This is a genomic window from Oceanobacillus sp. FSL K6-2867, assembly GCF_037963145.1.
Classification (GTDB): Bacteria; Bacillota; Bacilli; order Bacillales; family Amphibacillaceae; genus Oceanobacillus.
The window spans coordinates 1959678-2017348 of sequence record NZ_CP150144.1 but is presented as its reverse complement, the minus strand read 5'-3'; the positions used below and the strand labels follow the sequence as shown (position 1 = coordinate 2017348).

The window sequence follows — 57671 nt, the reverse complement described above, 5'->3', positions numbered from 1 at the left end:
CAAAGATTATATGCTGCTCAAGTATTCTGGAGATGACAAGCTATTTGTCCCAATTGAACAAATTGATCTCGTACAGAAATTTGTCGGTTCAGAAGGTAAAGAACCGAAAGTGTATAAGCTAGGAGGAACAGAGTGGACTAAAGTGAAACGAAAGGTCCAATCCTCTGTTGAAGATATCGCAGATGATTTAATCAAGCTGTATGCAGAAAGAGAAGCAAAAAAAGGATTTGCATTTTCTGAGGATACTGAAATGCAGCGCGAATTTGAAGCATCCTTCCCATATCAGGAAACAGATGATCAGCTCCGTTGTATCGAGGAGATTAAGCAGGATATGGAACGAGAGCGGCCAATGGATCGCCTCCTCTGTGGTGATGTTGGTTACGGAAAAACAGAAGTAGCAATCCGAGCAGCATTTAAAGCAGTAGCAGATGGAAAACAAGTAGCATTACTTGTTCCAACAACGATTCTGGCACAGCAGCATTTCGAGACAATTCGCGAAAGGTTCCAGGATTATCCGATTAATATTGGCCTTTTGAGCCGATTCCGTACGAGAAAACAACAAACTGAAACGTTAAAAGGAGTTCGCCAAGGAACGGTCGATGTCGTAATAGGTACACATCGTCTCCTATCCAAGGATGTTGAATATCGTGATTTAGGCTTACTGATTGTCGATGAGGAACAGCGTTTTGGTGTAAAGCATAAAGAAAAAATTAAGCAACTGAAAACGAATGTTGATGTATTGACTTTAACAGCAACACCAATTCCAAGAACATTGCACATGTCAATGCTTGGTGTTCGTGACTTATCTGTTATTGAAACACCACCGGAAAATCGGTTCCCAATACAAACCTATGTGATGGAGCATAATCCGCTCTTTGTCCGAGAAGCAATTGAACGTGAGATGGCACGTGGCGGGCAAGTATTCTATCTCTATAACCGCGTTGAAAACATCGACAAGGTTGCTCGTGATATTGGTATGCTTGTCGATGATGCTCGAATTGCTGTTGCCCATGGTCAGATGAATGAAACAGAGCTTGAGAATGTTATTTTTGGTTTCCTGGAAGGAGAGTATGACGTTCTTGTCAGTACAACGATTATTGAGACGGGTGTTGACATTCCGAATGTTAATACACTGATTGTCAGCAATGCTGATCGAATGGGACTTAGTCAATTGTACCAATTGAGAGGTCGTGTTGGACGTTCGAATCGTGTTGCATATGCATACTTTACGTATCAAAAGGATAAAGTTTTGACAGAAGTAGCTGAAAAACGTCTGCAGGCAATCAAAGAGTTTACAGAACTTGGTTCAGGATTCAAAATCGCGATGCGTGACCTTTCCATTCGTGGAGCAGGTAACCTGCTTGGTGCACAGCAGCATGGGTTCATTGATTCTGTTGGGTTTGATATGTACTCACAAATGCTTAAGGACGCTATTGATGCACGAAAGGCTGGCAAGGAAATGGAGGATATTACACCATTTGAACCTGAGCTGGCACTGCAGATTGATGCCTATATTCCAGATGAGTATATTAAAGATGAGAAACAAAAAATTGATATTTACAAGCAGTTCCAAGCGATGGATACTGCAGAAGATGTTTCTGAGCTGAGGGATGAATTAATTGATCGGTTTGGCGATTATCCAGTAGAAGTAAGCAATCTCTTTACAGTCTCTTCGCTAAAAATGTATGCAAAAAGAGAACGTGTCGAGTCGATTACAGAACGGAATAAAAAGATTGTCATTCTTGTCGATGATGCACGCAGTCAGCAAATTGATGGCTCAAAGCTATTTGAAGTGGCGAATACGTTTGGACGTAATGTCGGTTTAGGTACGGAAAACAATAAATTGAAAATCTCCTTTAAGTGGACGAGTGAAACCGAGCATAGCAGATATGATCTCGTGGAAGCGTTTATTAAAAAACTAAACCGTGTTGATCGGGATAAATAAATTAAGATTTCAAAATAGAAATGGACTTCTTCTAAAATATATTTCCCATGGAATGTATAGTTATTTTTGGATGATTTATACTAAAACCACACCTGGTGATTTTTACACGTTAAGCAAACAAAAGAACATGAGTAAACATCATTAGAAAGTGAGGCTGCTTAGAGATGAAAGCAACAGGAATTGTACGTAGAATTGATGATTTAGGCAGAGTGGTTGTTCCAAAGGAAATTAGAAGAACGCTACGTATCCGTGAAGGAGATCCGCTCGAGATTTTCGTTGATCGGGAAGGAGAAGTTATTTTAAAGAAATATTCTCCTATTAATGAATTAGGGCACTTTGCCAAAGAGTACGCGGAAGCATTGTTTAACTCGCTTCACTCACCAGTACTTATCAGTGATCGAGATGAAGTTATTGCAATTGCTGGGGAATCGAAAAAGGATTATTTAAATAAAAGTATTGGCGATCCATTAACCCAAACAATTGATAAACGGTCGCAAATATTTGAAGTCGATCCCACGCAATTAGAGGTAATCGAAGGACAAGAGCAAGAGCTGCAATCTTACTGTATTAGCCCTATTATTGCAAATGGAGACCCTATTGGTTGTGTCATGATATTTTCCAAAGAGGAAAAGCTCAGCAAAGTAGAGCAGAAAGCTGCTGAAACTGCTGCCGTGTTCTTGGCCAAACAAATGGAATAGTACTTAATTTCATATGAGCTGTCTCTTAAGAGGACTTTTTATCCTTTCAGAGACAGTTTTTTTTATGTTATCAGTGGAAGTTTGCAGATAAATAACCGAAGTAGAGCATTACAGGATTAAACCTCTGATACCTCTTCCAGTCATTATTTGGCTCTTAACCTATGGTATACTAGTAGAAAATTTAAGTTAAAGGGCGCTTACGAATGAATGAGAATGAAACAAACAAACTGGTGAAAGGCGCATTGCTGCTGATGCTAGCAGGCCTCATCAGTAAAGTATTAAGTGCGGGCTACCGGGTTCCGTTACAGAACCTGACAGGCGATATAGGGTTTTATATTTATCAGCAGGTCTATCCGATCCTCGGAATTGCCTTGATGCTTGCATTATATGGATTTCCATCCGCGGTTTCTAAAATGACCGTTGAATTAAAAGCAGCAGGTAAAAGCTTATCTATACGCAGTTTTTATATTCCTGTTTTTTTGCTGTTAACAGCGTTCAATGGAGCCATATTTCTTTTTCTCCTTTTAAATGCGGATTCAATTGCTGAATGGGTCGGTGATTCTCATTTAAAACATACATATCGGTTAGCAGCATTCGCTTTCTTGCTTGTTCCTTTTACTGCCTTGCTGCGAGGTGTTTATCAAGGAAGCTATGAAATGAAGCCGACCGCCTATTCACAAATGATGGAGCAGGTTGTTCGTGTATGTATTATTATCGCAGCTGCAATATATGTAGCTTTTGGAGGTCATTCTTTATATGCGGTGGGGCTGGCAGCTGCAATTGCATCTATTTGCGGGGCTTGTGCAGCTATTGTTATTTTAATTATTTATACTCTGAAGCTTCGCCCATATTCAAAAGAGCGTTACGAAATACCCTGGAATTATTATGTGCGCACGTTGCTGATACTTGGAATTGTTGCTGCATTAAATCATATGGTGCTGCTCGTTATTCAGTTTGCGGATACATTCACATTAATTCCCGGTCTGAGAGCATATGGCTTAACACAGGTGGAAGCAATGGAGGCAAAAGGAATATTTGACCGTGGTCAGCCATTGATTCAGCTTGGAATTGTACTTGGTTCATCTTTTGCATTGGCATTGCTCCCATCCATTTCCAGGCAGAAGCTAAAAGACGAACCATCCACCTTTTATCCGTATATTCGAGGTGCGATGCTATTTAGTTTTTATCTGGCTATCGGTGCAACAATTGGATTAATCGCTATTTTCCCAGAGGCGAATCGATTATTATTCCAGAATGAAAAAGGTACATTTGCATTGCAGGTACTCGTAACTGCCATCTTTCTTTGCTCATTAGGAATCACAGCTGCATCTATCCTTCAAGGGTTAGGTCACATTAAACGAACAGCTGGATTTATACTTGTTGCATTTTTTGTAAAATGGGTTGGAAATCAATTAGTTGTGCCGATATGGGGAATAGGAGGGAGTGCAATAACTACGGTAGTCAGCTTATTAGTCCTCCTTTTGCTTGTTATGTACGAGTTAAGAAGGAAGTTGCCAGACCTGCGATTTTTTGAAAGGATTCGTTTTCCAGCACTTATTATCGGAAGTGTTTCAATGCTTGCTTTTATAGCCATTATGGATAGGCTATTTTCAGCTCAACTGTATGCTTCCCGTCTTGCCCTGCTCATATATATTGTATTTGTTGCAGTAGCTGGAGGGATGATTTTTATCATTTGTTTGCTGCGTTTTCGGGCTTTTACAAAAGAAGAGCTTCGAATGCTGCCGAAATCAGAGTTATTTATCCATTTTTATAAAGGGAGGAAAGAAACATGAGTAAAATCGAAATTATTGGCCTCGGTGCCGGTGATGTGAATCAACTGCCATTTGGCATCTATAAAAAATTAGTACAGGCAGAAGGGATTATCTATACTCGGACCTTAGACCATCCAGTTATTGAGTCCTTACAGGATGAAGGTGTGCGGTTTCAAGGTTTTGACCATATGTATGAGGAAGAGGAGCAGTTCGGTGCGGTATATGATCGGATAACGGGCACTTTAATGGAGCAGGTGAAAGAAGCAGACACAATTATTTATACTGTTCCAGGTCATCCAATGCTTGCAGAAAAAACGGTCCAGCTATTATTAGAGCAGACAGAAGCTGAGGTCGAAGTGATTGGTGGCCAAAGCTACTTAGATGATTTATTTACTTCGTTAAAAATTGACCCGATTGAAGGCTTTCAATTTGTAGATGGTACTTCCTTTACTCGAAATCAGCTGGATTACCGACATCATATTATTTTTTGCCAAGTATATGATCGCTTTGTTGCCTCGGAAGTAAAGCTTTCTCTGCTTGAGGATCTGCCGCCGGATTATGAAGTCACTATTATCGAAGCTGCAGGCAGCACCCAGGAAAAAATAACTAAAGTTCCTTTAGAAGAACTGGATCACACGATGGAAATTAGCAATTTAACGAGTGTCTATATTCCGCCGGCTCCCGAAAACTTATTGCACCACAAGTTCGATCGCTTACGAGAGGTAATGGCAATATTACGAGCTCCAGGAGGTTGTCCATGGGACAGAAAGCAAACGCATGAATCACTAAGGGAATATAGCATTGAAGAGGTTTATGAGCTTATTGATGCGATTGATGCTGAGGACGATTCTAATATCATTGAGGAATTGGGAGATATTCTAATGCACGTCGTTCTTCATAGCCAAATTGGTGAGGATGATGGTTACTTTACGATAGACGATGTGATTCGGTCAATTACAGATAAGATGATTTATCGTCACCCCCACGTATTTTCAGATACGAAGGTCAATTCTGTTGAAGATGTTAATCGAAATTGGGAAGAATTGAAGAAGGCAGAAAAAGGTGAGGAAAGAGACTCTGTGTTGGACGGCATTCCAAACCATCTTCCATCACTTGCGAAGGCTTTTAAACTGCAAAAGAAGGCAGCAAAGGTCGGTTTTGAATGGGAAGACGTTTCAGGTGTGTGGGAAAAGCTTGATGAGGAATTAAAAGAAGTCCAGGAAGCAATTGAAAAGGACACCATAAGAGAAATGGAAGATGAATTTGGTGATGTATTATTTGTGCTGGCAAATCTAGCAAGGTATTATAAAGTTAACCCAGAAATAGCATTAAACCGGGCAAATAAAAAATTCCAATCACGCTTTACGTATATTGAAGAACAGCTTAAGAAAAAAGGTATAGATATAAAGCAAGCCAGTCTTGAAGAAATGGATGCTTATTGGGATGAAGCAAAAGCAAAAGAAAGAGAGTGATGATCATGCGTTTGGATAAGTTTTTGAAAATATCTCGAATTATTAAGCGAAGAACGTTAGCAAAGGAAGTAGCTGACCAAGGACGAATCACCGTAAATGGCAATCAGGCAAAAGCTTCAACCGTCCTTTCTAAAGGAGACGAGCTTATTATTCGTTTTGGGCAAAAGCTTGTAACGGTAAAAGTGAACGACCTAAGAGAAACAGTGAAGAAGGATGAAGCAGAAACACTCTACACCATTGTGAAAGAAGAAAAAGCTGAATAGAGTTCTATACTTGTCCCTCCTATCATAAATTAATAGTGATAAGGAGGGCTTTCTATGAACTATTATGATAACAATAAAGAAACGGCTAATCGAGTGCAAACAGAGCATACGGTGAAGATGAATAATCGAAAGAACTTGGAGATATCCGGTGTAAAAGAAGTGGACAGTTTTGATAATGAAGAATTTCTGCTGGAAACGACAATGGGCTATTTAATTATTCGAGGGCAGAATTTGCAGCTGAAAAATCTTGATGTGACTGAAGGAATTGTAACAATAAAAGGTAAAATCTATGAGCTTTCCTATGTGGATGAACAGCAGCAGGAGAAAGCTAAAGGATTCTTTAGCAAGCTGTTCCGATGAGCCTGAGTATCCAGTTTTTAACAATGATCACAATGGTTTTAAGTGGCTTTTATTTGGGTATTGTTCAAGAAACCTTTCGCCGGCTGACATATTATTGGAAACGAAGGGTTTTTATAACCTACTTTTTAGAAATCAGCTTTTGGCTGACGCAAACTGCAATTATATTGTATGTATTATTCCGTGTGAATGCGGGGGAAATTAGGGTCTATGTGATATTGGCCTGCTTACTCGGATTTTCGATATATCAAGTTCTTGCGAAATCGACGTATAAACGGCTGCTGGAATGGATGATTCGTATTACAGCGGCAGTATACCGCTTTTTTAGCAATTTATTACACACATTAATTATTTCCCCTATTTCCTGGACTGTACGCACACTTTTTCGTCTTATCTTTTGGATGTTTACGCTTATCACTACAATAATACTTTTTATACTGAAAATAGCACTTACCCCATTTGTATGGATTGGAAAGGGGATTTACCAATTAATTCCCGACGGTTTTAAAAAAAATTTACACAAATTAGCAGGATTTTATAGTACAATGAAGAATATATGTTATAAAGGATATAAGAAATTGGAAAAGCTATTGTTTAAAAGGGGGTAGTGGCTTGTCATCAAAGAAAAAAACGGTAACAAGATTAGATTCGAATTATATGCAGCAGTACGACGCATACATAGAACGGCAGAAACGAAAAAAGCAGCGGTTAATTCGTCGTCTTGTGTTATTTTCTATCGTAGCAGCGATTGTAATTGGGGGCCTGACTTCATACCATATTAAACAGCGTGTACTTCAAGCAGAGAAGATAGAGCAGTACGAACAGTTACAGGACGAGCTTAAAGCACTAAAAGCAGAGGAAGCCAATTTAACTGAAGAAATTGAACTGCTTAATGATGAGGAATATGTGCTTGACATTGCGCGTACGAATTATTTCTTCTCGAAAAAAGGGGAATTGATTTTTAAAGTCCCGAATGAAGACCCCTCTTATTGACACTTTTTCAGTTGATGAATATACTATATGAGAACTACATTTAATCTTTTAAGGAGGAGCATTTTTTTTATGTCAATCGAAGTAGGCAGCAAGCTGCAAGGGAAAGTAACCGGAATTACTAATTTTGGAGCATTTGTAGAGCTAGAAGCAGGCAAAACAGGATTGGTCCATATTAGTGAGGTTGCTGACAACTATGTGAAAGACATTAATGAGCACTTAACTGTTGGCGATGAAGTCAAAGTTAAGGTCATTAATGTTGAGAAAGATGGTAAAATTGGTTTATCTATTAAAAAGGCAAAGGATCGACCAGTGCGCCAAAAAAGTACAAGAGAACGGACAGAAAATTTTGAAGCAAAAATGAATCGTTTTCTTAAAGATTCAGAGGATCGCTTAGCCTCTTTGAAGAAGCACACTGAATCCAAACGCGGGGGTCGAGGTGCTAGAAGAGGATAGCAGTTGCTGTCTATAGACAATGCTCTAATATAAATGAAACAGGTGCTGATCATATGATTGGGCCTGTTTTTTGTTTGCCCGAAACTTTTTCCAAAATGACTGGATTCTGATTATGGTTATACTCCTGCTTAAGAGTCTTTTTTTTATACGGAAAATATATAAACCTCTAACTAGTGTGCATTGAGAGATTGTGCGTATACCCGCTTCGGAAACACACTACGCGCATCTTAGGGTGACCTGACGCTTCTTGAACTATTGTTCTGCGAAGTCTCACTCTGGCCACGTTTCAGCAGGAGTCTTCGTGTGTTTCCTCAACTAGTACTGGTTAACTGGCTAATACGAACATGGTTTATCAAAATAAAATGTTGCTCTAACCAGTCTGGGTGAGTGGAGGGCGATGACTCCTCGAAAATAGGATATAAATGCTGTCGAAGCATTCTTTGTCCTGTGGAAACAGCACGTGTCTGAAGACTCGTAGGAAGTGGTTTTCTTCCGGAGAGGCTGAAGCCGTTGCCACGGAGAGCATTCGCCCGGAGCAATCCCCGAAGGCGATCGTTGCTCAGATTAAACAAATAATCATTAATCCGGAGTTTCTTTCAAATACGAAAAAAACCAATCGGCATGATATATCCGATTGGTTTTTTTTGATAGCGGCGGAGGGGATCGAACCCACGACCTCACGGGTATGAACCGTACGCTCTCGCCAGCTGAGCTACGCCGCCAAAATAAGTCAACAAAAAGTATATTACAACAGGAATTCATTTATGTCAATAGAATTTGTGAAATACTTTAATGAAAAGTGACTTTTCGTATCTATTTCAGATAAATTCTGGATTTGTTCTTCATTTTCCTTCACAACTTCAGCCATTTCGGCAAAAAAATCACGATAAATTCCGCTCCCTATCCATTTATTTATCAGCGGATAACTTTGCCAGCAGATGAAAAGCTAAATCCAACATATAAAAATAAAGATTTCCCCCTTTACTTGGTAAATGCCAAGTTTACTAAAAAGCAGTCGAACGATTTTTTGAATAAGCTCTGCGTTTTTGACAAAAAAAGAAAGTATAATATGGTTTACTATTCTGAAAGATAGGAGTGGTAAACGATGATGGAATCAATTCCAAGGGTTGAATCACGAGGATTTGGAGTAGAAAAAGAGGGACAAAAGGGTAAATGGCGGAAAGGAATGTATTTGAAGCTGAAAAGCATTCTTCTTGAACGTGGCTGGCTTTTCTATTTCGCGGGATTTTTACTTGGACGAGCTGTTATTTTATCTGCTGTATCACCATTTGCAATCGCATTTATTGCTTCCATGTGGTTCGTTCATCGGGAAAAGAGCCTTAAATCGATGCTTGCTGTCCTAGCAGGTGCATTAACCTACTCAATGACACATGCGATTTTTATCGGGGTTGCTATGCTGGTATTTATCTTCCTTGCAGCACTGGGAAAGCAGTTGAAAAATCAACAAGTTGTCTTACCACTGGCAGTGTTCGCTTCAACAACATTATCAAAAATGTTTTTGTACTCCGTGCGTGACACTATTACATCTTACGAATGGCTGCTGCTCGCAGTAGAAGGTGTCCTGGGAGCCGTTCTTGTATTGATATTTATGCAAAGCATTCCGCTTTTATCACCAAAAAGATATAAACCTGTACTAAAAAATGAAGAGATTGTCTGCATGATTATTTTAATTGCCTCTGTACTGACAGGAATGATTGGCTGGCAAATTTATGGAGCGTCTGCTGAACAGATTTTTTCCAGATATTTCGTTTTAATATTTGCATATATTGGTGGCGCTGCCATTGGGTCGACGGTTGGTGTTGTAGCAGGTCTAATCTTATCGCTCGCAAATGTGGCGAACCTTTATCAAATGAGTCTGCTCGCCTTTTCAGGGTTGCTTGGTGGTTTACTGAAAGAGGGTAAAAAGGTTGGGACGAGCATTGGTTTACTTGTTGGCACTGGGTTGATTAGTATCTATGGCGATGCTGTGACGTTAATCCCATCTCTTTTGGAATCATCAATTGCAATTCTGCTGTTTTTCCTGACTCCAGCATCATGGTTCAGCAGAATTTCCAGATATATACCTGGAACAGAAGAATATACCCATGAACAAGAACAGTATCTGCAGAAGGTTCGAAATGTGACAGCAAGAAGAGTTGGACAGTTTTCCGAAGTATTTCATGCACTATCAAAAAGCTTCTCAGTAACGCAAGCAGCATCAACCAGTGAACAGGAAGCAAAACGTGAAACGGATTATTTTCTGAGCCAGGTGACAGAAAAAACATGTCAAACTTGTTTTATGAAAGACAGGTGCTGGCAAAAGGCATTTGATCAAACATATTCATACATGGAAGAGATGAAAGAAGATATTACGAGTGGGCAGGAGCCGAATCGAAAAGTGATGCGGGAATTTGAAAACCATTGTGTGAAATCGAGAAAAGTAGTAGAAGCCATGAAAGAAGAGATGACCTTTTATGAAGCAAATCGCAAGCTGCGGCAACAGGTGTTGGAGAGTAAACGGCTCGTTGCTGACCAGCTGCAAGGTGTTTCGGAAGTGATGGATGACTTTGCGAAGGAAATTTTGAAGGAGCGCCAGCATCATGAATTACAGGAAACACAAATTATCCATGCATTAAAACATATGGGGATTGAGCTTGAGAAGGTGGATATTTATCAATTGGAAAAGGGTAATGTAGATATAGAAATAACTGCATCTTTCTACGAATATAGAGGAGAAGGGGCTAAATTAATTGCGCCTGTATTATCGGATATTTTGAATGAGATGATTATTGTAAAAGAGGAAGAGATTTCCCCGTTCCCGAATGGATATAGTCATTTGGCATTCGGATCAGCAAAGGAATATACAATCCAGACAGGGGCAGCGAGTGCAGCCAAGGGAGGTGGACTAGTTTCAGGCGATAGTTTTACTACCATTGAGCTTGGCGCAGGGAAATTTGCGATGGCGATCAGTGATGGGATGGGGAATGGAAAACGAGCAAGAGAAGAAAGTATGGAAACTTTACGCTTATTACAGCAAATCTTACAGACAGGGATTCCTGAGAAGGTCGCAATTAAATCGATTAATTCAATCCTATCTCTACGCACAACAGATGAAATGTTTGCAACACTTGATTTATCTGTAATGGATTTGCATGATGCCTCTGTTCGATTTCTGAAAATTGGATCAACGCCAAGCTTTATTAAACGAGGCAGCAAGATGATTAAAATAGAGGCAAGCAATTTGCCAATGGGGATTATTCAGGAGTTTGAAGTCGATATTGTAAGTGAACAGATGCATGAAGAGGACTTACTGATTATGATGAGTGACGGTATTTTTGAAGGACCGAGACATGTGGAAAATGTTGATCTGTGGCTGAAACGGAAAATTAGAGAGATGGCAACAGATGATCCCCAGGAAGTAGCAGATCTCCTTTTGGAGGAAGTTATTCGGACAAGGTCAGGAGAAATTAAAGATGATATGACTGTCCTCGTTGCTAAAATTGCGAAGAATAAACCGGAGTGGGCAGCAGTTCCAATCTATCGAAAAAAGGCTCTGTCATAATCCGGTGAAATGAAGCAAAACGATTCATGTTTACTCTATCTTTCTATGTATATTCTTTTTCCATTGTGGTGATGATGGTAATGGAATAAATAGGAGGTTAGGGCTTTGAAAAATGGATCGTTAAAACAAATTTTATTACTGACAGATGGTTGTTCAAATAAGGGAGAAGATCCTTCTGCAACTGCAGCGCTCGCTTATCAGCAAGGGATAACGGTTAATGTTATTGGAATACTGGAAGATGATCAGACAGAAAGCCCGGATGGCTTGCAAGAGGTAGAGGATATAGCCTTATCAGGTGGTGGGGTCAGTCAGATTGTGTACAGTGAATCATTATCCCAGACCGTTCAAATGGTAACAAAACAGGCAATGAATCAAACATTGCAAGGGTTCGTGAATAAGGAATTAAGACAAATTCTTGGTTCAGACCAAGGCATAGAAGATTTAGATCCAGAGAAGCGCGGCGAAATTATGGAGGTTGTGGAAGATTTAGGAGAGACGAGTGATCTAGAAGTGCTTGTTCTCGTAGATACAAGTGCAAGCATGAATAATAAGCTTCCAACAGTGAAGGAAGCGCTTATTGATCTATCAATTAGCTTAAATTCAAGGATTGGCAGAAACAAGTTCTGTATTTATAGCTTCCCAGGAAAACGGAAGGATATTCAAAAGGTGTTTGATTGGTCACCGAAGCTTGATACAATCTCAACCGTATTTCCTAAGCTGACTAGTGGAGGAATTACGCCAACAGGACCCGCGATTCGTGAAGCAATGTATCAATTCGGTAAAAAAAGTTTATTAAGGAGCTTCAGACATGAAGATGAATCGGGTATGGAAGAAACAGGGTATTGATTTAAGACCAGGATCCCAGATTAAAGGAAAGTGGCACCATAAAACCTATACTATACAGAAAAAACTGGGAGCGGGAGCGATTGGAACGGTTTATTTATGCAACTATGGCGACCGACCTGCCGCACTGAAAATCAGTGACAAAGGCACATCGATGACGGTGGAGGTAAATGTGTTAAAATCGTTGGAGAAGGTCCAAGGGAGTCGTCTTGGGCCTTCTTTGCTTGATGTGGATGATTGGGTCTCACCGATGGGCAGTACGTACTCTTTTTACGTTATGGAGTACTTACAGGGGGAGACGATGGTTAGTTTTATCCGAAAGCATGGGAAGGATTGGATTGGTGTTTTTATGCTGCAGCTTTTGGAGAATTTGGAGAAGCTGCATCAAACAGGATGGATATTTGGTGATTTAAAGACGGAAAACCTGTTAGTAGTATCATCGCCACCGACAGTGAGATGGGTTGATGTCGGAGGAACAACTAAGCTTGGCAGAGCCATTAAGGAGTATACAGAGTTTTATGACCGTGGTTACTGGGGACTGGGTTCAAGAAGGGCGGAACCGAGCTACGATCTTTTTGCTTTTGTTATGGTTTTTTTAACGATTTATTACCCAAACCGGTTTGAGAAAGAGCATGACGCAACAGAAAAATTGCTATTTAAAAAAGTTGACCGTGTTAACGATTTGATTCCCTATCGAAGCGTCTTAAAAAAGGCTTTAAAAAGTGGATATGCATCCAGTGCAGAAATGAAACAAGAATTAATTCAGGTTTTAAATGCTGCTAAAAAGCGTGAATTTTATCATAAGCAAAAACCGAAAGCATCATGGAAGCATCTATTTATGGAGTCAGGCGGAATTGGAGTTCTTGCATTAATGTATTATCTTTTCTCTCTACTTTTTTGATAACTAAACGTATAATAGGGTATAGATAATGAAGTGGATGCTTCATCATCAGATCTCTTCAAACATGTATATTTCCATGTTTTTAGCGAAATTGGTGCTTAAGGATGGCAAGTTATGAGACAAGAAGTTCTTTCATTTATAAATAAACATCAATTACTGAAGAAAGGTGCAACCGTTATTGTTGGTGTATCAGGTGGACCGGATTCGATGGCTCTGCTCCATTTTCTGAAGACGATCAAAAAAGAGTGGAAATTAACTGTGATTGCTGCTTCTGTTGACCATCAACTCAGGGGAGAAGAGTCGTTAAGTGATTTACATTATGTGAAACGAATTTGTGACGAATGGGGAATAGTGTTTGCAGGTGCTTCAGTGGATGTGCCAGCATACCGGGTGAAGCATAAGCTGGGCACAGAGGTGGCTGCCCGTGAGGTCCGTTATCAGTTTTTTGGAGAACAAATGGAGCATTATGATGCAGATTATTTAGCACTTGGACATCACGGCGATGACCAGATAGAAACGATGCTTATGAAGCTTACGCGGACTGCGTCTTCTAGCGCACTGACAGGCATACCAGTACAGCGTGCGTTTTCTACAGGAATGATTATTCGTCCTTTTCTTTGTATCACCAAGCATATGATTGAAGTCTATTGCAAAGAAAATCAAATTGAGGTGCGATTGGACTCAACAAATTATGAAGTCGACTACACACGAAACTATTATCGAAACAAAGTCGTACCTTTAATTAAAGATCGAAATGACAATATACATCGTACAACTCAACATCTAAGTGAAACACTTGCTGAGGACGAAAAATACCTGCGTAAAGCTGCCAGAGAAATGGTCGAGGAACTCATTACCTTTCATGCAGAAAACAAGACAGCAATACTCGATGGGAATTTGTTTAAAAACCGTGCCCAAGCTTTACAAAGGCGTGCATTTCATCTAATATTAAACTATCTATACAATGACGTACCAAAGGACCTATCCTATATACATGAGGAACAGTTTTTTGCCTTGTTGCAACGTGATGATGGAAATACTCAAATTGATTTTCCAAATGATTTAAAGCTAGAAAACTCTTATGGGAAAATATTATTTTATTTCTCCAATCACAGAAAGGCCCCAAGCAACCAACCTTATTCTTTCTTATTGGATATACCAGGTAAACTTGTGTTACCAGGCGGTTCTACCATTACAGCAAACTTCGTTGAAAAACACATCGTACAAGACCAATATTCCCATACCTTTTTTGCGGGGCAGGTTGTGTTACCTTTACATATCAGAACTAGAATGCCGGGCGATAGAATGAGTTGGGATGGACTTAATGGGAGTAAGAAACTGAAGGATATATTTATTGATGCTAAAATACCTATTAGTGAAAGAAACAGCTGGCCAATCGTAACGGATGCTAAAGGCAAAATTTTATGGCTTATCGGCTTAAAGAAAAGTCAGTTGGATCCACAGCAGGAAAAAGGCTCAATTATACAATTAAACTTTGAAAAAGGGAATTTATCGTGTACTAATGGCTTTCAACCACCTCATCTTTAAATGTGAGAATAGCCAAAGTACAACAGCCCATTCCGGACCTACAGGAAGCAGGTCACATAAGGCGTCCGGGAAAAGCCGGCGGGATGAGGAATTACAGTCCCGGGACGTCGTTCATATTTCAGTGGCAAAAAGGAAACTCCCACTGAAATAAAGTTTCACTTTATAGGAGGATTTTTTAATATGCTTCAAGATAACATGCATGGTGAGATTGACCATACCCTAATTACAGAAGAACAAATTAAAGCGAAGTGCCAAGAAATTGGAAAACAGCTATCCGAAGATTACGATGGCAAATTTCCGCTTGTAATTGGCGTATTAAAAGGAGCAATGCCTTTTCTGTCAGATGTAATTCGTCACACGGACATCCATTTGGAAATGGACTTTATGGATGTGTCAAGCTATGGTGATGGCACCCGTTCCACCGGAGAAGTAAAAATTGTGAAGGATTTAAACACAAAGGTTGAAGGGCGGGATCTAATCATTGTAGAAGACATCATTGACAGTGGTTTAACGCTCAGCTACCTAGTTGATTTATTTAAATATCGAAAAGCAAGATCAATTAAGATTGTAACGTTATTGGATAAACCATCTGGCAGATCAGCAGCAATTCAAGCAGACATCATTGGTTTTGAAGTTCCGGATGAATTCGTTGTCGGGTATGGGTTGGATTATGCAGAAAGATATCGTAATTTGCCTTATATCGGCGTGCTGAAACCAGAAATTTACAGTGAATAAAAGACGTATTTTATTTCACTGGTGGTACGCTATATTAAAGTGCGTGTTCAAAGGGAGGATAAAAAGGACCAAATTTCGATGTGTCATTTTTACCGGACTTTTTGAACAACCTAATTAAAGAGAAAAAATAAATCCCGATTTTAAAGTTATTTCAGTTGTATTTAAACTTTTCCATATGATACGATGAACTATAGTTTTTCCCCGCTTGGGAGGAGGTTGGCAATGAGTCAGATATTTCGTAATGTCCTGTTTTGGATGCTGATTTTCTTCGTCATTATTGGCGTAATCGGTGTATTCAACGGACAAGGTGAAGATAGTGAAGAATATAATGTACAGCAATTTGTAGATGCTTTAAATAATGGTGAGATTGAAGAGTTAACATTCCAGCCGTCACATGGAATTATTCGTTTTACTGGGACATTGACTGATGGTGAGACTACATTTATCGCTCAGGTTCCTGATAATACGGAAATTATTTCTTCGATAACAGATGTTGCAACACAGCAGAGCATCCTCAAGGTTGCCGAAGAGGAGCAGCCAAGTCCATGGCTAACCTTCTTGACGGGAATCGTTCCGTTCTTATTAATTGGACTTTTCTTCTTATTTATCCTTAGTCAAGCGCAAGGCGGAGGCGGCGGAGGCCGTGTCATGAACTTTGGTAAGAGTAAAGCGAAGATGTATACTGAAGATAAGAAAAAAGTTCGTTTTAAAGATGTTGCAGGTGCTGATGAAGAGAAACAGGAATTGGTTGAGGTTGTAGAATTCCTGAAGGATCCTCGTAAATTCTCAGCAGTTGGAGCGCGTATTCCAAAAGGGGTTCTGCTTGTAGGACCTCCAGGTACTGGTAAAACATTACTTGCTCGCGCTGTTGCCGGTGAAGCTGGTACACCTTTCTTCTCCATCAGTGGTTCGGATTTCGTTGAGATGTTTGTCGGTGTCGGTGCTTCCCGAGTACGTGACTTATTTGAAAACGCAAAGAAAAATGCCCCATGTATTATCTTTATTGATGAGATTGACGCGGTAGGCCGTCAACGTGGAGCTGGTCTTGGCGGTGGTCATGATGAGCGTGAGCAAACATTGAACCAATTGCTTGTTGAGATGGATGGATTTGGTGCGAATGAGGGAATCATTATCATTGCCGCAACAAACCGTGCAGATATTCTAGACCCGGCATTATTGCGCCCGGGTCGTTTCGACAGACAAATTATGGTAGACCGTCCAGATGTTAAAGGACGTGAAGCGGTATTGCATGTTCATGCGAGAAATAAACCGTTAGACGATACTGTTGATTTAAAAACAATTGCAATGCGAACTCCAGGTTTCTCTGGAGCTGATTTAGAGAACTTGCTAAATGAAGCGGCACTTATTGCTGCAAGAGATAACCGTAAATCGGTAAACCAATTAGATATTGACGAAGCAATTGACCGTGTTATTGCAGGTCCTGCAAAGAAAAGCAGAGTTATTTCCAAAAAGGAAAGAGACATTGTTGCATATCATGAAAGTGGGCACACGATTATTGGTATGGTGTTAGATGATGCAGATGTCGTGCATAAAGTAACCATTGTACCTCGTGGTCAAGCAGGTGGATACGCCGTTATGCTGCCAAGAGAAGACCGTTACTTTATGACAAAACCAGAACTGTTTGATAAAATCACTGGATTACTAGGTGGACGTGTTGCAGAGGAGATTATCTTCGGTGAAGTAAGTACAGGAGCATCAAACGACTTCCAGCGTGCAACAAATATTGCACATAAGATGATAACGGAATATGGTATGAGTGATAAAATCGGACCAATTCAGTTTAGCAGTGGCGGAGGCGGCAATGTATTCCTTGGTCGCGATATCCAAAATGAACAAACGTATAGTGATGCAATTGCTCATGATATCGATAAGGAAATGCAAAACTTCATCAACTACTGTTACGATCGTGCGAAGAAGATCCTTACCGAAAATCGCGATAAGCTGGAGCTTGTAGCACAAACATTGCTAGAAGTAGAAACATTGGATGCGAAACAAATCAAATCTCTGTTTGAAGATGGCAAGCTCCCTGAACCGGATGCAGAGGATGTTAAAGTAAACATTCAGTCAAAAGATGATGAAGAGAACTTATCTTATGAAGAAGCAAAAGAAAAATCGGAAGATAAGAGTTATATCAATGATCCGATAATGGGTGACCGTAAATCGGATGAAAATGAAACAGATAAAAAATAATTTACTATAAAAGCAGCCAACCTAACGAATGGCTGCTTTTATTTTGGCTTGGAGGCAATAACTGTTCAGCACTGTGGGGCATTCCGTCTTTGCTTGCGCTTTTGTTCACGTCTAGCTCCAGCACCCAGCGACTAGCGAGACTTCCCTCACCTCCGTACAATAAGTCAACATCGACTTCCTACGGTCGCCGTGTTTCCTTTATCTCCTAAGGCACAGTCCAGTCCGTACGTCGCTACCCGGGTGCTTGCGCTTTTGTTCTGGTTTCTGAAGTATGTTATATTTAAAAAATAGAAAAGATAGGAAGGTTTGGTGACACATGCTATTTGTTCTTGACGTTGGAAATACAAATACAGTGCTTGGTGTCTTTGAAAAAGATCAGTTAAAACATGAATGGCGGATAAAAACAGACCGCTATAAGACAGCTGACGAATTTGGTATGTTAATAAAATCATTATTTGACTATAAAGGTATCGCTTTTTCAGATATAAATGGTGTCATCATATCTTCTGTTGTTCCGCAAATTATGTCTTCGTTAGAGGAAATGAGCAAAGCGTATTTTCATATGGATCCAGTCGTTATTGGAAAAGAAGAAACGCAAACATATTTAAAGATGAACTATCCTAATCCAAAAGAACTTGGTGCTGATCGTATTGTCAACGCAGTAGGGGCAATAGAAGAGTATGGCGCACCACTAATTATTATTGATTTTGGGACTGCAACAACCTATTGCTATATTAATGAGCAAGAAGAATATAGTGGCGGAATTATTACCCCGGGAATTAAAATTTCGATGGAGGCATTGTACAATAAAGCCTCTAAGCTACCAAAAATCGAAATTCAAGCTCCAGATCAAGTTGTCGGAACATCTACTGTAGAAGCAATGACATCTGGAGTTTTTTATGGTTATGTGGGAGAAGTTGACGGTCTTGTAAACCGAATAAAGCAAGAGAAAAATGTAGAACCAAAGGTTATTGCAACTGGCGGGTTAGCTAAGCTAATTGCAAACGGAGCGACTACAATCGACAAAGTCGATTCACAGCTGACATTAAAAGGTCTGTATCTGATCTATCAGAGATTAAATGATAATGAAAAGGAGAATATAACTTCATGAAAGACTATCTAGTAAAAGCAACTGCATTTGATGACAAAGTTCGCGCATTCGCAATACGATCAACAGAAACGGTTGAAGAAGCAAGAAGAAGGCAGGACACGTGGGCAACTGCTTCAGCAGCGCTTGGTCGTACGATTACCATTACTGCAATAATGGGTGCAATGTTAAAGGGAGAAGATTCAAACACCACAAAAGTACAGGGAAATGGCCCGATTGGTGCAATTATTGCTGATGCAAATGCCAAAGGTCACGTGCGTGGATATGTTAGTAACCCGCATGTGGACTTTGAATTAAATGATAAAGGGAAACTGGATGTTGCCCGAGCGGTTGGGACAGAAGGAAGCCTTAGCGTTATTAAAGATTTAGGCTTGAAAGATTACTTTACAGGCGAAGTGCCAATTGTATCTGGTGAGATCAGTGAAGATTTCACCTATTATTTTGCTACATCTGAACAGGTCCCTTCTGCTGTGGGCGCTGGTGTACTGGTTAACCCTGATCATACGATTCTTGCTGCTGGTGGTTTTATTGTACAAGTGATGCCGGGTGCAGATGAGACTGTTATTACAAGATTAGAAGAGCAAATCGAGTCCATTCCGCCAATTTCTAAACTAATTGAGGAAGGCAATACACCAGAGCAGATATTACAGCGTTTATTTGACAATGAAGTAAAAATTCTTGAAACCATGCCGATTGAGTTCCGCTGTAAATGTTCGAAAGAGCGGTTAGCAAATGCAATTATTGGATTGGGAAATGAAGAGATACAAAACATGATTGATGAAGATCGTGGTGCTGAAGCTAGCTGTCATTTCTGTAATGAAACCTATATTTTTACAGAGGCAGAACTGGAAGAGTTGAAACAGTAAGAAAGGAAGTATATTTGCTATGTCAAAAAAGCTGTTATTAGGTATTGTTGTTGTACTGCTAATTACAAATGTTGCTTCCTTGTTAATTTTAAACAATAAAGAATCGGTTGTTCTCGATGATGATGACCGGACGATATCAAGTAAAGAGGCAGTTGCATCGATTGGCAATGAAGAAATTAGCTACCAGCAATGGATAAAAGCGTTGAGATCAGCTTACGGTAAAAAACAATTAAAGCAAATGGTTGATCGTACTGTGGTAAATGAATTGGCGGAAGCGGAAGGAATTAAAATAAATGAGAAGCTGATTGATCGAGACGTTGCATTTTTAATAACGATGCAAGGTGTTATGACAGAAGATGAGGCTGCAAAAGAAGAAGAACGTTTGCGTGAAGAGGTCATTTACCGTTATAAGCTGCAACAACTTCTCGCTGCAGATGCATCAATACCAGAGGAAGAGCTTAAAAGCTTTTACGACAGCTATGGAAAACAATATAACTTTACCGCATCCCTGCAGCTTTCTCATATTCTAGTAGATAACATGGAAACTGCGGAAAAGGTTTACGATGAGCTAGAGCAGGGAGCATCATTTGATTTGCTTGCCGAGGAATACTCTCAAGATGATGAAACGAAGGATACTGGTGGCTATTTAGGCTATATCTATACTTCCAGTCAGTTTCTCCCGAGCAGTTATGAGGAGCTAGCTTCTGAAATGGATGAGCATTCCTATAGTAAGCCATTCGCAGCAGATAATGGTGTAGCTATCATTTACTTGCACCGCAAATTGCCATCTATCGAGTTTACGTATGATGAAATAAAACCTTATATGGAGAGTGAATTGGCTCTTCAGGAGATGGATCAATCTTTGACTGCAGATCCATTATGGGAGCAGCTGGATATTGAATGGATTTATGGTGAGTAGTGCAGAAATAATAGTCTTTGGCAGATAGGAAAAAAGTATCTTATCTGCCTTCATTTTAGGAAGATATTAGTTGACATTTCCTAGAAATAGACATACATTTATATTAATTCATATAAAATCACTTGGAATTAGGAGGGCTTATCATGAAAGTAGCTGAGGACATTACAGGTTTAATTGGTGGGACACCAATCGTAAAATTGAATAATTTAACCGATACTGACAGTGCAGATGTGTATGTAAAGCTGGAATTTATGAACCCTGGGAGCTCTGTAAAAGATCGTATCGCAATTGCTATGGTGGAAGCGGCTGAAAAAGAAGGCTTGCTGCAAGCAGGCGCCACTATTATTGAGCCTACAAGTGGTAATACAGGTATTGGGCTTGCAATGGTTGCTGCTGCAAAAGGTTATCGAGCAGTTTTAGTAATGCCAGATACAATGAGTCAGGAACGTCGAAATTTACTGCGTGCATATGGTGCTGATCTGGTATTAACTCCAGGTGCAGACGGAATGAAAGGTGCTATTGCTAAAGCTGAGGAATTAAAAAATGAGCATGGTTACTTTATGCCACAACAATTCAGCAATCCTGCCAACCCAGAAATCCACGAGCTAACGACAGGTAAAGAAATTGCAGAACAGATGAAGGATGGTCTTGATGCCTTTATATCCGGAATTGGTACAGGTGGTACCATTACAGGAGCAGGAAAAGTATTGAAGAAACATTTTGAAGGTATTAAATTGTATGCAGTTGAACCATCCGCTTCTCCTGTTTTGTCCGGCGGGTCACCGGCACCTCACAAAATTCAAGGAATTGGTGCAGGCTTCGTGCCAAAAGTGTTAGATACAGATATTTATGAAAAAGTATTAACAATCGAAAACGATGAAGCATATGAAGCTGCTCGTCAAGTAGCAACAACGAATGGTATTTTAGGTGGTGTATCTTCAGGTGCTGCAGTTGCTGCTGCATTAAAGGTTGCCAAAGAACTAGGGAAAGGGAAAAAGGTTCTTGCTATCTTGCCGGATAATGGAGAAAGATATTTGTCTACACCTTTATACCGATTCGAGGATAATGAATAAGGGAATATAGAAGAAAAGGATTGGCATCCTCGGTGCTAGTCCTTTTTTTCTTGGTAAAAAATTGATACGATATAGAATACAAAGAAACTTATGAAGGCGGGACACAGATAAAATGATTTTACAAACAGCAAACCGGACATTTGATTTATCGAAACGCACACATATCATGGGAATCTTAAATGTCACACCAGACTCATTTTCTGATGGCGGAAAATACACAACAATCGAGAAGGCTGTTGAACAAGCCATGCTTATGGAGCAGCAAGGAGCAGATATGATAGATATCGGTGGGGAATCAACACGTCCAGGTCATATACCTGTATCAGCTAAAGAAGAGATTGATCGTGTTGTACCAGCTATCAAAGCTTTGAAGAAAAATGTTACTGCTGCAATTTCTATCGATACATTTAAAGCGGAAGTAGCAAGAAAGGCTGTTGAAGCAGGAGCGGATATTATTAATGACATTTGGGGGGCAAAACATGATCCGGAAATTGCAAAGGTTGCCGCAGAATATGGTGTTCCTATTATATTGATGCATAACCGCACCGATGAGAATTACCATTCAATTATGGACGATATGAAGGAGGATCTTGAAGAAAGTATCCAAATAGCACTTGATGCTGGTGTTCCAGAAGAAAAGATCATTTTAGATCCGGGGATTGGTTTTGCGAAATCAATGAAGGATAATTTTGTTGTGATGAATAACCTTGAGGAATTAACAAAAATGGGTTACCCTCTATTGTTGGCAACTTCACGGAAACGATTTATTGGAAGCGTTCTGGATATCCCTGCTGAAGAACGTGATAATGGAACAGTTGCGACAACTTGTCTGGGAATTACGAAAGGTGCACAAATGGTTCGTGTCCATAATGTAAAACGAAATCGAGAAGCTGCGCAAATGATGGATGCGATGCTTGCTGAAGGAGGATCTTTCATTGGATAAAATTATACTGAACCAAATGCAATTTTACGGTTATCATGGACTATTGCCAGAGGAAAATAAGCTCGGACAGCGATTTAATGTTGATTTGGAGCTCTATCTAGACTTAAAAAAACCGGGCCATACGGATAACATGTATGATTCCATTGATTATGGACATGTCTATCAACTCGTTCAGGAATTTGTAGAAGGACAAGTGAAAAAATTGATTGAGGCTGTTGCTGAAGGAATTGCAGAAAAGCTATTAGCAGCATTTGACCTTCTTGCGGCATGCAAAGTAACAGTGACCAAGCCAGATCCGCCGATTCCAGGACATTATACATCTGTTGCGGTAGAAATTTATAGGGAGCGATCCATATGAATCAAGCATATTTATCATTAGGGACAAATATTGAACCTAGAGAAGCGTATCTTACAGAGGCTTTAGAATTACTGGAAGCAATGGGGAGGGTTACTATTGTCCAACGGTCGTCAATTTACGAGACAGCTCCTGTTGGCTACTTGGAACAAGCTGATTTTTTAAATATGGTCATTGAAGTAGATACTCCTTTATCCTCTATGTCGCTTTTGGAATACTGTCAGTCAGTGGAACAGCAGTTAGGACGCAAACGGGGTATCCGTTTTGGACCACGGACAATAGACCTTGACATTTTGACATTTAATCAAGAAAATAGTAATGTAGAACGATTAATAATCCCGCACCCGAGAATGCGCGAGCGTGCATTTGTACTTATTCCGTTACAGGAGATTGCACCACAGCTAATCTTGCCTATTTGGGAAAAGTCTATTGCGGAAATGGTTCTTGATCTTCCTGAAACAGACATAAAGGATGTAAGGAAATGGACGCAAAAAGGGTCGGTAGAAGAATAAAAGCTTTTCGTAAGCTAAAAGGATATACACAAATCGATTTTGCGAAGGAACTGGATGTTTCAATTGCACAAATAGGTAATATAGAACGAGGTACCAAACAGCCGTCAGACGAATTTTTAGAGCTGATTGCCAAGAAATTGTCTGTAGCCAAAGATGAGATTACCATGGCATCGCATGCGATACCAATAGGGAATGAGGAGTCTAAGAAGAAAGAGTAAGACAAGAACAGAAATTGGTGTGTTATTAACCGGACTTTTTGGCAATCTCTAATAAAAGGATATTCTTTTTAACTTTGTAAGTAAGGTTGAGTCAGAAGGTAAATTACCTTAATCTGTTTGAAATGTTGCAGGAAATCTGTCGGTCTGTTGCCGACAGTTTTTCTGCGTAAACAGCCTATTGCTAGTTCAGTGTACTGAACGTGAAAGAAGTTGGATTTTCCGATATACTAATTAATATTAATGACTGGAGTGATCATAATGTCTGAAGAAATGAATGAACAAATGCGTGTACGGCGCGACAAATTGAATGATTACCGGGAGCAGGGTCTTGACCCATTTGGTGAGAAATTCTCAAGAACCCACCTAGCAACAGAGCTCATCGAGAAATATGACCGCTATTCCAAAGAAGAGCTAGAGGAAATTACGGATACGGTGACGATTGCTGGACGTCTTATGACAAAGCGTGGAAAAGGTAAAGCTGGTTTTGCACATATGCAGGATTTAAGTGGACAAATTCAGTTGTATGTACGTAAGGATGCAATTGGTGAGGAAGCATATGAGGTATTCAAAACAACAGATTTAGGAGATATTGTTGGTGTAACTGGCGTAATGTTTAAAACAAACGTAGGGGAGTTATCTGTTAAAGCTACCGAATTCCACTTATTAACGAAATCATTACGACCGCTGCCGGAAAAATATCACGGGTTAAAAGATATTGAACAACGCTATCGCCAGCGTTATTTGGATTTAATTACAAACATGGAAAGCAGAGAGACGTTTGTACTGCGAAGCAAGATTATTCAATCTATGCGTGAATACTTAAATGGACAGGGCTTTTTAGAAGTAGAAACTCCAATGATGCATAGTATTCCTGGCGGAGCGGCAGCACGTCCGTTTATTACACATCATAATGCTTTAGATATTGAATTATATATGCGTATAGCAATCGAGCTGCACTTAAAACGCCTTATCGTTGGTGGTTTAGAAAAAGTATATGAAATTGGACGGGTATTCCGTAATGAAGGGGTTTCAACTAGACATAACCCTGAATTTACGATGATCGAACTTTATGAAGCATACGCAGATTATAATGATATTATGGAACTAACCGAGAATGTAATAGCACATATTGCAAAAGATGTTCTTGGTTCAACGAAAGTAACCTATGGCGATAATGAAGTTGACTTAGAGCCGAAATGGACAAGACTGCATATGGTAGATGCGGTTAAAGATACAATCGGTGTAGACTTCTGGGAGCATATGACGGATGAGGAAGCACGCGCGTTAGCCAAAGAGCATGGAGTTGAAATTAGAGACACGATGACATTTGGTCATGTTGTAAATGAATTCTTTGAACAAAAAGTTGAAGAAACATTAATCCAACCAACGTTTATCTATGGACATCCAGTGGAGATCTCTCCGTTAGCTAAGAAGAATAAAGAAGATGAGCGTTTTACTGACCGTTTTGAATTGTTTATTGTTGGGAGAGAACACGCAAATGCATTTAGTGAATTAAATGACCCAATCGATCAGCGAGAACGCTTTGAAGCGCAGGTAAAAGAAAGAGCTGAAGGAAATGACGAAGCGCATTTAATGGATGAAGACTTTTTAGAAGCTCTAGAATATGGAATGCCGCCAACTGGTGGACTTGGAATCGGTATTGACCGTCTCGTTATGTTATTAACAAATTCTCCGTCTATCCGAGACGTGCTGTTATTCCCACAAATGCGTAATAAATAATACGAAAAAAACCTTCCTGTTCGAACAGGAAGGTTTTTTTGAAAATTTGAAGACTGTATACTTAGTTACCCTAAACAGCCATGTCCGAATCTACCCTCCCCCCTCACGACAACATAAAGGAGATTTACTGACTATTAAGATATGAGGACTAGTCGAACATATACCCTTATGGTAAAAGCGAGCATTGACTTTAGATAAAAGGATGGCCGATTACTCCAAAGTGTGGCACAGGCGTACGTCGTTATGACAAATCTTTTTGGTGGGCAAGTAAATATAGACTAAGGGTGCTGCTTATTGAACTGTAATGGAGCTTGCGCTTTTCTTGTCTCCATCAACCTTGTCTTAACATGGTTTTATAACCCATTGTTTGGGGTATTATAAATATAATAAAGGAGTGTTTAAATATACCGAAAAGAGAAGCGTGAATTGAACAAATAATAGAACTTTAAATCTGCCGCTATAAGTTTGCAATTTACTCTTGATTTCACTTTCGAAACGTGGTAAATTAATTAACGTTGCGCTGGAGGACAGAGCAATCAAGAGGTTGAAACATTAGCCTCAAAAAAGTTTTAAAAAAATGTTGACATTAAAAAAGCAACATGTTATATTAGAAAAGTCGCTGCTAAACAACGCGACAAACAAATTTGCTCTTTGAAAACTGAACAAAACAACCAGTATGTCAAGAAAAAGGAAACTCGTTTTTCTTTTTAAAACAAGTAGAAGTCAGCTTCTACAACAGCTAAGTATTACAAACTTTTTTGGAGAGTTTGATCTTGGCTCAGGACGAACGCTGGCGGCGTGCCTAATACATGCAAGTCGAGCGCAGGAAGCAAACTGACCCTCATCTGAGGTGATGTTTGTGGAATGAGCGGCGGACGGGTGAGTAACACGTGGGCAACCTGCCTGTAAGATCGGGATAACTCGCGGAAACGTGAGCTAATACCGGATAATACTTTTCATCTCATGGTGAGAAGATAAAAGACGGTTTCGGCTGTCACTTACAGATGGGCCCGCGGCGCATTAGCTAGTTGGTGGGGTAACGGCTCACCAAGGCGACGATGCGTAGCCGACCTGAGAGGGTGATCGGCCACACTGGGACTGAGACACGGCCCAGACTCCTACGGGAGGCAGCAGTAGGGAATCTTCCGCAATGGACGAAAGTCTGACGGAGCAACGCCGCGTGAGTGATGAAGGTTTTCGGATCGTAAAACTCTGTTGTTAGGGAAGAACAAGTTGGGTAGTAACTGACCCAGCCTTGACGGTACCTAACCAGAAAGCCACGGCTAACTACGTGCCAGCAGCCGCGGTAATACGTAGGTGGCAAGCGTTGTCCGGAATTATTGGGCGTAAAGCGCTCGCAGGCGGTCTTTTAAGTCTGATGTGAAAGCCCACGGCTTAACCGTGGAGGGTCATTGGAAACTGGAGGACTTGAGTACAGAAGAGGAGAGTGGAATTCCACGTGTAGCGGTGAAATGCGTAGAGATGTGGAGGAACACCAGTGGCGAAGGCGACTCTCTGGTCTGTAACTGACGCTGAGGAGCGAAAGCGTGGGTAGCGAACAGGATTAGATACCCTGGTAGTCCACGCCGTAAACGATGAGTGCTAGGTGTTAGGGGGTTTCCGCCCCTTAGTGCTGAAGTTAACGCATTAAGCACTCCGCCTGGGGAGTACGGCCGCAAGGCTGAAACTCAAAAGAATTGACGGGGGCCCGCACAAGCGGTGGAGCATGTGGTTTAATTCGAAGCAACGCGAAGAACCTTACCAGGTCTTGACATCCTCTGACAACTCTAGAGATAGAGCTTTCCCTTCGGGGACAGAGTGACAGGTGGTGCATGGTTGTCGTCAGCTCGTGTCGTGAGATGTTGGGTTAAGTCCCGCAACGAGCGCAACCCTTGATCTTAGTTGCCAGCATTTAGTTGGGCACTCTAAGGTGACTGCCGGTGACAAACCGGAGGAAGGTGGGGATGACGTCAAATCATCATGCCCCTTATGACCTGGGCTACACACGTGCTACAATGGATGGAACAAAGGGAAGCGAACCCGCGAGGTCAAGCCAATCCCATAAAACCATTCTCAGTTCGGATTGTAGGCTGCAACTCGCCTACATGAAGCCGGAATCGCTAGTAATCGCGGATCAGCATGCCGCGGTGAATACGTTCCCGGGCCTTGTACACACCGCCCGTCACACCACGAGAGTTGGTAACACCCGAAGTCGGTGAGGTAACCTTTTGGAGCCAGCCGCCGAAGGTGGGACTAATGATTGGGGTGAAGTCGTAACAAGGTAGCCGTATCGGAAGGTGCGGCTGGATCACCTCCTTTCTAAGGATTATTACGGAACCCTACCTTCGGGTAGGAAGGACATACTGTGTTGTTTGGTTCAGTTTTGAGAGAGCAAATCTCTCTATTTGTACCTTGAAAACTAAATAAGAGTAACAACGACATCAATATTTTTAATATAAAGCAAGGCTAATAATTAGTACGCTTATTTACTGTAACTTAGTTAAGTGAATAAGGGCGCACGGTGGATGCCTTGGCACTAGGAGCCGATGAAGGACGGGACTAACACCGATATGCCTCGGGGAGTTGTAAGTAAACTTTGATCCGGGGATTTCCGAATGGGGGAACCCACTGTTCGTAATGGAACAGTACATGCATCTGAATACATAGGGTGCATGAGGTAGACCCGGGGAACTGAAACATCTCAGTACCCGGAGGAAGAGAAAGAAAAATCGATTTCCTGAGTAGCGGCGAGCGAAACGGAAAGAGCCCAAACCAGAAAGCTTGCTTTCTGGGGTTGTAGGACATTCCATTGGAGTTACCAAGGAATTCTTTAAACGAATCGACCTGGAACGGTCAGCCAAAGAAGGTAAGAGCCCTGTAATTGAAAAAGAATTCTCTCCGGAGTGTATCCTGAGTACGGCGGAACACGTGAAATTCCGTCGGAATCCGGGAGGACCATCTCCCAAGGCTAAATACTCCCTAGTGACCGATAGTGAACCAGTACCGTGAGGGAAAGGTGAAAAGCACCCCGGGAGGGGAGTGAAATAGAACCTGAAACCGTGTGCCTACAAGTAGTCGAAGCCCGTTAATGGGTAACGGCGTACCTTTTGTAGAATGGACCGGCGAGTTACGATCGTATGCAAGGTTAAGTGGAAGACACGGAGCCGCAGCGAAAGCGAGTCTGAATAGGGCGAATGAGTATGCGGTCGTAGACCCGAAACCGTGTGATCTACCCATGTCCAGGGTGAAGGTCAGGTAACACTGACTGGAGGCCCGAACCCACGTATGTTGAAAAATGCGGGGATGAGGTGTGGGTAGGGGTGAAATGCCAATCGAACACGGAGATAGCTGGTTCTCTCCGAAATAGCTTTAGGGCTAGCCTCAAGAAATAGAGTACTGGAGGTAGAGCACTGATTGGACTAGGGGCCCTCACCGGGTTACCGAATTCAGTCAAACTCCGAATGCCAGTTACTTTTACTTGGGAGTCAGACTATGGGTGATAAGGTTCATAGTCGAAAGGGAAACAGCCCAGACCGCCAGCTAAGGTCCCAAAGTATACGTTAAGTGGAAAAGGATGTGGAGTTGCCCAGACAACCAGGATGTTGGCTTAGAAGCAGCCATCATTTAAAGAGTGCGTAATAGCTCACTGGTCGAGTGACTCTGCGCCGAAAATGTACCGGGGCTAAACGTATCACCGAAGCTGCGGATTGTTCTTACGAACAATGGTAGGAGAGCGTTCTAAGTGCTGTGAAGTCAGACCGTGAGGACTGGTGGAGCGCTTAGAAGTGAGAATGCCGGTATGAGTAGCGAAAAAAGAGTGAGAATCTCTTTCACCGAATGCCTAAGGTTTCCTGAGGAAGGCTCGTCCTCTCAGGGTTAGTCGGGACCTAAGCCGAGGCCGAAAGGCGTAGGCGATGGACAACAGGTAGATATTCCTGTACCACCTCATGATTGTTTGAGCGATGGGGGGACGCAGAAGGATAAGGAATGCGCACTGATGGATAGGTGCGCCCAAGCAGTGAGAAAGTCAGATAGGCAAATCCGTCTGGCAATTTCAAGCTGTGATGGGGAGGGAAACTCTAGTACCGAAGTTCCTGATTTCACACTGCCAAGAAAAGCCTCTAGTTAGATCATAGGTGCCCGTACCGCAAACCGACACAGGTAGGCGAGGAGAGAATCCTAAGGTGAGCGGGAGAACTCTCGTTAAGGAACTCGGCAAAATGACCCCGTAACTTCGGGAGAAGGGGTGCTCCTTTATGGAGGAGCCGCAGTGAATAGGCCCAAGCGACTGTTTAGCAAAAACACAGGTCTCTGCGAAGCCGAAAGGCGAAGTATAGGGGCTGACACCTGCCCGGTGCTGGAAGGTTAAGGGGAAGGGTTAGGGCTTTTAGCCCGAAGCTTTGAACCGAAGCCCCAGTAAACGGCGGCCGTAACTATAACGGTCCTAAGGTAGCGAAATTCCTTGTCGGGTAAGTTCCGACCCGCACGAAAGGTGCAACGACTTGGGCACTGTCTCAACGAGAGACCCGGTGAAATTATACTATGCGTGAAGATGCGCATTACCCGCGACAGGACGGAAAGACCCCGTGGAGCTTTACTGTAGCCTGATATTGAATGTCTGTGCAGCTTGTACAGGATAGGTGGGAGCCTTGGACTCGTGAGCGCTAGCTTACGGTGAGGCATCCGTGGGATACCACCCTGGCTGTATGGACATTCTAACCCAGGACCGTGATCCGGTTCGGAGACAGTGTCAGGCGGGCAGTTTGACTGGGGCGGTCGCCTCCCAAAAGGTAACGGAGGCGCCCAAAGGTTCCCTCAGAATGGTTGGAAATCATTCGAAGAGTGTAAAGGCAGAAGGGAGCTTGACTGCGAGACCTACAAGTCGAGCAGGGACGAAAGTCGGGCTTAGTGATCCGGTGGTTCCGCATGGAAGGGCCATCGCTCAACGGATAAAAGCTACCCCGGGGATAACAGGCTTATCTCCCCCAAGAGTTCACATCGACGGGGAGGTTTGGCACCTCGATGTCGGCTCATCGCATCCTGGGGCTGTAGTCGGTCCCAAGGGTTGGGCTGTTCGCCCATTAAAGCGGTACGCGAGCTGGGTTCAGAACGTCGTGAGACAGTTCGGTCCCTATCCGTCGTGGGCGTTGGAAGTTTGAGAGGAGCTGTCCTTAGTACGAGAGGACCGGGATGGACACACCGCTGGTGTACCAGTTGTTCCGCCAGGAGCATTGCTGGGTAGCTACGTGTGGAAAGGATAAGTGCTGAAAGCATCTAAGCATGAAGCCCCCCTCAAGATGAGACTTCCCATCACTTCGAGTGAGTAAGATCCCTCAGAGACGATGAGGTTGATAGGTTCGGTGTGGAAGCGTGGCGACACGTGGAGCTTACGGATACTAATCGATCGAGGACTTAACTAACTTCTTTATTTGATGTCTGGTTTACTCTTATTTAGTTTTTAAGGTATAAATTAAAAAAGACCTTGCATTTCTATTTCGAAATGCATATAATAAAACTTGTCCTTATTTTTTAGGATTGTCTGGTAGCAATAGCGAGGAGGCCACACCTGTTCCCATACCGAACACAGAAGTTAAGCTCTTCAGCGCCGATGGTAGTTGGGACTTTGTCCCTGCAAGAGTAGGACGCCGCCAGGCAGATGAAAAAGAGTTAAAATACAAATATTGTATTTTAACTCTTTTTGTATATTATAACCTTGACTTGATTCCTTCCTATAAGAAAAAATAGATAATGGTGTTTAGAGCTAACGATGGTATTGAAATAGATAAATGCAATAGCATCGTTTTTTTGATCTTTCTACAGATACTTGAAAGACAATAAAAGCGGTTTATTTATAAAGAAGGGGTTTGATGGATATTATAAGGCAGTTTCTTGAATCAGAAATAATGGATTTAGAAATCTACAAAGTAATTCATGATTTTATTGCATTAGATAATTTCCGATATGGGGTATATGAGGGTAATCAATATATGATTAGGAAAGTAAATAATAATCATATTCAAATTGAGGATTATGTTGCCGTATGCAATACTGGTGTACCTCATGTAGAAATATATAACAGAGGCAAGCTCTTACATGTTTTAGAAATGTACAAAAATACCTTTTAAAATGCCTTATTTGACATAAGATTACTTAATTATTACTTAGTGAGATAAAGAGCCAAATGATTTGACATGTTTTATAAGTTAAATTGAATTTTCGACATTCAAGTAAAAAATTGCATTTTTTGCGGTAAGTAAACCAGTAAACTTTCTTTTATTTTCATCTCTCATATATACTTAGCAAAGTTTAAAAAGCATTGTAATAAGGAATGAGCCCAGAGTAAGGTATTTTATTGGATGGTTCTAACATATGCTAAAATGATTCATTTTTATATAGAAATAGAATAAAAATAGATAGTAACTCTTTAAAAGGGGGGATAATCATTGCAATCATGGACAGATCAACTATTAGGAGAAGACTTTTTATTAATGGTTACCAGGTTGCTTGTTGCACTTGTATTATCTGGTTTAATCGGTTTTGAACGGGAGATTAACAATCATTCCGCTGGGTTCCGCACGCATATTCTTGTTGGTGTGGGTGCTTGTTTAATGATGATATTATCCCTGTTTGGCTTTAGTGCATTTAATGAAGTAAATGATAATATACGTTTTGATCCTGCACGTATTCCTTCCTACGTTATTAGTGGGATTGGTTTTCTTGGAGCCGGGACGATTATTGTTTATGGTGGAACTGTCCGAGGCTTGACTACAGCAGCTTCTATCTGGACTGTGGCTGGAATTGGCCTTGTGGTAGGCGCAGGAATGTATAGTGTTGCTATTTTCACAACGCTAATTATATTAATCAGTCTGATTTTCCTAAATCATATTGAAAGAATATTTCCTAGATCAAGAACTACTATGTTTATCGAATTGGTGGTTGATGAAACGATTGAAATTAATAAGGTGCTGGAGATACTTGAAAAACACCACTTTTCCATTACAAATATTGAGATTATTAGACAAGAAAGCAGTTTAAGGAAATTTTATATAAAAATGAATCGGAAAGATAGGCAGCATCTTATTAAGATTTTTGAAGAGATTTCGCAGCTTCAGGGCATAAAGAGTATCTCTGAATTAAATAAATAATGAAATTCCAAAAAACCTTACATAGATAATTTGTGTAAGGTTTTTGGTTTCGTTTTTGTAAATTTTGTCTAAGATATATATAAGTAGTTTGCATCTCCTCCGTTTTGACGTATAATAAGATTATAGTCAAAGATAGTCAAAGTCAAAAGAATAACATGCTGGATAATTCATACAGAAAGGTGTAGGGCAGATGAGCAATATTTCGGATGTAATTGAACAGTATCTGAAAAAGGTTCTGCAGGCGAAGGGGCAGAATGCAATTGAGATTAAGCGAAGTGAAATTGCAGATCAGTTTCAGTGTGTTCCTTCTCAAATAAATTATGTCATTAATACGCGTTTTACTGTAGAAAAAGGGTATATAGTAGAGAGTAAGCGGGGCGGTGGTGGCTATATTCGTATCATGCGAATAAAGCATCAGGATAAGTCTGAACTTATTGATGAAATTATCCAGATGATTGATGGTTCTGTTTCTCAGCGATCGTCTATTGATGTTTTGGAACGTCTATTGGAGGAAGGTATTATCACAAAGCGTGAGGCAAAGATTATGCTTAGTGCAATTGATCGTACGACATTAGCTTTTCAACTTCCATTAAGAGATGAATTACGTGCTCGCATATTATCCAAAATGCTTTTAACGCTAAAATATGCAAATGAGTAAAGCAGTATTTTGCAAATAATTTTGGTGAAGGGGGAATAGATATTGGAATGCCAGGAATGTCATGAACGCCCAGCCACACTGCATGTAAAACAGGTAATTAATGGGCAAGAAACAAAGGTAAGTATGTGTGAGACATGTGCCAAGAAGAAGGGATATATCACATATCCGGAGGAAGGTTATTCGCTTCACGATTTACTAACAGGTTTATTTAATTTTGATAATTTTAATATGACCAACATGAGCGAAAATCAAATAAACCAAGTAAAAGAGCTGCAATGTTCGAATTGTGGAATGACGTTTGCAAAGTTTAAGCAAGTTGGTAAGTTTGGCTGTGCGCATTGCTATGAATCCTTCGCTTCCAAATTAGAGCCGATATTTCGCAGGGTTCACTCTGGCAATACGAAACATTTTGGAAAAATTCCAAAACGTGCTGGCAGTGGCTTACAATTAAAAAAACAGCTGAAAAACTATCGCGAAGAGTTGCAGCAGTTGATTGAGGCGGAAGCTTTTGAAGAGGCTGCAAATGTTCGTGATAAAATAAGGGCATTGGAAAAAGGGGATAAAGAGCCGGAAGCAGGTGATGAGTCTTGAGCTTAGAGCATTTTATCAAAGAAGCGCTTAGCCCTTGGATGTACCAGCAAGGGCCTGATAACGATATTGTGATGAGCAGCAGAATTCGTTTAGCACGGAACTTTGCCAATGCAACATACCCAATACTTGGCGAAAATGAAAAGTTGGATAAAATTCGTAGTTTTTTTAAGAAAGAATATGAACATCAAAACTTTCAAAGCTATGAAAATCTAGAATTTGTATCTATTAAAGACTTGTCGCCTGTAGAAAAGCGTGTACTGGTGGAAAAGCATTTAATTAGTCCTCATTTAGTGAAGCATGATGAGCATGCTGCTGTTATGATTTCGCAAAATGAGCAGGTTTCCGTCATGATAAATGAAGAGGACCATATTCGTATTCAGCTTTATTTTCCAGGGTTACAATTAAAAAAGGCACTGGAAGAGGCATTCCAATTTGATGATTGGATTGAAGAGAAGGTAAATTATGCATACGATGAAACGAAAGGTTATTTAACAAGTTGTCCAACAAATGTAGGAACAGGGATGCGGGCGTCTGTTATGATGCATCTTCCTGCCTTATCGATGACAAAGCAAATTAACCGGATGATTCCTGCAATCAGTCAGCTGGGCCTTGTTGTCCGAGGGATCTATGGAGAAGGCAGTGAGGCGCTCGGTAACATTTTTCAAATTTCCAACCAAATTACGCTTGGAAAGTCCGAGAAAGATATTGTAGAGGACTTAGAGAGTGTTGTGAACCAGCTAATCGATCATGAACGCACCGCAAGAAATTATATCATGAAACGATCTGGTGTAAACCTTGAGGATCGTATCTTTCGGTCCTATGGTGTTCTGCAGTATAGTCGAATTATTGAATCAAAAGAAGCAGCAAAATGTATTTCTGACGTGCGATTAGGCATAGACTTAGGTATTATAGAAAATACATCAGGAAATATCTTAAATGAATTAATGGTTCTTACACAACCGGGTTTTCTTCAACAATATGCGAATAGAACTTTAAATGCAGGTGAACGAGATGTATTGCGTGCATCGCTTATACGCGAACGATTAAAATTGGAAAACTAGGAGGGAAATCCAGATGATGTTTGGACGATTTACAGAAAGAGCACAAAAAGTATTAGCATTATCACAAGAAGAAGCGGTAAGACTTGGCCATAAAAATATTGGCACAGAACATATTTTACTAGGCCTAGTGCGTGAAGGCGAAGGGATTGCGGCAAAAGCATTGCAATCTTTAGGCTTAGAAGTGTCAAAAATACAAGAAGAAGTAGAAAAGTTAATTGGTGTCGATAAGCAGCCAATGCAATCAATTCACTACACGCCGCGAGCAAAGAAGGTCGTTGAGTTATCGCAGGATGAAGCGAGAAAGCTTGGGCATTCTTATGTGGGTACAGAGCATATTTTACTTGGTCTTATTCGAGAAGGTGAAGGTGTTGCTGCCCGGGTATTGAATAATCTTGGTGTAAGCCTAAATAAGGCAAGACAGCAGGTGCTGCAGCTACTGGGAAGCAATGAATCACAAGCTGGCAGACAAGGACGTTCTGGACAGCAATCAAATGCAAGTACACCGACATTGGATTCTTTGGCACGAGACTTAACAGTTAGCGCAAAAGAAGGCAAAATTGACCCCGTAATCGGTCGTACAAAGGAAATCGAGCGGGTTATTCAAGTACTGAGCCGCCGTACGAAAAACAATCCTGTTTTAATCGGTGAGCCGGGTGTCGGTAAAACAGCTGTAGCAGAAGGTTTAGCGCAGCAAATTATTGATAATGAAGTTCCTGAAACGCTTCGTGATAAGCGGGTAATGACATTAGATATGGGGACAGTTGTTGCAGGTACGAAATACCGCGGTGAATTTGAAGATCGCTTAAAAAAGGTAATGGAGGAAATCCGCCAAGCTGGAAATATCATTTTATTTATTGATGAACTTCATACATTAATTGGAGCTGGTGGAGCAGAGGGTGCAATTGATGCATCAAACATTTTAAAACCATCCCTTGCGCGTGGTGAATTACAATGTATTGGTGCAACAACACTTGATGAATATCGTAAATATATTGAAAAAGATGCCGCGTTGGAGCGTAGATTCCAGCCAATACAGGTGGATGAACCTACATTGGAAGAAACGATTCAGATTTTACATGGACTACGCGATCGTTATGAAGCGCACCATCGTGTAACGATCACAGATGAAGCAATTGAAGCAGCTGCAACACTTTCTGACCGTTATATTACTGACCGTTTCCTTCCAGATAAGGCGATTGATTTAATTGACGAGGCGGGTTCTAAAGTACGTCTAAGCTCTTATACGGTTCCACCAAATCTAAAAGAACTTGAGCAGAAGCTTGAAGAGGTAAGAAAAGAAAAAGACGCTGCAGTACAAAGTCAAGAATTTGAAAAGGCTGCATCTCTGCGTGACTCTGAACAACGTTATCGTGAAGAGCTGGAAAAAACGAAAAATGAATGGAAAGAAAAGCAAGGCCAAACCGATTCCGAGGTTACGGTTGAAGATATTGCAAGTGTCGTATCCATCTGGACGGGAGTGCCTGTATCGAAATTAACAAAAGATGAAAGTGAGCGCCTGTTAAACATGGAGGAGATCTTGCATAACCGTGTAATTGGTCAAGGCGAGGCAGTAAATGCGATTTCGAAGGCAATTCGAAGAGCACGTGCTGGTTTAAAAGATCCGAAACGACCAATTGGCTCTTTTATTTTCCTTGGACCAACAGGGGTTGGTAAAACAGAGCTTGCTCGTGCTTTAGCAGAAGTAATGTTCGCTGACGAAGATGCGATGATTCGTATTGACATGTCCGAATATATGGAAAGACATGCAACATCCCGTCTAGTTGGTTCACCTCCAGGGTATGTTGGCTATGAAGAAGGCGGTCAGCTGACAGAGAAGGTTCGTCGTAAACCATATTCTGTCGTTCTATTAGATGAGGTTGAAAAAGCACATCCAGAGGTATTTAATATTTTATTACAAGTGCTTGAAGATGGGCGTCTAACTGATTCTAAAGGTAGACTTGTTGACTTCCGCAATACAGTAATTATTATGACATCCAATGTTGGAGCGAGTGAGCTGAAACGGAATAAATATGTAGGCTTTAATATTGCTGATGAAAGCAAACAATATAGCGATATGAAGTCAAAAGTAATGGATGAATTAAAGAAAGCATTTCGTCCTGAGTTTTTAAACCGAATTGATGAGACGATTGTATTCCATTCATTAGAGAAAAAGCACATGAAAGATATTGTGACACTTATGCTTGACCAATTGCAGCGTCGTTTGAAGGATCAAGACATTCATTTGTCCTTGACTGATAAAGCGATTGAAAAGATAGCCAATGAAGGGTTCGATCCGGAATATGGTGCACGTCCATTGCGCAGATCTATTCAGAAGAATATCGAAGACCTTCTTTCCGAAGAGTTGCTGAAAGAAACAATTGCTGCAGGGGAACAAGTTAAAATTGGTTTGAATAATAAAGGAGACTTCATCGTCCTCTCGTAAATAAAGAAAATAAAACCCGGTTAAGCGATGAATGAATTGCACATCCGTAGTATGGGGCAAGGAGTCATCGCTTTATGGGGCAGGATATTCAATTTTAATTCCAAAAGAATGCAAAAAAGCTAGAAGAACAGTATCTTCTAGCTTTTCCTTCCATATAAAGAGGTGTTCAAAAGCCTTTTTATCCTACTTTAAACACCCAATTCAAATGAGAAAAGTACTAAACGACCCAGTTGTGGCATAAATAAGGAAATATGTTTCATAAATTGATAGGAAGCTGTAACCTATTTGTTCCAAAAATGTTTTACAATAGTAAGAGAAGGGGATAGTGATTTGGCTAAGCGAAAAACAAAGTATGTTTGTCAGGATTGCGGATATGAATCTGCTAAATGGATGGGCAAATGCCCAGGCTGTAATAATTGGAATACGATGGTGGAGGAAGTTGAAGCGAAAACAGTCAGAGGAAGACAAGTAAGTGGAACACAAGTCGTCAGTAAGCCAGAGAGGATTACTTCGATTGAATCGCAGAAAGAACCGCGTATTACCACGAAGATGAAGGAATTCAATCGTGTGCTCGGTGGAGGTATTGTTCTCGGATCACTTGTCTTAATCGGTGGTGACCCAGGGATTGGTAAATCTACCCTGTTATTACAAATCTCCTCCCAGCTTGCAGGAAAGCAATTGCCGGTCCTCTATGTTTCTGGTGAGGAATCGATTCGCCAAACAAAGCTGCGTGCTGATCGATTAGGAGTAAAGGAAGATTTGCTCTACGTTCTATCTGAAACGAATTTGTTTGATATCCAAAAACAAATTGAGGAGATTCGTCCTTCATTTGTCGTCATCGACTCCATTCAGACAATTTTCAAAGAAGACGTAACCAGCGCTCCTGGCAGTGTTTCGCAAGTACGAGAATGTACCGTTGATTTAATGAAGGTTGCAAAATCAAACGGCATTCCGATATTTATAGTTGGTCACGTGACGAAAGAAGGAGCGATAGCTGGTCCAAGGCTGCTTGAGCATATGGTTGATGCTGTCTTGTATTTTGAAGGGGAAAGGCATCATACGTATCGAATTTTACGAGGTGTGAAGAATCGTTTTGGAAGTACGAATGAAATGGGTATTTTTGAAATGAAAGAAGAAGGCCTTCGGGAAGTGATGAACCCTTCGGAAATTTTCCTGGAAGAGCGTTCAGAAGGTTCAGCAGGCTCTACTGTCGTTGCATCAATGGAAGGGACAAGACCCGTACTCGTTGAAATTCAAGCATTGATTTCTCCAACTAGCTTCGGTAATCCACGCCGTATGGCCACAGGAATAGATCATAACCGTGTTCCCTTATTAATGGCAGTTCTCGAAAAGCGTGTCGGCCTTATGCTGCAAAACCAGGATGCCTACATTAAGGTAGCCGGTGGTGTGAAGCTTGATGAACCTGCAATTGACCTGGCACTTGCTGTAAGCATTGCTTCAAGCTTTCGCGATAAACCAACGAATCCAGATGATATATTTATTGGAGAAGTTGGCCTTACTGGTGAGATCAGACGTGTTTCCCGTATCGAACAGCGTGTTCAAGAAGCGGCTAAGCTTGGCTTTAAACGTGTGATTTGTCCGGAAAACAATTTAGACGGCTGGACATACCCGAAAGGAATTCAAGTTCATGGCGTGCGTACAGTACAACAAGCATTAGATATAGCGATGGCTCAGTAATTTTTAAGTTTTTTCAATGAAATGACCCACTTATTCTGTGATTTGTGAAATACAATGCTTTTTTCGCCCTATTATAAGGGTTAAATTATAAATTTCTAGGTAATACTAAACATTAGGAGGTGACGATGTTGCTCAAAAAAATAGTGCATTTATTCTTTATTGTTCTAGGCGGTACTACTGGATATCTATATGTTCCAGAAATAATTCGGTTATTGAACATTACAAATTTGGATTGGGCAAGATCCCCATATTTAGGCATGATCATCGGTGCAATTATATTCTTTATTCTTTCTTATTGGCTGGCAGATTATATTGTTGACTTCTTAAGGTGGGTAGAAGACGCACTTATTAAGCTCCCAGCAGTTGATTTATTTTTTGGTAGTATTGGTTTAATTGTCGGATTGGTTATTGCTTATTTTGTTAACATGCCCTTGCAAGATATTAATATTGAGGTTGTATCACAGGTGCTGCCGCTCTTTATTATGATTGTACTTGGTTACCTCGGTTTCCAAGTAGGATTCAGGCGCAGGGATGAATTTGTTAATCTGATGAAAACAAATAAAAAAGACAAACGCCGGCCTGTAGAAGGTGACGATGCAGATGGTATCCTGCCAAAGGCAAAAATACTGGATACGAGTGTTATAATCGATGGTAGAATTGCAGATATTTGTCAAACGAACTTTTTAGAAGGAACAGTTGTAATACCGCAATTCGTTCTTGGGGAGCTGCAACATATTGCTGATTCCTCTGACACGCTTAAACGAAATAGAGGACGACGTGGTCTTGATGTGCTGAATCGCATTCAAAAGGAATTGCCAGTAAAAGTCGAGATTTATGAAGGAGACTTTGAGGATATTCCAGAAGTTGATAGTAAGCTAATTAAGCTTGCGAAGGTAATTGATGGTATTGTAGTAACAAATGATTTCAATCTAAATAAAGTTTGTGATTTACAAGGTGTTAACGTGCTGAATATTAATGATCTTGCCAATGCGGTGAAGCCGGTTGTACTTCCGGGTGAAGAACTGATTGTACAAGTAATTAAAGATGGGAAAGAGCATAATCAAGGAGTTGCCTATCTTGATGATGGTACAATGATAGTTGTAGAAGAAGGCCGGGATTATATCGGGAAAACAATTGAAGTAATCATTACAAGTGTGCTGCAAACATCAGCTGGTCGGATGATCTTTGCAAAACCAAAATTACTTGAAAAAGCACTGTAAAAGAGGTATAACTGATTAAGGTGAAGTAAAGTGATAACATGAATGATATGTTATCACTTTTTCATATAGAGGTAAATCCATACTTATATCGGAAGTCAATAAATAAGAGAGGGGCAACACCATGAGTAAGGAAGTTCGTGTGCGTTATGCGCCAAGTCCGACAGGCCATCTGCATATTGGAAATGCACGTACAGCTTTATTTAACTATTTATATGCAAAACATTTTGACGGAAAGTTTATTATTCGTACAGAGGATACGGATGAAAAACGAAATGTAGCGGGCGGAGAAGAGAGCCAGCTGAAGTTTTTAAAATGGCTCGGATTAGAATGGGATGAAGGTGCTGATAATGGCGGTGACTATGGTCCGTATCGTCAAACAGAGCGCTTAGAATTATATAATAAATATATTAATGAATTATTGGAAAGAAACCTTGCCTATAAATGTTATATGTCAGAGGAAGAACTTGAGGCTGAGCGGGAAGAGCAACGTGCAAAAGGACAAGTTCCTAAATATTCAGGTGCCCATCGTGATTTAACAGAGGAACAAATTGCAGCTTTTGAGGCAGAAGGTCGTAAACCAAGTATCCGTCTTCGTGTGCCGGAGAATAAGACTTATACATTTAACGATATTGTTCGCGGTGAAATTACGTTTGAATCGAGTGATTTTGGCGACTGGGTTATTGTGAAGAAAAATGGTATCCCGACTTATAACTTTGCCGTAGCAATTGACGACCATCTGATGGAAATTACACATGTATTACGTGGTGAGGAGCATATTTCCAACACACCGAAGCAAATGATGGTCTATGAGGCATTTGGCTGGGAAGCGCCAAAATATGGCCATATGACCCTTATTTTGAACGAGGAGCGTAAAAAGCTAAGCAAGCGTGATGAGCATATCCTTCAGTTTATTGAGCAATATCGCAATTTAGGATATTTACCTGAAGCAATGTTTAATTTTATCAGCTTATTAGGCTGGTCTCCAGTTGGGGAGGAAGAGATCTTTTCTCAAGAAAAGCTAATTGAAATTTTTGATCCAGAACGACTATCTACATCTGCGGCGATTTTTGATCAACAAAAATTAAAATGGATGAACAATGAATATATAAAAGCAGCTGAATTAGACACAGTAATTGACCTAGCTATGCTACATTTAATTGATGCTGGAAAATTGCCAGAGGATATGGATACAGATAAAAGAGCTTGGGCAGAAAACGTAATCAGCCTGTATCGTGATCAATTACGTTATGGTGCTGAGATTGTTGAACTGACAGAGCTATTCTTTAATGATGATATCTCTATTGATGAGGAAGCAATGGAAGTATTGCAAGGTGAACAAGTACCAGAAGTTCTCCAGGTTTTCACAGATAAGCTGATTCATTTGGATGAGTTTACAAAGGACACGGTAAAAGCACAGTTTAAAGCAACACAAAAGGAAACGGGCCACCGTGGCAAGAAGTTATTTATGCCAATTCGGATTGCGACGACTGGCCAAATGCATGGTCCAGAGCTGCCGTTTGCAATTGAGCTTTTAGGAAAATCTGTTGTCATAGCAAGGCTTGATAAAGTACTAAGGCAATTAGGAGCTTAATGGTTCACATTTTGCTGATTGTATAATATAGTATTACTAAATAATTTGTGTTCAAAAGGAGGATGAAAAGGACCGAGAAGTTCGAGGCGGCAGAGCTTTGAGTACCAGAACGTATGCAATTAATACGTGAGGAGCGGAAAAGCAAGCCAACGAGCTTCCACAGGATGTGGTGACTTCGACGTTCGACACAGGACGTGTCGGAAGTTAGTCGAAGGTCATCTGTTCTCGATGTGTCATTTTCACCGGACTTTTTGAACATCCTTTAATAAATGAACGTTGAAAAGGGAAAGTAAGAATTGAGCTGCTTATTCAGAGAGAATCACCTTAGGCTGTGAGTGATTTTGAGCATCGTTTCTGAAGTGCCCCTTGGAGTCTGTTATGGAAAACGAGTAATATCACCTCTAGTACATGACAGCGGTTCTCTCCCGTTACGAGAGCACAAGTTGGAAGGGGATGTCCCTTCAAACAGAGTGGAACCGCGCTAATCCAGCGTCTCTGTGTATGAATTACACAGGGACGCTTTTATTTTGGCAAAAAAGGGAGGCTAAGGCATCGTTCAGGAGCTGTGTTCCAAAGTAAAAAGGATTCTATTAAAGCAAAGAGCTCCGTTTAAGAATCACTTTTATGGATGCCAAATTTAGAACTATAAAGGAGGAAGGCACATGAGGGTTTTCAAAACAATGAAGGAAGATATGGATGTTGTGTTTGAACAGGATCCTGCTGCACGTACGTATATTGAAGTGATGCTAACGTATTCTGGTCTTCATGCAGTATGGGCACATCGGATTGCACATCGTTTTTTCAAAAGAAGATTTTTCTTTATTGCACGTGTCATTTCTCAAATTAGCCGCTTCTTTACTGGCATTGAGATTCACCCGGGGGCAAAGATCGGGCGGCGTCTTTTTATCGACCATGGTATGGGGGTAGTAATTGGGGAAACATGTGAAATAGGAGATAATGTTACTATATTTCAAGGAGTAACACTAGGCGGTACAGGTAAAGAGAGAGGAAAACGCCATCCAACAGTCAAAGACAATGCGCTCATTTCAACAGGAGCAAAGGTGCTAGGAGCTATAACAATCGGTGAAAACTCGAAGGTTGGAGGCGGATCTGTTGTATTAAAGGATGTGCCAGACCATTCTACGGTAGTTGGAGTTCCTGGGAAAGTTGTTATACAGAATGGAAAAAGAGTAAGAAGGGATCTGGACCATCATAAAATTCCTGACCCTGTAGATGATCGTTGTGAACAAATGCAGGTCCAGATTGATGAACTGAAGGCTGAAATTGCTAAATTGAAACAAGGGAGTGTAAAGCAGTATGTCGATTAAGTTATATAATACATTAACGCGCAAGAAGGAAGAATTCACGCCAATAGAAGAAGGAAAAGTTCGTATGTATGTGTGCGGACCGACTGTATATAACTATATTCATATCGGTAATGCACGTCCGGCTATTGTTTTTGATACGGTACGAAGGTACTTTGAACACAAAGGATATCAAGTGAATTATGTATTAAATTTCACCGATGTTGATGATAAAATAATCAAAACAGCAAATGAATTAGGAGAGGAAGTTCCTCAGATTGCAAATAAATTTATTCAGGCCTATTTAGAGGATGTTGGAGCATTAGGTGTGAAAGAAGCAACACATAATCCACGTGTTATGGAAACGATGGAGGATATTATTAATTTTATCGATGTACTTGTTCAAAAGGGATATGCCTATGAAGCTGGTGGAGATGTCTATTTTAAACCAAGAGCGTTTGATGGATATGGCAAACTATCCCACCAATCAATTGATGAGCTTCGTTCAGGGGCGCGGATTCAAGTTGGTGAGAAAAAGGGTGACCCACTTGATTTTGCATTATGGAAAAAGGCAAAGGCTGAAGAAATTGCTTGGGATTCTCCATGGGGGAAAGGTCGACCGGGCTGGCATATTGAGTGCTCGGCAATGGCTAAAAAATATCTTGGGGACACAATTGATATTCATGCCGGGGGACAAGATTTAACTTTCCCGCATCATGAAAATGAAATTGCTCAGTCTGAAGCAATGACAGGTCATACATTCGCGAATTATTGGATGCATAATGGGTATATAAATATTAATAATGAAAAAATGTCGAAATCACTCGGGAATTTTGTTTTGACCAGAGATTTAATTGCAAAGCATGACCCTGAGGTGCTGCGTTTCTTTATGCTGAGTGTGCATTATCGTAACCCAATTAATTTCACCGAGGAACTTTTGGAAAGTGCGAAAAACAGCTATGAGCGAATTAAAACGGCATATGAAAACCTGGAGCACCGCAAGCAGATGAGTATGAATCTAGTAGATGATACTGAGGAATGGTTAGCAAAAATAGCGGAAATGAAGCATCGTTTTGAAGTAGAAATGGATGATGATTTCAATACAGCGAATGCGATTTCTGTTCTGTTTGATTTAGCCAAAGAAGCAAATGTTTATTTACAATCCAACCAAACATCTAATAAGGTAATTGAAGCCTTTCAAGAAGTTCTTATGAAGTTGCTGAATGTACTCGGGATTAGTCTTGATACAGCAGATGAACTGTTAGATGAAGCGATTGAAGCGTTGATTGAGGAGCGGAATGAAGCAAGGAAAAACCGCGATTTTGCTCGAGCAGATGAAATAAGAGATTTATTAAAAGATAAAAATATCATACTGGAAGACACACCTCAAGGGGTTCGCTGGAAAAGAGGCTAATCATGAAATTGGACCCAAAACAATTGAAAAGCTTAGCACTTGCATATATGGGGGATGCTATATATGAGACTCATGTTCGTGAGCATTTGCTTCAAAAAGGAACTGTAAAGCCGAACCAGCTGCATCAAGAAGCGATCTCCTTTGTCTCTGGAAAATCTCAAGCGGCTGTCATTCTAAACTGGACAGCCGAAGAGGGATTTTTAAGTGAGGAAGAAAAGGCGGTTGTAGGACGAGGCCGAAATGCTAAGTCTGGTTCTATACCGAAAAACACGAGTGTACAAACCTACCGTTATAGTACGGCATTTGAAGCATTGATTGGCTATCACTATTTATCTGGAAATGAAACACGTCTAAGCGAACTATTAGAGGCAGCAATTAAATTTGTAGAAGAAAGGAGTGTATGACATGGATCAGGAATTAATTATTGGCAAAAATCCAGTGATGGAAGCATTGAAGTCCGGCCGTTCTGTTAATAAAGTGGTTATTTCAGAGCAGTTAAATCCGACTGTGCAAAAGAAATTACAACAAATGGCGAGAGAAGCTGGAACGATTGTCCAACGGGTACCAAAATCGAAGCTTGAACAACTTGATTCTGGCAATCATCAGGGTGTGGTTGCATATGTTGCATCCTATCAATATGCATCAATTGATGATTTATTTCAACGGGCAGAGGAAAGAAGTGAAGATCCATTCTTCATCATTTTGGATGAACTAGAGGATCCACATAATTTAGGGTCTATTTTACGTACTGCAGATGCCACGGGAGCGCATGGAGTCATAATTCCAAAGCGTCGTTCGGTAGGCTTAACCGCAACTGTTGCGAAAACTGCTGCAGGAGCGATGGAGCATATTCCGGTAGCACGTGTAACGAATATCGCCAATACAATTGATGAATTAAAAGAAAGACAGGTATGGGTTGTTGGAACAGAGGCAGAGGCAACGGAGGACTACCGCAAGTTGGACGGGGCTTTACCAATCGCGCTCGTAATTGGCAATGAAGGAAAGGGCATTAGCCGACTGGTTCGCAAAAAGTGTGACTGGACAGTAAGTTTGCCAATGAAGGGGGAAGTTTCTTCTTTGAACGCTTCAGTTGCCTGCAGTTTGCTTCTCTATGAAGTATATCGTAAAAGACATCCAATGGGTGATGTTTAAATGGTCGTTCTTATTGTAGATGGCTATAACATTATTGGTGCATGGGAAGAGCTGCAGCAACTAAAGGAGAAGGAAATCGGACAAGCTCGCGACCGTCTGGTTGAACGGATGGCTGAATACCAAGCGTATTCAGGCCATCGTGTCATTATCGTATTTGATGCGTATTATGTTAAAGGGATTTCAAGTAAACTAAAGCAATATAAAGTTGAGGTTATTTATACAAAGGAAAAAGAAACAGCTGACGAATGTATCGAAAAGCTTGTTAGGAAAGTAAAAAACGTGAAAACACAAGTATATGTAGCCACATCTGATTATGCGGAGCAGCGTACGATTTTCGGACAAGGGGCACTTCGTAAATCTGCTAGGGAGTTATTTATCGAAATGCAGGATATTGAAAGAGAAATTGAAGTCAGCATTGAAATTCATAAAAAAATGCAGCCACAATCAAAAATTAATCTGGACGAAGATATCCTTCGGAAGTTTGAAAAGATGAGAAGAGGAGAAATATAGCATAAAAGTTTGACTTTTGTGCTATTTCGACATATTTTGCATGTAACCGCTTCTTATGCATGTTGACGGTTCTGAAACGAGTACTGTATACTAATTCCTAAGTGACAACAGAGATAGTCAGGAGGCAATCTTGATGAGTGTCGAGCAAATAGTAAAAGACAATCGAAGTATCAGTAAGCTTGAAGATGACGATTTGCTGCAGCTTGTTCGGCAAGGCGATAGTCGAGCGCTGGATTTATTAATACACAGGTACATTAATTTTGTCCGGGCAAAAGCGCGAACGTATTTTTTAATCGGTGCGGATAAAGAGGATATTATTCAAGAAGGAATGATTGGTTTATATAAGGCAATTCGTGATTATAATGGGGACAAGCTATCTTCATTTAAAGCATTTGCCGAGCTTTGTGTGACGCGCCAGATTATCACTGCCATTAAAACAGCGACAAGACAGAAGCATATTCCACTTAACTCCTATGTTTCCCTCGATAAGCCAATCTATGATGAAGAATCAGATCGCACGTTGTTGGATGTAATTGCAGGATCGAAAGAGATTGATCCTCAAGAGCTTCTCATTAACCGAGAAAACTTCGGAGATATGGAAACTAAATTATCCGAATTATTAAGCGAGTTGGAAAGGCAAGTGCTCCATTTGTATTTGGATGGGAGGTCTTACCAGGAAATATCAATTGAGTTAAAGCGACATGTGAAATCGATTGACAATGCCCTGCAACGGGTAAAGCGGAAGCTCGAACAACTGATGGATGCTTCTGAAACCACATAATTATTCTAGTATATAGATTGGAAGAATAACAAAAACTCAACGTGCCCAATTTTTTGGTTTACCTTTTGTTGTTATTTGGCTCGCGCTTTGTCGAGACGTTGACACGTTATGGCAATACGTGCTAAATTAGAAGAAAAGGAAAATACCCTATTTGCGGGGTGAAATAGATGAGTAATAAAATCACGTTAGCGTGTGCAATTTGTTCAAGCAGAAATTATACAACGAATAAGAATGTATCCACTAAGGCTACGAGATTAGAAGTACGCAAATTTTGCAAAACATGTGGGCAACATACATTGCATCGTGAAACGAAGTAAGTGCGCATTTTAGGCGGAGTTTTTGGGGGGTACAAGCATGTTCAAATTCTTTAAAGATGTATCTAGAGAAATGAAAAAAGTTAGCTGGCCTAAAGGTAAGGAGTTAACCAACTATACGATTATCGTTATTTCAACGGTAGCATTTGTAGCGCTATTCTTCTTTATTGTTGACTTAGGTATTTCTCAAGTTTTAAACTTATTTTGAATAAATATGTTTAATTATGCTATAATGAAAAATAATATTCCCTTTTAAAAGCCCGGTCAAAGCGGGTTTTTTAAATTGGTGAAAAGGCAGACGTTTCGTGATGAAATTATAAATTAAACTGCTGTAAAGGGAGGGAGTCCTGTTTAAATGGAGAAGAATTGGTATGTAGTTCATACGTATTCCGGTTACGAGAATAAAGTAAAGATGAACTTGGAAAAACGTGTAGAAACAATGGGAATGGAAGATAAAATTTTCCGTGTGATTGTCCCGGAAGATGAGGAAACCGAGATTAAAAACGGCAAAAAGAAAGTCATGAAAAAGAAATCATTCCCTGGTTATGTCTTAACAGAAATGATTATGACAGATGATTCCTGGTATGTTGTGAGAAACACACCTGGAGTTACTGGCTTTGTCGGGTCTAGTGGTCATGGTGCAAAACCGACACCATTACTGCCGGATGAAATTGATGTTGTGCTGAAACGTATGGGAGTATCGGAACCGACTGTACAGGTTGATTTTGAAATCAAAGAAAATGTACGTGTTGCTGATGGTCCGTTCACCGATTTTACAGGATCAATTGAGCACATTGATATGGACAAGCAAAAACTAAAAGTTCATGTTAATATGTTTGGGAGAGAAACACCTGTTGAATTGGATTTCTCGCAAGTTGAAAAGCTGTCTTAAAATGAATTTCTAAAAAAAGAGGCAACAAAACCTTGCATTATTTAGCATTTCATGCTAAAATTTTTTTGTTATTTATGCCCTGGTCAGGGTGTTGATAAATGGAGTGGGAGGGTATTCCAATACAATCATAGGACCCTATTACCACATCACGGACTTTAAGGAGGTGTGTCTCGTGGCTAAAAAAGTAATCAAGTTAGTAAAATTGCAAATCCCGGCTGGTAAAGCAAACCCAGCACCGCCAGTAGGACCGGCACTAGGTCAAGCAGGTGTTAATATCATGGGATTCTGTAAAGAATTCAATGCTCGTACACAAGATCAAGCGGGTTTAATTATTCCTGTTGAAATTACGGTATTTGAAGACCGTTCATTTACATTTATTACTAAGACTCCACCAGCAGCTGTTCTTTTGAAAAAAGCAGCAGGGCTTGACTCTGGTTCTGGTGAGCCTAACAAGAATAAAGTCGCTACATTGAAACGCGATCAAGTAAAAGAAATTGCGGAATCTAAAATGCCTGATTTAAACGCAGCTGATGTTGAAGCGGCAATGCGTATGGTTGAAGGTACTGCACGAAGCATGGGAATTGTTATTGAAGATTAATTCTCGCAAATAGAAAAGTATAAACCTTTCTATCTGCATAAGGCGGGCTAAGGCATTCGCCTAATCCTTGGCGATTGCCAAGTGTTCTAATACGGTATAGGTTGCGGTTGGCTGACCATTCGCAACCTTTTTCGTGGATGTAATGGACCTGTTTTTCAGGTTCGTTACATGCTTTATAAAAGCCGTGTGCTTTTATAAGTGGGAGGTATTACCGTTATAACCACAATAGAGGAGGAAATAAAATGGCAAAAACAGGTAAGAAGTATCAAGAAGCTGTGAAGCTTGTTGATCGTTCAAAAACGTATGAAATTAAAGAAGCTGTTGCGTTAGCGAAACAAACTGCTAAAGCAAACTTTGATGAAACAGTTGAAGCTGCATTCCGTCTTGGAGTTGATCCAAAGAAAGCAGATCAGCAAATCCGCGGAGCGATGGTATTGCCGCATGGAACTGGTAAAACACAACGCGTGCTAGTATTCGCTAAAGGTGAAAAAGCAAAAGAAGCAGAAGCTGCAGGAGCAGATTATGTAGGAGATGCAGAATTCATCGAGAAAATCAACAAAGGCTGGTTTGAATTCGATGTTATCGTAGCGACTCCTGACATGATGGCTGAAGTAGGTAAGCTTGGACGTGTGTTAGGACCAAAAGGCTTAATGCCAAATCCTAAAACAGGAACAGTTACTTTCGAAGTGGAAAAAGCTGTTAAAGATATTAAAGCTGGTAAAGTAGAATACCGTGTAGATAAATCTGCAAACATCCATGTTCCAATTGGAAAAATTTCATTTGAAGATGAAAAATTGATTGAAAACTTCGTAGCACTTACAGAGCAACTTGTAAAAGTAAAACCACAAGCTGCTAAAGGTACGTACATGAAGAATGTTTCAATCGCTTCTACAATGGGACCTGGAATTAAAGTTGACGTATCTGATTATCGTTAATTAGGTGTTGACTTTGTCGCAATGTTCCGGTATACTAAATTGCGTCATAAAAAACGAATATGTTATACCGTAGACAGTAGGTGCGGTTTTCCGCTTAATATCCTGCCGAGGTTTGTTTATAAACAGATGAGTTAATCCTTGTTGATATCCATTTGTTATATTAAGCTCCCATGTCTGCGTGGGAGCTTTTCTTATATATCTCAGCGGTGTAATGATATAGAAATGATAATAGGAGGTGGAACAATGTCTGCAGTAATTGAACAAAAGAAACAATTAGTTGATGAAATCACTGAAAAATTCCGTGCTAGTCAAACTTCAATAGTAGTTGACTACCGTGGACTTGATGTGGCAGAAGTTACAGCATTACGTAAAGAGCTACGCGATGCGGGAATTGAGTTTAAAGTGTACAAAAACACAATGACTCGTCGTGCTGTCGAAGCGGCAGAGCTTACAGGATTGAACGATGTGTTGGTGGGACCAACAGCGATCGCTTTCAGTAACGATGATGTAGTAGCGCCAGCAAGAATTCTTAACAACTTCATGAAAGAGCATGAGGCATTAGAAATCAAAGGTGGCGTTATCGAAGGTAATGTTGCTAGCCTTGATCAAATTAAAGAGCTTGCTGAGCTTCCAAACTACGAAGGTATGGTATCTATGCTGCTTAGCGTGCTTCAAGCACCTATCCGTAACTTTGCTTACGTTACAAAAGCAATTGCAGAACAAAAAGAAGAACAAGGCGCATAATAATCGCCTGACGTTAAATATATTATTAAATTAAAAATATTAGGAGGAAAATATATCATGACTAAAGAAGAAATGATTGGCGCAATCAAAGAAATGTCCGTTTTAGAATTAAACGATCTTGTTAAAGCGATTGAAGAAGAATTTGGAGTAACTGCTGCTGCACCTGTAGCTGCTGCTGGTGCTGCTGGTGGAGCTGCTGCTGAAGAGCAAACTGAATTTGATGTAGTACTTACAAGTGCTGGAGCATCAAAAATCAAAGTAGTAAAAGCTGTTCGTGAAATCACTGGTCTTGGTCTTAAAGACGCAAAAGACCTAGTTGATAACGCGCCAAAAGCAATTAAAGAAGGCGTAGCTAAAGAAGAAGCTGAAGAAGTTAAAACTAAACTTGAAGAAGCTGGCGCTGAAGTAGAAGTTAAATAATTTTGCTAATAGAAAATGATAGAGCTCGTCGAATTTCGGCGGGCTTTTTATCACGAATTAACAAACTGTAACATCCCTGCTTCTAAATGAGAGGATATTGTTTGTATCTTTGTGATATAGACAGTTTGAAAATTCCTGATTATGTTTAACTAGCATTCGGGGAGTAATCCCGGTGAATGAAGTTTCGCCTATCGGAAATTAATAGTGAAGCAGTGTTTAATTGTTGAGTCAACATAATTATGAGTTTCATGTTGATTGATTGTATAAGAGTGAAGTTCTAATATAACTGCTTTCGGCATTTCTCTTTTTGTACCTTTCACAACGTAGGAGTGCAAGAGAGAGTATCTCCGATTAAATTAAGTATATATATTATCTGAAGGCGGCTGGCTTTCGGATATCTTCAATTTAAATATGACTAAGAAGTAGGTGCCCAAATGTCTGAGCATTACTTTTCTAATAAACCTCAATCTAAAACTTTACCAAAAACATGGACATATCAATTAAGGGGAAAAGAATATACGTTCACAAGTGATGTTGGCGTATTTTCAAAAAACGAAGTAGATTTCGGTTCAAGACTTTTAATTGAGCAATTTCAGGAGCCTGCTGTTTCGGGAGATTTATTGGATCTTGGCTGTGGGTATGGACCAATCGGAATCGCACTTGCGGGGGAGTTTTCCGATCGTCGAATTGTAATGGTTGATGTGAATGAACGAGCACTTGCGCTTGCTGTGAAAAATGCGGGAGTCAACAATCAAACAAATACAGAGGTTGTTCGAAGTGACCGTTTATCAGGATTGTCTGGGCGGAAGTTCGCGGCTATTCTTACTAACCCACCGATTCGAGCGGGCAAGCAAGTGGTTCATCAAATGTTTGAGGATGCAAAAGAAGCTTTGCTTGCTGATGGTCAATTATGGGTTGTTATTCAAAAAAAACAAGGAGCACCCTCGGCGATGGATAAAATTGAGGCCTTGTTTGGCAATGTAGATGTTGTCGCAAAAAGTAAAGGATACTATATATTAAGAGCGTTAAATGTTTGACCACATAAAATTAATGTGGTAAGATTGGAAGATGGTAACATGGGGATTCTTTTGTCAAGGGAATCTTTATAAATATGGGACGTATATTTGATTGCTGAACGGCAACACTGGTAGAATCGGAAAAAGTGTAGGGTTTGCATCCAAAAGCAGAAGTGCCTGGTTAGCAGCGTATGGAATGGACTAAGCCTCTGACACAGTCAGTCGGCAGGTCTTCTTTATCATACGAGGCGAGAGTAGTCTCGCTGGTCGTTGAGTGCTGATTGGACACAGCTGTTGCGGTACTAGATATACTTGCAGCCAAATCTTATATTTAGTTTGTTTTATATTAAAGCCTTTTTTCTAGTTTACCAAAATAAATGCTATGTGTACAACTAGTATTTGTTGTATTGCTATCAAATGTCGCTTGAGAGTACGGTGTGTAAAACACTTCAAACGTACGCTGGCAAGCATGTTCCATGGTTGTTCAGCATGTTGCTGAACAAAAAACTTGGTAGATAGGAAAGTGAAAAACTTGCCTGTCTGCATTTGCGACGAAGGTATTTACCGAATGTCCGAGTTTTCTTACGTTAGGTTCGAAAAACAAAACTGAGAATCACATTTTCTCATATTGTTTTTTCTAAATATGATTCTCTTTTTGTCAAAAAACGACAAAAAGACACGATTTAAGGGGTGAAGCAGTTGACAGGTCAACTAGTTCAGTATGGACGGCACCGCCAGCGCAGGAGCTATGCACGTATCAGTGAAGTTTTAGAATTGCCGAATTTAATCGAGATTCAAACCGCTTCATATGAATGGTTCCTCGAAGAAGGCTTAAGAGAAATGTTCCAGGATATTTCTCCAATTGAAGATTTTACAGGAAATCTTTCCCTGGAGTTTGTAGATTACAGCTTAGGCGAGCCGAAGTATCCTGTAGATGAATCAAAGGAAAGAGATGTTACGTACAATGCTCCGCTTCGCGTGAAGGTTCGTTTAATTAATAATGAAACCGGTGAAGTGAAAGAACAGGAAGTATTTATGGGAGATTTCCCACTTATGACAGATACAGGTACATTTATTATTAATGGGGCTGAACGTGTTATCGTTTCACAGCTCGTACGTTCACCTAGTGTCTATTTTAATGAAAAAATTGATAAAAATGGTAAGCGTGGTATTGCTGCTACCGTTATTCCGAATCGTGGTGCATGGCTGGAGTTTGAAACGGATGCAAAAGACATTGCATATGTCCGCATTGATCGTACACGTAAATTGCCGATTACGGTATTGTTGCGTGCTTTAGGCTTCGGCACAGATCAGGAAATCGTCGATCTATTAGGCGAGAATGAATACTTACGAAATACACTTGAAAAAGATAATACAGAGACCACAGAGAAGGCATTGCTGGAAATTTATGAACGTTTGCGCCCTGGGGAGCCACCTACAGTGGAGAACGCGAAAAGCTTACTAATTTCTCGTTTCTTTGATCCGAAACGATATGACCTTGCACATGTTGGTCGCTATAAAATGAATAAAAAACTTCATATAAAAAACCGCTTGTTCAATCAAATCTTGGCTGAAGCTATTGTGGACCCTGAAACGGGAGAGGTTTTAGCTGAAAAAGGCGAGCGATTAGAACGCAAGCTATTGGATAAAATTCTCCCATATTTAGAAAGGGAAGAAGATCGTTTTGGTGAGCGTGTTCTTGAACCGCATGATGGCATTCTGGAAGATGAAATTAACATTCAGTCCGTTAAAATTATAGACCCAACTGATCCGAGCGGTGAGCGTGAATTAACAGTAATCGGAAATGGCGGGGTAACAAAGGAAGTTAAAAATATAACTCCAGCTGACATTTTGGCTTCAATCAGTTATTTCTTTAATCTGCTCTACAAGGTTGGAGATACAGACGATATTGACCACCTTGGAAACCGTCGATTACGTTCTGTTGGCGAGTTATTACAAAATCAATTCCGTATCGGTTTATCCCGAATGGAACGTGTTGTGCGTGAAAGAATGTCGATTCAGGACACATCCAGTGTAACGCCACAGCAATTAATCAATATTCGTCCGGTAATTGCTTCGATTAAAGAGTTCTTCGGAAGCTCTCAGCTTTCGCAATTTATGGATCAGACAAATCCATTAGGGGAGCTGACGCATAAACGTCGTCTATCCGCATTAGGACCGGGTGGTTTGACTCGTGAGCGTGCAGGGTTTGAAGTGCGTGACGTTCACTACTCTCACTATGGTCGTATGTGTCCGATTGAAACGCCGGAGGGACCGAACATTGGATTAATCAACTCGCTATCAAGCTATGCGAAGGTAAATAAATTTGGATTTATCGAATCACCATACCGCCGAGTAGACCCGGAAACTGGTGAAGTTACAATGCAAATTGACTACCTGACAGCGGACGAACAAGATAACTATATTGTTGCACAAGCGAACGCAAAACTTGATGAGAATAATAAATTCGTAGATGCTGAAGTAATTGCTCGTTTCCGTGAAGACAATATCATTGTTTCACGCGATAAAATCGACTATATGGATGTATCGCCGAAACAGGTAGTCTCTGCGGCGACAGCTTGTATTCCATTCTTGGAAAACGATGACTCTAACCGTGCATTGATGGGTGCGAACATGCAACGTCAGGCTGTTCCTTTAATGAAGCCTGAAGCGCCAATTGTTGGTACTGGTATGGAGTATGTGAACGGGAAAGACTCCGGAGCTGCGGTAATCAGCCGTGGTGAAGGTGTTGTGGAACGTGTAGAAGCGAAAGAAATTGTTGTCCGTCACATTACTGAAGTAGACGGAAAAGAGGTTCAAGGTGACGTTATTCGCTATAAGCTGCAAAAATATCAACGCTCCAACCAAGGAACTTGCTATAATCAGCGTCCGATTGTTAGCGAAGGTGATCGTGTAACCAAAGGCGAGGTACTTGCTGACGGACCTTCAATGGAAGATGGAGAACTTGCTTTAGGCCGTAACGTTCTAGTCGGATTTATGACATGGGAAGGTTACAACTATGAGGATGCGATCATCATGAGTGAAAGACTTGTAAAAGATGATGTCTATACATCCATCCATATTGAAGAATTCGAGTCAGAAGCGCGTGATACAAAACTTGGACCGGAAGAAATCACAAGAGATATCCCGAATGTTGGGGAAGACGCACTGAAAAATCTGGATGAATACGGAATTATCCGTGTAGGTGCAGAAGTAACCGATGGAGATATTCTAGTTGGTAAAGTAACACCTAAAGGGGTTACGGAGCTATCTGCGGAGGAAAGGCTTTTGCATGCTATCTTCGGTGAGAAGGCTCGTGAAGTCCGAGATACATCCCTTCGTGTTCCTCATGGCGGAGGCGGTATTGTACTGGATGTTAAAATCTTCAACCGTGAAGATGGAGACGAACTGCCACCAGGAGTTAACCAGCTGGTTCGTGCGTATATTGTTCAAAAACGTAAAATCCATGAAGGGGATAAAATGGCTGGTCGTCACGGTAACAAAGGGGTTATCTCCAAAATTTTACCGGAAGAGGATATGCCGTTTTTACCAGATGGTACACCAATCGACATTATGCTTAACCCGCTTGGGGTTCCATCACGTATGAACATCGGACAAGTGTTTGAGCTGCATTTAGGTATGGCTGCCAGACAGCTTGGCATTCATGTTGCCAGTCCTGTATTTGATGGAGCGACAGAGGAAGATGTATGGGAAACACTTGAAGAAGCAGGCATGCCAAGAGATGCGAAAACAATTCTTTATGACGGCCGTACTGGAGAAGCGTTCGATAATCGTGTGTCCGTAGGGGTTATGTATATGATCAAGCTTGCGCACATGGTTGATGATAAACTTCACGCGCGTTCAACTGGACCATATTCACTTGTAACACAGCAGCCGCTTGGTGGTAAAGCACAATTCGGTGGACAACGATTTGGTGAGATGGAGGTTTGGGCGTTAGAAGCCTACGGTGCAGCATACACACTACAGGAAATTCTTACTGTGAAATCGGATGATACAGTAGGACGTGTGAAAACATATGAAGCAATTGTTAAAGGCGATAATGTTCCAGAGCCAGGAGTGCCGGAATCCTTCAAGGTACTGATCAAGGAATTACAAAGTCTTGGAATGGATGTAAAAATGCTTTCCAGTGACGAACAAGAAATCGATATGCGCGAGCTGGAAGAGGAAGAAGTTCAGGCTGCAACAAAGCTTAATATCGATGTGGAAGAGAATTAATAAAACAATACAGAATTGGTTCCGGGGTCTTTTCAAGATCCCGCTGAGCCATTCTGTTGTATATAATTATTTTTACATGAACCCAGAGGTAAAATTGCACATTAAAAAGGGAGGATTGCCCCTTGTTAGATGTAAATAATTTTGAGTATATGAAAATAGGTCTTGCTTCACCAGAAAAAATCCGTTCTTGGTCTTATGGTGAAGTGAAAAAACCAGAAACGATTAACTACCGTACGTTAAAGCCTGAAAAGGATGGCTTGTTCTGTGAACGTATTTTCGGACCGCAGAAGGATTGGGAATGTCATTGTGGTAAGTACAAACGTGTACGTTATAAAGGTGTAGTTTGTGATCGCTGCGGTGTTGAAGTAACAAAGGCAAAAGTTCGCCGTGAACGCATGGGTCATATTGAGCTTGCAGCACCTGTATCCCATATTTGGTATTTCAAAGGTATTCCAAGCCGGATGGGTCTTGTGCTAGATATGTCTCCACGTGCATTGGAAGAGGTTATTTATTTTGCTGCATATATCGTTACAGATCCAGGTGGCACTCCTTTAGAGAAGAAACAGTTATTATCGGAAAAAGAATACCGTGCTTATTACGATAAGTATGGCAATACATTTAAAGCACAAATGGGCGCAGAAGCGATTCGTAAGCTTCTTCAGGATATTGACCTTGAAAAAGAAGTTGATGCTTTGAGAGAAGAACTCAAATCAGCACAAGGTCAAAGAAGAACACGGGCAATTAAACGCCTGGAAGTGATGGAAGCATTCCGTCATTCTGGTAATGATACGAGTTGGATGGTATTGGATGTTCTTCCGGTTATACCGCCGGAAATTCGCCCTATGGTACAGTTGGATGGTGGGCGTTTTGCAACTTCCGACTTGAATGACCTGTATCGTCGTGTAATTAATCGTAACAACCGTTTGAAACGCTTATTAGATCTTGGAGCTCCAAGCATTATTGTGCAAAACGAAAAACGCATGCTTCAAGAAGCAGTTGATGCATTGATTGATAATGGTCGCCGCGGCCGTCCAGTTACAGGACCGGGTAATCGTCCGTTGAAATCTTTGTCACATATGTTAAAAGGGAAACAAGGCCGTTTCCGTCAGAACTTACTCGGAAAACGAGTGGATTATTCTGGCCGTTCGGTTATTATTGTTGGACCAAGTCTTAAATTGTATCAATGTGGATTGCCGAGAGAAATGGCGTTGGAGCTTTTCAAACCATTTATTATGAAAGAACTTGTGGAACGAGGGCTTGCTCATAATATTAAATCGGCTAAACGTAAAATTGAACGTGTACATGCGGATGTATGGGATGTCTTAGAAGATGTCATTAAAGAACATCCAGTTTTACTTAACCGGGCACCAACATTGCACCGATTAGGTATTCAAGCCTTTGAACCAACACTGGTAGATGGACGCGCAATTCGTTTGCATCCATTGGTATGTACAGCTTACA

Annotated in this window: 49 protein-coding genes, 1 tRNA gene, 3 rRNA genes and 2 other annotated features (2 of these 55 cut by a window edge); of the genes, 52 read left to right on the top strand and 1 reads right to left on the bottom strand. The window is 40.7% G+C overall.

Translation table 11 applies throughout. The annotated features are described in order from the left end of the window. From mfd to NSQ77_RS09985, 9 genes are all read left to right on the top strand, one after another. Positions 1-1945 carry the 3' portion of a transcription-repair coupling factor gene (gene mfd, locus NSQ77_RS10025; protein ID WP_339230731.1) on the top strand. It extends 1580 nt beyond the left edge of the window, so the window shows 1945 of its 3525 coding nt (coding positions 1581-3525); its start codon lies beyond the left edge, outside the window; the stop codon is at positions 1943-1945. Between the two features lie 164 nt (positions 1946-2109). Beyond that, positions 2110-2643: a stage V sporulation protein T gene (spoVT, locus tag NSQ77_RS10020; RefSeq protein WP_339230729.1), complete on the top strand. Its 534-nt coding sequence runs from the start codon at positions 2110-2112 to the stop codon at positions 2641-2643. A gap of 203 nt (positions 2644-2846) precedes the next feature. After that, positions 2847-4436 (top strand): polysaccharide biosynthesis protein, encoded by a 1590-nt coding sequence (locus NSQ77_RS10015; RefSeq protein WP_339230727.1) that lies wholly within the window; start codon positions 2847-2849, stop codon positions 4434-4436. Next, positions 4433-5887, top strand: a complete 1455-nt coding sequence (gene mazG, locus NSQ77_RS10010) for a nucleoside triphosphate pyrophosphohydrolase (protein ID WP_339230726.1) — start codon at positions 4433-4435, stop codon at positions 5885-5887. Before NSQ77_RS10015 ends, mazG begins: the two co-directional genes overlap by 4 nt. Positions 5888-5892: 5 nt before the next feature. After that, positions 5893-6150, top strand: coding sequence for an RNA-binding S4 domain-containing protein (locus NSQ77_RS10005; RefSeq protein ID WP_339230724.1), 258 nt, complete (start codon positions 5893-5895; stop codon positions 6148-6150). A gap of 54 nt (positions 6151-6204) precedes the next feature. Next, positions 6205-6510, top strand: coding sequence for a sporulation protein YabP (gene yabP, locus NSQ77_RS10000; RefSeq protein WP_339230722.1), 306 nt, complete (start codon positions 6205-6207; stop codon positions 6508-6510). Beyond that, complete coding sequence (gene yabQ, locus NSQ77_RS09995) at positions 6507-7115, top strand: spore cortex biosynthesis protein YabQ (protein ID WP_339230720.1); 609 nt, start codon at positions 6507-6509, stop codon at positions 7113-7115. The genes yabP and yabQ overlap by 4 nt, the downstream gene beginning before the upstream one ends. 4 nt (positions 7116-7119) lie before the next feature. Next, a complete protein-coding gene (locus NSQ77_RS09990) occupies positions 7120-7500 on the top strand; it encodes a septum formation initiator family protein (protein WP_339230718.1) in 381 nt (126 codons plus the stop codon). A gap of 69 nt (positions 7501-7569) precedes the next feature. Further along, a complete protein-coding gene (locus NSQ77_RS09985) occupies positions 7570-7953 on the top strand; it encodes a S1 domain-containing RNA-binding protein (protein WP_339230716.1) in 384 nt (127 codons plus the stop codon). 648 nt (positions 7954-8601) lie between these two features. Here the strand turns inward: NSQ77_RS09985 and NSQ77_RS09980 are convergent. Then, positions 8602-8675 (bottom strand) — tRNA-Met (locus tag NSQ77_RS09980). A gap of 383 nt (positions 8676-9058) precedes the next feature. Here NSQ77_RS09980 and spoIIE point away from each other — a divergent pair. From spoIIE to rpoC, 43 genes are all read left to right on the top strand, one after another. Continuing rightward, the gene (gene spoIIE, locus NSQ77_RS09975) at positions 9059-11515 is read left to right on the top strand and encodes a stage II sporulation protein E (RefSeq protein WP_339230714.1); all 2457 of its coding nucleotides are present in this window, start codon (positions 9059-9061) and stop codon (positions 11513-11515) included. A gap of 105 nt (positions 11516-11620) precedes the next feature. Further along, positions 11621-12361 carry a VWA domain-containing protein gene (locus NSQ77_RS09970; protein ID WP_339230712.1) on the top strand — a complete coding sequence of 247 codons (741 nt, stop codon included), beginning with the start codon at positions 11621-11623 and terminating at the stop codon, positions 12359-12361. Next, a complete protein-coding gene (locus NSQ77_RS09965) occupies positions 12324-13259 on the top strand; it encodes a protein kinase (protein ID WP_339230710.1) in 936 nt (311 codons plus the stop codon). Before NSQ77_RS09970 ends, NSQ77_RS09965 begins: the two co-directional genes overlap by 38 nt. 114 nt (positions 13260-13373) lie before the next feature. Further along, positions 13374-14807: a tRNA lysidine(34) synthetase TilS gene (gene tilS, locus NSQ77_RS09960; RefSeq protein WP_339230709.1), complete on the top strand. Its 1434-nt coding sequence runs from the start codon at positions 13374-13376 to the stop codon at positions 14805-14807. A gap of 195 nt (positions 14808-15002) precedes the next feature. After that, positions 15003-15542, top strand: coding sequence for a hypoxanthine phosphoribosyltransferase (gene hpt, locus NSQ77_RS09955; protein ID WP_339230983.1), 540 nt, complete (start codon positions 15003-15005; stop codon positions 15540-15542). A gap of 222 nt (positions 15543-15764) precedes the next feature. After that, on the top strand, positions 15765-17753 hold the full coding sequence (gene ftsH / locus NSQ77_RS09950; RefSeq protein ID WP_339230708.1) for an ATP-dependent zinc metalloprotease FtsH: 1989 nt from the start codon (positions 15765-15767) through the stop codon (positions 17751-17753). A 316-nt stretch (positions 17754-18069) separates the two neighbouring features. Beyond that, a complete protein-coding gene (locus NSQ77_RS09945) occupies positions 18070-18864 on the top strand; it encodes a type III pantothenate kinase (protein ID WP_339230707.1) in 795 nt (264 codons plus the stop codon). Further along, complete coding sequence (hslO, locus tag NSQ77_RS09940; RefSeq protein WP_339230706.1) at positions 18861-19727, top strand: Hsp33 family molecular chaperone HslO; 867 nt, start codon at positions 18861-18863, stop codon at positions 19725-19727. Before NSQ77_RS09945 ends, hslO begins: the two co-directional genes overlap by 4 nt. 19 nt (positions 19728-19746) lie before the next feature. Then, entirely contained in the window at positions 19747-20646 is a 900-nt protein-coding gene (locus NSQ77_RS09935) for a peptidylprolyl isomerase (RefSeq protein WP_339230704.1), read from the top strand. Positions 20647-20789: 143 nt separating this feature from the next. Then, positions 20790-21719 (top strand): cysteine synthase A, encoded by a 930-nt coding sequence (cysK, locus tag NSQ77_RS09930; RefSeq protein WP_339230703.1) that lies wholly within the window; start codon positions 20790-20792, stop codon positions 21717-21719. Positions 21720-21831: 112 nt separating this feature from the next. Beyond that, positions 21832-22662, top strand: coding sequence for a dihydropteroate synthase (folP, locus tag NSQ77_RS09925; RefSeq protein ID WP_339230701.1), 831 nt, complete (start codon positions 21832-21834; stop codon positions 22660-22662). Further along, positions 22655-23020: a dihydroneopterin aldolase gene (gene folB, locus NSQ77_RS09920; protein ID WP_339230700.1), complete on the top strand. Its 366-nt coding sequence runs from the start codon at positions 22655-22657 to the stop codon at positions 23018-23020. The genes folP and folB overlap by 8 nt, the downstream gene beginning before the upstream one ends. Continuing rightward, positions 23017-23529 (top strand): 2-amino-4-hydroxy-6-hydroxymethyldihydropteridine diphosphokinase, encoded by a 513-nt coding sequence (gene folK, locus NSQ77_RS09915; protein WP_339230699.1) that lies wholly within the window; start codon positions 23017-23019, stop codon positions 23527-23529. The genes folB and folK overlap by 4 nt, the downstream gene beginning before the upstream one ends. Continuing rightward, on the top strand, positions 23499-23747 hold the full coding sequence (locus NSQ77_RS09910; protein ID WP_339230697.1) for a helix-turn-helix transcriptional regulator: 249 nt from the start codon (positions 23499-23501) through the stop codon (positions 23745-23747). Before folK ends, NSQ77_RS09910 begins: the two co-directional genes overlap by 31 nt. Positions 23748-24005: 258 nt before the next feature. Then, positions 24006-25487 (top strand): lysine--tRNA ligase, encoded by a 1482-nt coding sequence (lysS, locus tag NSQ77_RS09905; protein WP_339230695.1) that lies wholly within the window; start codon positions 24006-24008, stop codon positions 25485-25487. A 755-nt stretch (positions 25488-26242) separates the two neighbouring features. Beyond that, positions 26243-27806, top strand: a 16S ribosomal RNA gene (locus tag NSQ77_RS09900). A gap of 179 nt (positions 27807-27985) precedes the next feature. Further along, positions 27986-30907: ribosomal RNA gene (locus NSQ77_RS09895) — 23S ribosomal RNA — on the top strand. 118 nt (positions 30908-31025) lie between these two features. Further along, a 5S ribosomal RNA gene (gene rrf / locus NSQ77_RS09890) occupies positions 31026-31141 on the top strand. The 16S, 23S and 5S rRNA genes sit together here, the layout of an rRNA operon. A gap of 213 nt (positions 31142-31354) precedes the next feature. Further along, on the top strand, positions 31355-31612 hold the full coding sequence (locus tag NSQ77_RS09885; RefSeq protein ID WP_339230694.1) for a hypothetical protein: 258 nt from the start codon (positions 31355-31357) through the stop codon (positions 31610-31612). Between the two features lie 363 nt (positions 31613-31975). Continuing rightward, on the top strand, positions 31976-32632 hold the full coding sequence (locus NSQ77_RS09880) for an MgtC/SapB family protein (RefSeq protein ID WP_339230981.1): 657 nt from the start codon (positions 31976-31978) through the stop codon (positions 32630-32632). Positions 32633-32822: 190 nt separating this feature from the next. Next, positions 32823-33290: a CtsR family transcriptional regulator gene (locus tag NSQ77_RS09875; RefSeq protein WP_339230693.1), complete on the top strand. Its 468-nt coding sequence runs from the start codon at positions 32823-32825 to the stop codon at positions 33288-33290. Positions 33291-33332: 42 nt separating this feature from the next. Next, positions 33333-33881, top strand: a complete 549-nt coding sequence (locus tag NSQ77_RS09870; protein WP_339230691.1) for a UvrB/UvrC motif-containing protein — start codon at positions 33333-33335, stop codon at positions 33879-33881. Next, complete coding sequence (locus NSQ77_RS09865) at positions 33878-34942, top strand: protein arginine kinase (protein ID WP_339230689.1); 1065 nt, start codon at positions 33878-33880, stop codon at positions 34940-34942. Before NSQ77_RS09870 ends, NSQ77_RS09865 begins: the two co-directional genes overlap by 4 nt. A 13-nt stretch (positions 34943-34955) precedes the next feature. Beyond that, a complete protein-coding gene (gene clpC, locus NSQ77_RS09860) occupies positions 34956-37385 on the top strand; it encodes an ATP-dependent protease ATP-binding subunit ClpC (RefSeq protein ID WP_339230688.1) in 2430 nt (809 codons plus the stop codon). 330 nt (positions 37386-37715) lie between these two features. Then, positions 37716-39083 (top strand): DNA repair protein RadA, encoded by a 1368-nt coding sequence (gene radA / locus NSQ77_RS09855; protein ID WP_339230686.1) that lies wholly within the window; start codon positions 37716-37718, stop codon positions 39081-39083. Positions 39084-39211: 128 nt separating this feature from the next. After that, positions 39212-40303 (top strand): PIN/TRAM domain-containing protein, encoded by a 1092-nt coding sequence (locus NSQ77_RS09850; RefSeq protein ID WP_339230684.1) that lies wholly within the window; start codon positions 39212-39214, stop codon positions 40301-40303. A 121-nt stretch (positions 40304-40424) separates the two neighbouring features. Then, entirely contained in the window at positions 40425-41894 is a 1470-nt protein-coding gene (gene gltX, locus NSQ77_RS09845) for a glutamate--tRNA ligase (protein ID WP_339230682.1), read from the top strand. Between the two features lie 267 nt (positions 41895-42161). Next, positions 42162-42394, top strand: a binding site (T-box leader). A gap of 162 nt (positions 42395-42556) precedes the next feature. Further along, complete coding sequence (cysE, locus tag NSQ77_RS09840; protein ID WP_339230681.1) at positions 42557-43222, top strand: serine O-acetyltransferase; 666 nt, start codon at positions 42557-42559, stop codon at positions 43220-43222. Beyond that, positions 43212-44612: a cysteine--tRNA ligase gene (cysS, locus tag NSQ77_RS09835; RefSeq protein WP_339230679.1), complete on the top strand. Its 1401-nt coding sequence runs from the start codon at positions 43212-43214 to the stop codon at positions 44610-44612. Before cysE ends, cysS begins: the two co-directional genes overlap by 11 nt. A 2-nt stretch (positions 44613-44614) precedes the next feature. Continuing rightward, on the top strand, positions 44615-45016 hold the full coding sequence (locus tag NSQ77_RS09830; protein WP_339230677.1) for a Mini-ribonuclease 3: 402 nt from the start codon (positions 44615-44617) through the stop codon (positions 45014-45016). Position 45017: 1 nt separating this feature from the next. Then, positions 45018-45764, top strand: coding sequence for a 23S rRNA (guanosine(2251)-2'-O)-methyltransferase RlmB (rlmB, locus tag NSQ77_RS09825; RefSeq protein WP_339230675.1), 747 nt, complete (start codon positions 45018-45020; stop codon positions 45762-45764). After that, entirely contained in the window at positions 45765-46274 is a 510-nt protein-coding gene (locus NSQ77_RS09820; RefSeq protein ID WP_339230673.1) for an NYN domain-containing protein, read from the top strand. Between the two features lie 133 nt (positions 46275-46407). After that, a complete protein-coding gene (gene sigH / locus NSQ77_RS09815; RefSeq protein WP_339230671.1) occupies positions 46408-47055 on the top strand; it encodes an RNA polymerase sporulation sigma factor SigH in 648 nt (215 codons plus the stop codon). 167 nt (positions 47056-47222) lie between these two features. Then, on the top strand, positions 47223-47372 hold the full coding sequence (gene rpmG, locus NSQ77_RS09810; RefSeq protein WP_339230669.1) for a 50S ribosomal protein L33: 150 nt from the start codon (positions 47223-47225) through the stop codon (positions 47370-47372). A 37-nt stretch (positions 47373-47409) separates the two neighbouring features. Beyond that, complete coding sequence (gene secE / locus NSQ77_RS09805; protein ID WP_339230667.1) at positions 47410-47577, top strand: preprotein translocase subunit SecE; 168 nt, start codon at positions 47410-47412, stop codon at positions 47575-47577. Positions 47578-47724: 147 nt separating this feature from the next. Next, on the top strand, positions 47725-48261 hold the full coding sequence (gene nusG / locus NSQ77_RS09800) for a transcription termination/antitermination protein NusG (protein WP_095313578.1): 537 nt from the start codon (positions 47725-47727) through the stop codon (positions 48259-48261). 172 nt (positions 48262-48433) lie between these two features. Further along, on the top strand, positions 48434-48859 hold the full coding sequence (gene rplK, locus NSQ77_RS09795) for a 50S ribosomal protein L11 (RefSeq protein ID WP_149474218.1): 426 nt from the start codon (positions 48434-48436) through the stop codon (positions 48857-48859). 242 nt (positions 48860-49101) lie between these two features. Continuing rightward, the gene (rplA, locus tag NSQ77_RS09790; protein WP_339230663.1) at positions 49102-49794 is read left to right on the top strand and encodes a 50S ribosomal protein L1; all 693 of its coding nucleotides are present in this window, start codon (positions 49102-49104) and stop codon (positions 49792-49794) included. A 49-nt stretch (positions 49795-49843) separates the two neighbouring features. After that, positions 49844-49995, top strand: a sequence feature (ribosomal protein L10 leader region). A gap of 42 nt (positions 49996-50037) precedes the next feature. Further along, positions 50038-50538, top strand: a complete 501-nt coding sequence (gene rplJ / locus NSQ77_RS09785) for a 50S ribosomal protein L10 (RefSeq protein ID WP_339230979.1) — start codon at positions 50038-50040, stop codon at positions 50536-50538. A 57-nt stretch (positions 50539-50595) separates the two neighbouring features. Further along, positions 50596-50958, top strand: coding sequence for a 50S ribosomal protein L7/L12 (rplL, locus tag NSQ77_RS09780; protein WP_339230661.1), 363 nt, complete (start codon positions 50596-50598; stop codon positions 50956-50958). A gap of 434 nt (positions 50959-51392) precedes the next feature. Then, positions 51393-51995 (top strand): class I SAM-dependent methyltransferase, encoded by a 603-nt coding sequence (locus NSQ77_RS09775; protein ID WP_339230660.1) that lies wholly within the window; start codon positions 51393-51395, stop codon positions 51993-51995. Positions 51996-52673: 678 nt separating this feature from the next. After that, on the top strand, positions 52674-56210 hold the full coding sequence (rpoB, locus tag NSQ77_RS09770) for a DNA-directed RNA polymerase subunit beta (RefSeq protein ID WP_339230658.1): 3537 nt from the start codon (positions 52674-52676) through the stop codon (positions 56208-56210). 122 nt (positions 56211-56332) lie between these two features. Continuing rightward, positions 56333-57671: the 5' end (the start) of a DNA-directed RNA polymerase subunit beta' gene (gene rpoC / locus NSQ77_RS09765; protein WP_339230656.1), read on the top strand. The gene runs 2270 nt beyond the window's last position; the window shows 1339 of its 3609 coding nt (coding positions 1-1339); the start codon lies at positions 56333-56335; its stop codon lies beyond the right edge, outside the window.

Bases quoted from the DNA above. Each gene is read 5' to 3' on its own strand.
- NSQ77_RS10005 (WP_339230724.1), top strand. From the start codon at position 5,893: ATGCGTTTGGATAAGTTTTTGAAAATATCTCGAATTATTAAGCGAAGA.
- NSQ77_RS09965 (WP_339230710.1), top strand. From the start codon at position 12,324: ATGAAGATGAATCGGGTATGGAAGAAACAGGGTATTGATTTAAGACCA.
- NSQ77_RS09985 (WP_339230716.1), top strand. From the start codon at position 7,570: ATGTCAATCGAAGTAGGCAGCAAGCTGCAAGGGAAAGTAACCGGAATT.
- NSQ77_RS09875 (WP_339230693.1), top strand. From the start codon at position 32,823: ATGAGCAATATTTCGGATGTAATTGAACAGTATCTGAAAAAGGTTCTG.
- NSQ77_RS10015 (WP_339230727.1), top strand. From the start codon at position 2,847: ATGAATGAGAATGAAACAAACAAACTGGTGAAAGGCGCATTGCTGCTG.
- hslO (WP_339230706.1), top strand. From the start codon at position 18,861: ATGAAAGACTATCTAGTAAAAGCAACTGCATTTGATGACAAAGTTCGC.
- lysS (WP_339230695.1), top strand. From the start codon at position 24,006: ATGTCTGAAGAAATGAATGAACAAATGCGTGTACGGCGCGACAAATTG.
- ftsH (WP_339230708.1), top strand. From the start codon at position 15,765: ATGAGTCAGATATTTCGTAATGTCCTGTTTTGGATGCTGATTTTCTTC.
- NSQ77_RS09910 (WP_339230697.1), top strand. From the start codon at position 23,499: ATGGACGCAAAAAGGGTCGGTAGAAGAATAAAAGCTTTTCGTAAGCTA.
- tilS (WP_339230709.1), top strand. From the start codon at position 13,374: ATGAGACAAGAAGTTCTTTCATTTATAAATAAACATCAATTACTGAAG.
- NSQ77_RS09830 (WP_339230677.1), top strand. From the start codon at position 44,615: ATGAAATTGGACCCAAAACAATTGAAAAGCTTAGCACTTGCATATATG.
- NSQ77_RS09935 (WP_339230704.1), top strand. From the start codon at position 19,747: ATGTCAAAAAAGCTGTTATTAGGTATTGTTGTTGTACTGCTAATTACA.
- spoVT (WP_339230729.1), top strand. From the start codon at position 2,110: ATGAAAGCAACAGGAATTGTACGTAGAATTGATGATTTAGGCAGAGTG.
- folP (WP_339230701.1), top strand. From the start codon at position 21,832: ATGATTTTACAAACAGCAAACCGGACATTTGATTTATCGAAACGCACA.
- mazG (WP_339230726.1), top strand. From the start codon at position 4,433: ATGAGTAAAATCGAAATTATTGGCCTCGGTGCCGGTGATGTGAATCAA.
- rplL (WP_339230661.1), top strand. From the start codon at position 50,596: ATGACTAAAGAAGAAATGATTGGCGCAATCAAAGAAATGTCCGTTTTA.
- NSQ77_RS09885 (WP_339230694.1), top strand. From the start codon at position 31,355: ATGGATATTATAAGGCAGTTTCTTGAATCAGAAATAATGGATTTAGAA.
- cysK (WP_339230703.1), top strand. From the start codon at position 20,790: ATGAAAGTAGCTGAGGACATTACAGGTTTAATTGGTGGGACACCAATC.
- folK (WP_339230699.1), top strand. From the start codon at position 23,017: ATGAATCAAGCATATTTATCATTAGGGACAAATATTGAACCTAGAGAA.
- NSQ77_RS09820 (WP_339230673.1), top strand. From the start codon at position 45,765: ATGGTCGTTCTTATTGTAGATGGCTATAACATTATTGGTGCATGGGAA.
- NSQ77_RS09945 (WP_339230707.1), top strand. From the start codon at position 18,070: ATGCTATTTGTTCTTGACGTTGGAAATACAAATACAGTGCTTGGTGTC.
- yabQ (WP_339230720.1), top strand. From the start codon at position 6,507: ATGAGCCTGAGTATCCAGTTTTTAACAATGATCACAATGGTTTTAAGT.
- hpt (WP_339230983.1), top strand. From the start codon at position 15,003: ATGCATGGTGAGATTGACCATACCCTAATTACAGAAGAACAAATTAAA.
- yabP (WP_339230722.1), top strand. From the start codon at position 6,205: ATGAACTATTATGATAACAATAAAGAAACGGCTAATCGAGTGCAAACA.
- sigH (WP_339230671.1), top strand. From the start codon at position 46,408: ATGAGTGTCGAGCAAATAGTAAAAGACAATCGAAGTATCAGTAAGCTT.
- spoIIE (WP_339230714.1), top strand. From the start codon at position 9,059: ATGATGGAATCAATTCCAAGGGTTGAATCACGAGGATTTGGAGTAGAA.
- rplA (WP_339230663.1), top strand. From the start codon at position 49,102: ATGGCAAAAACAGGTAAGAAGTATCAAGAAGCTGTGAAGCTTGTTGAT.
- clpC (WP_339230688.1), top strand. From the start codon at position 34,956: ATGATGTTTGGACGATTTACAGAAAGAGCACAAAAAGTATTAGCATTA.
- nusG (WP_095313578.1), top strand. From the start codon at position 47,725: ATGGAGAAGAATTGGTATGTAGTTCATACGTATTCCGGTTACGAGAAT.
- secE (WP_339230667.1), top strand. From the start codon at position 47,410: ATGTTCAAATTCTTTAAAGATGTATCTAGAGAAATGAAAAAAGTTAGC.
- NSQ77_RS09775 (WP_339230660.1), top strand. From the start codon at position 51,393: ATGTCTGAGCATTACTTTTCTAATAAACCTCAATCTAAAACTTTACCA.
- gltX (WP_339230682.1), top strand. From the start codon at position 40,425: ATGAGTAAGGAAGTTCGTGTGCGTTATGCGCCAAGTCCGACAGGCCAT.
- rplJ (WP_339230979.1), top strand. From the start codon at position 50,038: ATGTCTGCAGTAATTGAACAAAAGAAACAATTAGTTGATGAAATCACT.
- cysS (WP_339230679.1), top strand. From the start codon at position 43,212: ATGTCGATTAAGTTATATAATACATTAACGCGCAAGAAGGAAGAATTC.
- rlmB (WP_339230675.1), top strand. From the start codon at position 45,018: ATGGATCAGGAATTAATTATTGGCAAAAATCCAGTGATGGAAGCATTG.
- cysE (WP_339230681.1), top strand. From the start codon at position 42,557: ATGAGGGTTTTCAAAACAATGAAGGAAGATATGGATGTTGTGTTTGAA.
- NSQ77_RS09880 (WP_339230981.1), top strand. From the start codon at position 31,976: ATGGTTACCAGGTTGCTTGTTGCACTTGTATTATCTGGTTTAATCGGT.
- rpmG (WP_339230669.1), top strand. From the start codon at position 47,223: ATGAGTAATAAAATCACGTTAGCGTGTGCAATTTGTTCAAGCAGAAAT.